This window comes from Kiloniella antarctica, assembly GCF_042682825.1.
GTDB classification, from domain to species: Bacteria; Pseudomonadota; Alphaproteobacteria; order Kiloniellales; family Kiloniellaceae; genus Kiloniella; species Kiloniella antarctica.
Genome location: NZ_JBHUII010000001.1, coordinates 1 through 57,671, shown reverse-complemented (window position 1 = coordinate 57,671; position 57,671 = coordinate 1). Strand labels below are relative to the sequence as shown.

The 57,671-nt window shown below is 45.4% G+C and carries 53 protein-coding genes and 1 tRNA gene (1 of these 54 running past the window's edge); 36 read left to right on the top strand and 18 right to left on the bottom strand.

The genetic code is table 11. The annotated features are described in order from the left end of the window. Positions 1-338: the 5' end (the start) of an adenosylcobinamide-phosphate synthase CbiB gene (gene cbiB, locus ACFSKO_RS00270; protein ID WP_380247160.1), read on the bottom strand. It extends 670 nt beyond the left edge of the window; the window shows 338 of its 1,008 coding nt (coding positions 1-338); its start codon is at positions 336-338; its stop codon lies beyond the left edge, outside the window. 123 nt (positions 339-461) lie between these two features. Between cbiB and ACFSKO_RS00265 the strand changes: the two genes are divergently transcribed. The 9 genes from ACFSKO_RS00265 to ACFSKO_RS00225 all read left to right on the top strand — a co-directional run bounded on the left by ACFSKO_RS00265 (position 462) and on the right by ACFSKO_RS00225 (position 9,921). Next, positions 462-1,523: a sirohydrochlorin chelatase gene (locus tag ACFSKO_RS00265; RefSeq protein ID WP_380247158.1), complete on the top strand. Its 1,062-nt coding sequence runs from the start codon at positions 462-464 to the stop codon at positions 1,521-1,523. Positions 1,524-1,545: 22 nt separating this feature from the next. Next, on the top strand, positions 1,546-2,181 hold the full coding sequence (locus ACFSKO_RS00260) for a precorrin-8X methylmutase (RefSeq protein ID WP_380247155.1): 636 nt from the start codon (positions 1,546-1,548) through the stop codon (positions 2,179-2,181). Then, the gene (gene cbiE / locus ACFSKO_RS00255; protein ID WP_380247153.1) at positions 2,178-3,419 is read left to right on the top strand and encodes a precorrin-6y C5,15-methyltransferase (decarboxylating) subunit CbiE; all 1,242 of its coding nucleotides are present in this window, start codon (positions 2,178-2,180) and stop codon (positions 3,417-3,419) included. The genes ACFSKO_RS00260 and cbiE overlap by 4 nt, the downstream gene beginning before the upstream one ends. Beyond that, positions 3,409-4,116, top strand: a complete 708-nt coding sequence (locus ACFSKO_RS00250; RefSeq protein WP_380247151.1) for a precorrin-2 C(20)-methyltransferase — start codon at positions 3,409-3,411, stop codon at positions 4,114-4,116. Before cbiE ends, ACFSKO_RS00250 begins: the two co-directional genes overlap by 11 nt. Continuing rightward, a complete protein-coding gene (cobJ, locus tag ACFSKO_RS00245) occupies positions 4,116-5,984 on the top strand; it encodes a precorrin-3B C(17)-methyltransferase (protein ID WP_380247149.1) in 1,869 nt (622 codons plus the stop codon). Before ACFSKO_RS00250 ends, cobJ begins: the two co-directional genes overlap by 1 nt. After that, positions 5,981-6,799, top strand: a complete 819-nt coding sequence (gene cobM / locus ACFSKO_RS00240) for a precorrin-4 C(11)-methyltransferase (protein WP_380247147.1) — start codon at positions 5,981-5,983, stop codon at positions 6,797-6,799. The genes cobJ and cobM overlap by 4 nt, the downstream gene beginning before the upstream one ends. Before the next feature lie 182 nt (positions 6,800-6,981). After that, on the top strand, positions 6,982-8,250 hold the full coding sequence (locus ACFSKO_RS00235) for a hypothetical protein (protein ID WP_380247145.1): 1,269 nt from the start codon (positions 6,982-6,984) through the stop codon (positions 8,248-8,250). Positions 8,251-8,465: 215 nt separating this feature from the next. Next, complete coding sequence (locus ACFSKO_RS00230; RefSeq protein WP_380247143.1) at positions 8,466-9,287, top strand: hypothetical protein; 822 nt, start codon at positions 8,466-8,468, stop codon at positions 9,285-9,287. Between the two features lie 175 nt (positions 9,288-9,462). After that, a complete protein-coding gene (locus ACFSKO_RS00225) occupies positions 9,463-9,921 on the top strand; it encodes a YHS domain-containing (seleno)protein (RefSeq protein ID WP_380247141.1) in 459 nt (152 codons plus the stop codon). A 71-nt stretch (positions 9,922-9,992) separates the two neighbouring features. Here the strand turns inward: ACFSKO_RS00225 and ACFSKO_RS00220 are convergent, their stop codons facing one another. Together ACFSKO_RS00220 and ACFSKO_RS00215 are read right to left on the bottom strand one after the other, a co-directional pair. After that, positions 9,993-10,586, bottom strand: coding sequence for a LysE family translocator (locus ACFSKO_RS00220; protein ID WP_380247139.1), 594 nt, complete (start codon positions 10,584-10,586; stop codon positions 9,993-9,995). 78 nt (positions 10,587-10,664) lie between these two features. Beyond that, positions 10,665-11,417, bottom strand: a complete 753-nt coding sequence (locus ACFSKO_RS00215) for a substrate-binding periplasmic protein (protein WP_380247137.1) — start codon at positions 11,415-11,417, stop codon at positions 10,665-10,667. Between the two features lie 297 nt (positions 11,418-11,714). On the opposite strand from ACFSKO_RS00215, the gene ACFSKO_RS00210 reads away from it, so the two are divergent. Next, positions 11,715-13,490 (top strand): sensor histidine kinase, encoded by a 1,776-nt coding sequence (locus ACFSKO_RS00210; protein WP_380247135.1) that lies wholly within the window; start codon positions 11,715-11,717, stop codon positions 13,488-13,490. Positions 13,491-13,509: 19 nt separating this feature from the next. On the opposite strand, the gene ACFSKO_RS00205 is transcribed toward ACFSKO_RS00210, so the two are convergent. Continuing rightward, positions 13,510-14,418 (bottom strand): LysR family transcriptional regulator, encoded by a 909-nt coding sequence (locus ACFSKO_RS00205; protein WP_380247132.1) that lies wholly within the window; start codon positions 14,416-14,418, stop codon positions 13,510-13,512. Positions 14,419-14,566: 148 nt separating this feature from the next. Here ACFSKO_RS00205 and ACFSKO_RS00200 point away from each other — a divergent pair, with 148 nt between their 5' ends. Next, on the top strand, positions 14,567-15,673 hold the full coding sequence (locus tag ACFSKO_RS00200) for an NADH:flavin oxidoreductase (protein ID WP_380247130.1): 1,107 nt from the start codon (positions 14,567-14,569) through the stop codon (positions 15,671-15,673). Positions 15,674-15,693: 20 nt separating this feature from the next. Here ACFSKO_RS00200 and ACFSKO_RS00195 read toward each other — a convergent pair whose 3' ends face one another. The 3 genes from ACFSKO_RS00195 to ACFSKO_RS00185 form a co-directional block, all read right to left on the bottom strand. Continuing rightward, on the bottom strand, positions 15,694-15,927 hold the full coding sequence (locus ACFSKO_RS00195) for a DUF2164 domain-containing protein (protein ID WP_380247128.1): 234 nt from the start codon (positions 15,925-15,927) through the stop codon (positions 15,694-15,696). Between the two features lie 304 nt (positions 15,928-16,231). Beyond that, complete coding sequence (locus ACFSKO_RS00190; protein WP_380247126.1) at positions 16,232-17,002, bottom strand: cobalt-precorrin-6A reductase; 771 nt, start codon at positions 17,000-17,002, stop codon at positions 16,232-16,234. Positions 17,003-17,013: 11 nt separating this feature from the next. Next, the gene (locus ACFSKO_RS00185; protein WP_380247123.1) at positions 17,014-18,105 is read right to left on the bottom strand and encodes a cobalt-precorrin-5B (C(1))-methyltransferase; all 1,092 of its coding nucleotides are present in this window, start codon (positions 18,103-18,105) and stop codon (positions 17,014-17,016) included. Between the two features lie 130 nt (positions 18,106-18,235). On the opposite strand from ACFSKO_RS00185, the gene cobA reads away from it, so the two are divergent. The 5 genes from cobA to ACFSKO_RS00160 all read left to right on the top strand — a co-directional run bounded on the left by cobA (position 18,236) and on the right by ACFSKO_RS00160 (position 24,653). Continuing rightward, the gene (gene cobA / locus ACFSKO_RS00180) at positions 18,236-19,084 is read left to right on the top strand and encodes a uroporphyrinogen-III C-methyltransferase (RefSeq protein ID WP_380247121.1); all 849 of its coding nucleotides are present in this window, start codon (positions 18,236-18,238) and stop codon (positions 19,082-19,084) included. Continuing rightward, positions 19,081-20,418 (top strand): cobyrinate a,c-diamide synthase, encoded by a 1,338-nt coding sequence (locus ACFSKO_RS00175; protein WP_380247119.1) that lies wholly within the window; start codon positions 19,081-19,083, stop codon positions 20,416-20,418. The genes cobA and ACFSKO_RS00175 overlap by 4 nt, the downstream gene beginning before the upstream one ends. Positions 20,419-20,533: 115 nt before the next feature. Next, complete coding sequence (locus ACFSKO_RS00170; RefSeq protein ID WP_380247117.1) at positions 20,534-21,922, top strand: alpha/beta hydrolase; 1,389 nt, start codon at positions 20,534-20,536, stop codon at positions 21,920-21,922. Positions 21,923-22,167: 245 nt separating this feature from the next. Beyond that, positions 22,168-23,352: a tRNA 2-thiouridine(34) synthase MnmA gene (mnmA, locus tag ACFSKO_RS00165; protein WP_380247115.1), complete on the top strand. Its 1,185-nt coding sequence runs from the start codon at positions 22,168-22,170 to the stop codon at positions 23,350-23,352. Between the two features lie 86 nt (positions 23,353-23,438). Further along, entirely contained in the window at positions 23,439-24,653 is a 1,215-nt protein-coding gene (locus ACFSKO_RS00160) for a winged helix-turn-helix domain-containing protein (RefSeq protein WP_380247113.1), read from the top strand. A gap of 57 nt (positions 24,654-24,710) precedes the next feature. Here ACFSKO_RS00160 and ACFSKO_RS00155 read toward each other — a convergent pair whose 3' ends face one another. Then, positions 24,711-25,196: a DUF6653 family protein gene (locus ACFSKO_RS00155; RefSeq protein ID WP_380247111.1), complete on the bottom strand. Its 486-nt coding sequence runs from the start codon at positions 25,194-25,196 to the stop codon at positions 24,711-24,713. 272 nt (positions 25,197-25,468) lie between these two features. Here ACFSKO_RS00155 and ACFSKO_RS00150 point away from each other — a divergent pair. The 5 genes from ACFSKO_RS00150 (at position 25,469) to ACFSKO_RS00130 (ending at position 30,335) form a co-directional block, all read left to right on the top strand. Next, positions 25,469-25,545: transfer RNA gene (locus ACFSKO_RS00150), tRNA-Met, on the top strand. 180 nt (positions 25,546-25,725) lie between these two features. Next, positions 25,726-26,691: a Gfo/Idh/MocA family protein gene (locus ACFSKO_RS00145; protein ID WP_380247109.1), complete on the top strand. Its 966-nt coding sequence runs from the start codon at positions 25,726-25,728 to the stop codon at positions 26,689-26,691. A 44-nt stretch (positions 26,692-26,735) separates the two neighbouring features. Beyond that, positions 26,736-27,104, top strand: coding sequence for a hypothetical protein (locus tag ACFSKO_RS00140; protein ID WP_380247107.1), 369 nt, complete (start codon positions 26,736-26,738; stop codon positions 27,102-27,104). A gap of 221 nt (positions 27,105-27,325) precedes the next feature. Beyond that, positions 27,326-28,117 (top strand): DUF3142 domain-containing protein, encoded by a 792-nt coding sequence (locus ACFSKO_RS00135; RefSeq protein ID WP_380247105.1) that lies wholly within the window; start codon positions 27,326-27,328, stop codon positions 28,115-28,117. After that, positions 28,047-30,335, top strand: a complete 2,289-nt coding sequence (locus ACFSKO_RS00130; protein WP_380247103.1) for a hypothetical protein — start codon at positions 28,047-28,049, stop codon at positions 30,333-30,335. Before ACFSKO_RS00135 ends, ACFSKO_RS00130 begins: the two co-directional genes overlap by 71 nt. Positions 30,336-30,378: 43 nt before the next feature. Here the strand turns inward: ACFSKO_RS00130 and ACFSKO_RS00125 are convergent, their stop codons facing one another. The 3 genes from ACFSKO_RS00125 to tmpA are packed head-to-tail and all read right to left on the bottom strand — an operon-like array spanning position 30,379 to position 33,001. Further along, a complete protein-coding gene (locus ACFSKO_RS00125; RefSeq protein ID WP_380247101.1) occupies positions 30,379-31,212 on the bottom strand; it encodes an alkaline phosphatase family protein in 834 nt (277 codons plus the stop codon). Positions 31,213-31,250: 38 nt separating this feature from the next. Then, positions 31,251-31,841 (bottom strand): (R)-1-hydroxy-2-trimethylaminoethylphosphonate oxygenase, encoded by a 591-nt coding sequence (gene tmpB, locus ACFSKO_RS00120; RefSeq protein WP_380247100.1) that lies wholly within the window; start codon positions 31,839-31,841, stop codon positions 31,251-31,253. After that, entirely contained in the window at positions 31,838-33,001 is a 1,164-nt protein-coding gene (gene tmpA, locus ACFSKO_RS00115) for a 2-trimethylaminoethylphosphonate dioxygenase (protein ID WP_380247098.1), read from the bottom strand. The genes tmpB and tmpA overlap by 4 nt, the downstream gene beginning before the upstream one ends. A 120-nt stretch (positions 33,002-33,121) precedes the next feature. Between tmpA and ACFSKO_RS00110 the strand changes: the two genes are divergently transcribed. Next, complete coding sequence (locus ACFSKO_RS00110; protein WP_380247096.1) at positions 33,122-33,994, top strand: LysR family transcriptional regulator; 873 nt, start codon at positions 33,122-33,124, stop codon at positions 33,992-33,994. 63 nt (positions 33,995-34,057) lie between these two features. On the opposite strand, the gene ACFSKO_RS00105 is transcribed toward ACFSKO_RS00110, so the two are convergent. Continuing rightward, the gene (locus tag ACFSKO_RS00105; RefSeq protein WP_380247093.1) at positions 34,058-35,443 is read right to left on the bottom strand and encodes a multicopper oxidase family protein; all 1,386 of its coding nucleotides are present in this window, start codon (positions 35,441-35,443) and stop codon (positions 34,058-34,060) included. Positions 35,444-35,769: 326 nt separating this feature from the next. Here ACFSKO_RS00105 and ACFSKO_RS00100 point away from each other — a divergent pair, with 326 nt between their 5' ends. Further along, on the top strand, positions 35,770-36,897 hold the full coding sequence (locus ACFSKO_RS00100; RefSeq protein WP_380247091.1) for a M24 family metallopeptidase: 1,128 nt from the start codon (positions 35,770-35,772) through the stop codon (positions 36,895-36,897). Between the two features lie 9 nt (positions 36,898-36,906). Continuing rightward, positions 36,907-37,650: a maleate cis-trans isomerase family protein gene (locus tag ACFSKO_RS00095; protein ID WP_380247089.1), complete on the top strand. Its 744-nt coding sequence runs from the start codon at positions 36,907-36,909 to the stop codon at positions 37,648-37,650. A 38-nt stretch (positions 37,651-37,688) separates the two neighbouring features. On the opposite strand, the gene dtd is transcribed toward ACFSKO_RS00095, so the two are convergent. The 3 genes from dtd to ACFSKO_RS00080 all read right to left on the bottom strand — a co-directional run bounded on the left by dtd (position 37,689) and on the right by ACFSKO_RS00080 (position 39,206). Then, positions 37,689-38,138, bottom strand: a complete 450-nt coding sequence (gene dtd, locus ACFSKO_RS00090; protein ID WP_380247087.1) for a D-aminoacyl-tRNA deacylase — start codon at positions 38,136-38,138, stop codon at positions 37,689-37,691. Between the two features lie 3 nt (positions 38,139-38,141). Further along, entirely contained in the window at positions 38,142-38,555 is a 414-nt protein-coding gene (locus ACFSKO_RS00085) for an OsmC family protein (RefSeq protein ID WP_380247085.1), read from the bottom strand. A 162-nt stretch (positions 38,556-38,717) separates the two neighbouring features. Next, positions 38,718-39,206, bottom strand: coding sequence for a PAS domain-containing protein (locus ACFSKO_RS00080; protein ID WP_380247083.1), 489 nt, complete (start codon positions 39,204-39,206; stop codon positions 38,718-38,720). A gap of 177 nt (positions 39,207-39,383) precedes the next feature. Between ACFSKO_RS00080 and ACFSKO_RS00075 the strand changes: the two genes are divergently transcribed. Continuing rightward, the gene (locus tag ACFSKO_RS00075; RefSeq protein WP_380247080.1) at positions 39,384-39,803 is read left to right on the top strand and encodes a secondary thiamine-phosphate synthase enzyme YjbQ; all 420 of its coding nucleotides are present in this window, start codon (positions 39,384-39,386) and stop codon (positions 39,801-39,803) included. 39 nt (positions 39,804-39,842) lie between these two features. Here the strand turns inward: ACFSKO_RS00075 and mog are convergent, their stop codons facing one another. Further along, positions 39,843-40,397: a molybdopterin adenylyltransferase gene (gene mog / locus ACFSKO_RS00070; RefSeq protein WP_380247078.1), complete on the bottom strand. Its 555-nt coding sequence runs from the start codon at positions 40,395-40,397 to the stop codon at positions 39,843-39,845. A 182-nt stretch (positions 40,398-40,579) separates the two neighbouring features. On the opposite strand from mog, the gene ubiT reads away from it, so the two are divergent. The 6 genes from ubiT to panB all read left to right on the top strand — a co-directional run bounded on the left by ubiT (position 40,580) and on the right by panB (position 46,166). Further along, on the top strand, positions 40,580-41,281 hold the full coding sequence (gene ubiT, locus ACFSKO_RS00065; RefSeq protein WP_380247076.1) for a ubiquinone anaerobic biosynthesis accessory factor UbiT: 702 nt from the start codon (positions 40,580-40,582) through the stop codon (positions 41,279-41,281). A gap of 3 nt (positions 41,282-41,284) precedes the next feature. Further along, positions 41,285-42,265, top strand: a complete 981-nt coding sequence (ubiU, locus tag ACFSKO_RS00060) for a ubiquinone anaerobic biosynthesis protein UbiU (protein ID WP_380247074.1) — start codon at positions 41,285-41,287, stop codon at positions 42,263-42,265. Between the two features lie 6 nt (positions 42,266-42,271). Continuing rightward, the gene (ubiV, locus tag ACFSKO_RS00055) at positions 42,272-43,171 is read left to right on the top strand and encodes a ubiquinone anaerobic biosynthesis protein UbiV (RefSeq protein ID WP_380247071.1); all 900 of its coding nucleotides are present in this window, start codon (positions 42,272-42,274) and stop codon (positions 43,169-43,171) included. Between the two features lie 208 nt (positions 43,172-43,379). Then, the gene (locus tag ACFSKO_RS00050; RefSeq protein WP_380247069.1) at positions 43,380-43,835 is read left to right on the top strand and encodes a PAS domain-containing protein; all 456 of its coding nucleotides are present in this window, start codon (positions 43,380-43,382) and stop codon (positions 43,833-43,835) included. Positions 43,836-43,902: 67 nt separating this feature from the next. After that, positions 43,903-45,225, top strand: coding sequence for an acetyl-CoA hydrolase/transferase family protein (locus ACFSKO_RS00045; protein WP_380247067.1), 1,323 nt, complete (start codon positions 43,903-43,905; stop codon positions 45,223-45,225). A gap of 170 nt (positions 45,226-45,395) precedes the next feature. Next, on the top strand, positions 45,396-46,166 hold the full coding sequence (gene panB / locus ACFSKO_RS00040; RefSeq protein ID WP_380249398.1) for a 3-methyl-2-oxobutanoate hydroxymethyltransferase: 771 nt from the start codon (positions 45,396-45,398) through the stop codon (positions 46,164-46,166). 47 nt (positions 46,167-46,213) lie between these two features. Here panB and ACFSKO_RS00035 read toward each other — a convergent pair whose 3' ends face one another. Next, a complete protein-coding gene (locus tag ACFSKO_RS00035; protein WP_380247065.1) occupies positions 46,214-46,642 on the bottom strand; it encodes a hypothetical protein in 429 nt (142 codons plus the stop codon). A gap of 233 nt (positions 46,643-46,875) precedes the next feature. Between ACFSKO_RS00035 and ACFSKO_RS00030 the strand changes: the two genes are divergently transcribed. The 3 genes from ACFSKO_RS00030 to ACFSKO_RS00020 all read left to right on the top strand — a co-directional run bounded on the left by ACFSKO_RS00030 (position 46,876) and on the right by ACFSKO_RS00020 (position 49,970). Further along, positions 46,876-47,097 carry a hypothetical protein gene (locus ACFSKO_RS00030; RefSeq protein ID WP_380247063.1) on the top strand — a complete coding sequence of 74 codons (222 nt, stop codon included), beginning with the start codon at positions 46,876-46,878 and terminating at the stop codon, positions 47,095-47,097. An 80-nt stretch (positions 47,098-47,177) separates the two neighbouring features. Beyond that, positions 47,178-47,537, top strand: a complete 360-nt coding sequence (locus ACFSKO_RS00025; RefSeq protein ID WP_380247060.1) for a hypothetical protein — start codon at positions 47,178-47,180, stop codon at positions 47,535-47,537. 108 nt (positions 47,538-47,645) lie between these two features. After that, positions 47,646-49,970 (top strand): molybdopterin guanine dinucleotide-containing S/N-oxide reductase, encoded by a 2,325-nt coding sequence (locus ACFSKO_RS00020; protein ID WP_380247059.1) that lies wholly within the window; start codon positions 47,646-47,648, stop codon positions 49,968-49,970. A 52-nt stretch (positions 49,971-50,022) separates the two neighbouring features. On the opposite strand, the gene ACFSKO_RS00015 is transcribed toward ACFSKO_RS00020, so the two are convergent. Then, positions 50,023-50,889, bottom strand: coding sequence for a trypsin-like serine peptidase (locus ACFSKO_RS00015; protein WP_380247058.1), 867 nt, complete (start codon positions 50,887-50,889; stop codon positions 50,023-50,025). 327 nt (positions 50,890-51,216) lie between these two features. Between ACFSKO_RS00015 and ACFSKO_RS00010 the strand changes: the two genes are divergently transcribed. Both ACFSKO_RS00010 and ACFSKO_RS00005 read left to right on the top strand, forming a co-directional pair. Beyond that, positions 51,217-52,140, top strand: coding sequence for an OmpA family protein (locus tag ACFSKO_RS00010; RefSeq protein WP_380247056.1), 924 nt, complete (start codon positions 51,217-51,219; stop codon positions 52,138-52,140). 405 nt (positions 52,141-52,545) lie between these two features. Continuing rightward, the coding region (locus tag ACFSKO_RS00005; protein ID WP_380247053.1) for a DUF5801 repeats-in-toxin domain-containing protein at positions 52,546-57,671 on the top strand (5,126 nt) is incomplete at its 3' end.

Sequence of the window (57,671 nt, the reverse complement as noted above, 5' to 3'; positions counted from 1 at the left end):
AATCCGCGATAGGCAATCAGGCTGGATGCAAGAATGGATTCGATGATCCAGCCATGAGAGACTTGCCCCAACGTACGCGAGAGTATAAGACCGAGAGCAGAGGTCAAAGAGATGATGCTAAGTGTTAAAACAGCGCCAAGAAAGATCTTCGTGATACGGATGTCTTTTGAGCGATTTAACCAGGTTTCACCAAGCTCTATGGCTTTGCCGATCACGACGACGGGGTGAGGGATATAGCGATATAACCAAGCCGGATCACCGATCACAATATCGATAAGAATTGCGGTGATCAGCGTTAGGATTGGTAAAAAAAGCGGTTCTTGGACCAAATACGACATCAACATGGCGCGAGAATGTTAGTACTCTTGTTACAGGTCAAGTACTCGTATGCGAGATTGTGTATAAAGACTATCATAGTAACGCCGCTCTGTTGCTAAAAATATATGGATGAGGTGAGTATAATGGCCGAGAATGGTCCTAAAATTGGTGTAATGGTTTGTGGACATGGCAGCCGTGATGAAGGCGCCGTTCATGAGTTTGCCTCTGTTGCTCGTGGTATTCGTGAGCGCTTGCCTCAATATGAAGTTGATAGCGGTTTTCTGGAGTTTGCGACCCCGATTATACGTACAGGGTTGGATAATCTCCGTGAATCAGGTCACGATTTGGTATTGGCGATTCCTGGGATGCTTTTCGCAGCAGGCCATGCCAAAAATGATATTCCTTCTGTTCTTCGCACCTATGAGGCCCAAAATCCAGGTATGAAGATTGAGTACGGTCGTGAGTTGGGTATTGATACGAAGCTTATCAAAGCGGCTGCTGCGCGCATTCAAGAAGCTGTTGATGTTGCCAATAAAACTATTGGAGAAATGCCACTTAGCGAAACCATGTTGATGGTGGTTGGTCGCGGTGCATCTGATCCGGATGCCAATTCCAACGTGAATAAAGTTATGCGCCTTCTTTGGGAAGGTTTCGGCTTTGGCTGGGGCGAAGTTTGTTATTCTGGGGTGACCTTCCCATTGGTTGAACCCGGTTTAGAACATGCATCCAAACTAGGATATAAGCGTATTATCGTTTTCCCATATTTCCTGTTCACAGGGATTTTGGTGAAACGAATTTATGATTACACCGATGTGGTTGCTGAACGTCACCCTGAAATTGATTTTGTAAAAGCACCCTATCTTTCTGATCACCCTCAGGTTCTTGATGCTTTTGCTGATAGGGTACAAGAAATTCTCGACGGCGAGAATGTTATGAACTGCAAACTCTGCAAATACAGGGAGCAGGTTCTTGGGTTTGAGGCTGAAATTGGCTTACCACAAGAAAGCCATCACCATCACGTTGAAGGTATCGGTACAGGTGATGCGAAAGCTCATGACCACAGCCATGATCACAGCCATGACCACAGCCATTCTCACGATCATGGTCATGGACATTCGCATGATGATCATCATCACCATCCTTATCCACACGCGGACCACCCGCTTGGTCCGGTAACGATGGCTAAGGACGAATCCAACTCTTAAAAGCAGTATGACGGGATGCTCCATGACGGTTGAATATGATTACATTCGAGATCCACAAGAGATCTACCGCCAATCTTTTGCACAGATAAAAGCTGCTGCTGATTTTGGGTCGATGCCTGCTGATATTGCTGATATTGCTGTGCGTGTTATTCATGCCTGCGGTATGCCTGAAGCCGTAGATGAATTGGCGTGGAGTAATGATGTTGCTATCAAAGGTCGCGAAGCTTTAAAGGCGGGAGCAAAGATTATTGTCGACTGTCGGATGGCACGCGATGGTATTATTCGCAACCGTTTGCCCGCCGATAATGAAATCCTCTGCCCACTGATTGATGCGCGTGTTCCCGAGATTGCAAAAGAAATTGGTAATACCCGATCTGCCGCCGCTGTAGAATTGTGGAAAGAGCATCTGGAAGGCGCTGTTGTTGTTATCGGTAACGCGCCCACGGCTTTGTTCAGGCTTCTTGAGGTTCTGCATGCCGGTGCACCGAAGCCCGCAGCGATACTCGGATTTCCGGTGGGGTTTGTCGGTGCTGCGGAATCAAAGGAAGCGTTGATTGAAGCGGACATTGGTGTGCCCTTTATGACTTTACGAGGACGCCGGGGTGGTTCCGCGATCGCGTCGGCGGCTTTAAATGCTGTGGCAAAGGATAACCAATGAGTGATACTGCCTGGCTGACAATACTTGGTATCGGAGAAGAAGGGCTAGATAGTCTGACGCCTGTTGCGCGGTCTCTTCTTGATCAAGCGACTGTGTTGGTAGGTGGTGAACGTCATCTCTCTATGTTTAGTTTTTCAAAAGATGATAAACGCGAACAGATCGTTTGGGGAACGCCTTTTTCTGCAATGGTGGACAAAATTTTAGCACGTCGCGGTGAAAAAATTTGTATTCTCGCCTCAGGTGATCCCATGTGCTTTGGCGTAGGGGCGACTTTTGCGAAGCGGCTGCCACCCGAAGAAATGTATGTGGTTCCGGGAATTTCATCTTATTCTTTGGCATGTGCTCGTCTTGGGTGGGCGATGATGGATGTGGATCTGTTCACGTTACATGGACGCCCTCTAAGTTTGATGCATAGTCACATTCAGCCGGACGCTCGATTGTTGATGCTCAGCGAGAATGCAAAAACCCCAAATGAGGTCGCCGATCTTTTAACTGACCGTGGTTTTGGTGATAGCAAGATTACAGTGCTTGAGCATATGGGCGGAACCAAAGAGCGTATCGTTGAAGGCGTTGCCTATTGCTGGAGTCATCCTGTTGGCGCTGATCTCAATACCATTGCGGTGGAATGTATCCCAACTCACAGAGCTGATGTTCTCCCCGTCACGCCAGGCTTGCCAGATGATGCCTTTGTGCATGACGGGCAATTGACCAAGAGGATTATCCGAAGTGCTACTTTGGCAGCGCTTGTGCCCTTGCCGGGGCAAATGCTTTGGGATCTTGGCGCTGGTTGCGGATCAGTCTCGATTGAATGGATGCGTTCTGCACGCGGGGCAAAAGCTATAGCAGTAGAGCGCCAACCAGATCGGGTGTCGATGATCGCGGCTAATGCGCAAGCACTCGGGACGCCGTATCTTTCCATCAAAGAGAAAACCATTCCCGAAGCTTTGGATGAATTCGCAAAAGAAGGCGATCGCCCTGATGCTATTTTTGTCGGTGGTGGCGCAACATCGGACGATTTGTTTGATCGGTGTTGGGCAGTTTTGAAACCGGGTGGTCGCTTTGTGGCAAATGTTGTAACGCTTGAAGGTGAGAGCAAACTTTCTGAATGGCATAAAAAAGTAGGTGGAGAGCTGAACCGGATTTCGGTAAGCCATGCTTCTCCTATTGGGCCTTATCATGGCTGGCGGCCAGCCATGCCTGTAACACAGTATGTAGTGACGAAAAGATATGACGGGTAAATTATACGGTGTCGGGATTGGTCCCGGTGATCCTGAACTTTTGACTTTAAAAGCTCTGCGTTTGATCCAAGGTGCTCCGGTCCTTGCCTACCCAGCACCTGATGTTGGCGATAGCTTGGCACGTTCCATTGTGGCCGAGCATCTTCCCGGCGGGCAGACTGAATATCCTATCCGTATTCCGATGGTGACCGAACGTTTCCCGGCACAGGATGTTTATGACAAAGCGGCCAAGGATATCGCCGAGTTTCTTGATGCGGGTCAGGACGTCGTTGTTCTTTGCGAGGGTGATCCCTTCTTCTATGGCTCTTTCATGTACTTGTTTGGGCGCATGATGGAAGGTTACGAAGTTGAAGTCGTTCCCGGCGTTTCTTCTCTTATGGCCTGTTCTGCTATGGTTGGTGCTCCTTTAGCGGCGCGTAATGATGTCATGACCATCATCCCCGGGCCCGTTGACGCCGATATTATGAAGCAACGCCTGCGCAACGTGCAGGCCGCAGCGATCATCAAGGTTGGTCGCCATTTTGAGAAAATCCGAAACATTCTCGAAGAACTGGATCTGGTTGACTGCGCCCGTTATGTGGAACGCGCGACCATGGAAAATCAGAAAGTTATGCCGCTAAGCGAAGTTGGCGATGCCAAAGCGCCTTATTTTTCAATGATATTGGTCCACAAACGTGGTGAGGCCTGGACACTGTAATGACCCAAAAATTTGATCACTCTCCCGCCTTTGTTGCTCTCACTGCAGAAGGCGCCAAACTTGCCACCAGACTTCGTGACGCCTTTGGTGCTGGTGAAGTTCATGGTCGCACTGGACGTGTTGAAGGCGTGGACGTCTCCTTTGATGAAACTATCACCCATCTCCAATCCTTGTTCCGAGAAGGTCGCGCGATCGTCGGTATCTGTGCTGCTGGTGTTTTGATCCGCGGCTTGTCACCTTTACTAGCTGATAAACGTGCCGAGCCTCCTGTTCTTGCTGTTGCTGAAAACGGCTCTGCCGTGGTGCCTCTTTTGGGTGGCCATCACGGGGCCAATGATTTGGCAAAGGTCTTGAGCGAAAAGCTTGAAGTATCAGCCTCGATCACAACGGCTTCCGATAATCGCTTTGGCATCGCGCTCGATAATCCTCCTGCGGGTTGGAAGCTTGGTAATCCTGGTGATTACAAAGATTTTATCGCGGCGGTATTGGCTGGAGCGTCAGTCAAACTGAACGGCGAAGCCGAATGGGTAAAAGCGGGTAATCTACCGATTTCTGATAATGGTGCGTTGACCCTTACGGTCACTGAAAAAGCCGTTGCAGGTTCCAAGACCGAACTTGTTCTCCACCCTGCGACCCTTTCTCTGGGCGTTGGTTGTGAACGCAATGCCGACGCACAAGAGCTATCAACACTGGTTCATGAAACATTGAAGATTGAAGGCCTGTCGCCTAAAGCTGTTGCGGGCGTTTTCTCCATTGATGTGAAGGCAGACGAAACCGCGGTTCAAGCGCTTGCGGCTGAACTGGATGTGCCCGCGCGTTTCTTTGCTGCGGCGGAACTTGAAGAACAAACACCGCGTTTAAAAACACCATCAGACATCGTCTTTGCAGAAGTCGGTTGTCATGGTGTGTCCGAAGGATCTGCGCTGACAGCAGTTGGTTCAGAGGGCAAGCTTCTCGTTGCCAAAAACAAATCCAAACGTGCGACCTGTGCGATTGGTCAATCGTCGAATGTCATTGAAACATCTACTTTGGGTCAAGCACGCGGAAAGCTCTTCGTTGTTGGTCTTGGCCCCGGTGATCAGTGTTGGCGTGCGCCGGAAGTTGATCGTGTTGTCCGCGGTGTGACTGATCTCGTTGGTTACCATCTCTATCTTGATTTGCTCGGCCCGCTGGCAGAAGGAAAAGACCGCCACGGGTATGAATTGGGCGAAGAAGAAATGCGTGTTCGTATCGCATTAAACCTTGCTGCCGAGGGTCGTTCCGTGGCGCTGGTTTGCTCCGGTGATCCCGGTATTTATGCCATGGCGGCGTTGACTTTTGAGCTTCTTGATCGGGGTGAACGCGCGGACTGGAACCGGGTGGATATCAAAGTCACGCCGGGAATTTCTGCCCTGCAAGGTGCATCTGCGCGTATTGGTGCACCCCTTGGCCATGATTTCTGTACCATCTCACTGTCTGATCTTCTGACCCCTTGGGAAGCGATTGAAAAGCGCCTTAACGCTGCCGCTCAAGGCGACTTCGTTATTGCGTTCTATAATCCAGTATCCCGTCGTCGGACCAAACAGTTGGCAACAGCCGTAGAAATTTTGCTCCAGCACCGCCCGGCGGATACGCCTGTTATGCTAGGTCGTAACTTGGGCCGTGAAGGCGAAAGCATGACGGTGTTGCGTCTTGATGAGTTGACGCCGGATCAGGTTGATATGTTGACCGTAGTTCTAGTGGGATCTTCGACGTCTCGTAAGATTGAAAAATCAGACGGCACCTGCTGGGTTTACACCCCGCGCGGCTATGAAAAAAAAGCGCACCTCTACGAGAATTTCGATGAGACCGGCGAAGTAAAACAAATTAACGAGGAAACCGCAGCATGACCGTTTATTTTATTGGTGCCGGACCTGGCGCGCCTGATCTCATCACCATCCGTGGCCGAGATCTGATCGCGAAAAGCCCTGTTTGTCTCTATGCCGGATCTTTGGTGCCCGAAGGTGTTATCGACTTTGCACCCGAAGGAGCATTGATCAAAGACACCGCGCCGATGAATCTGGACGAGATCATTGATGATATGATCGAAGCTCACAAGCAAGGCAAAGACGTTGCCCGTGTTCACTCTGGTGATCCGTGTCTCTATGGGTCGGTTGCCGAGCAAATGCGTCGCCTTGATCAGCACGGCATCGATTACGAAGTTGTGCCGGGTGTTTCTGCCTATGCTGCCGCATCAGCTGTAATCCAGAAAGAGCTGACCCTGCCAGAAGTCAGCCAGTCCATCATCCTGACCCGGACCTCTATGAAGTCCTCAGGTATGCCCAACAATGAAGACCTCGATACCTTCGGAAAATCTGGTGCAACGCTTGCGATCCATCTCTCCGTACGTAACCTGAAACACGTACAGGAAACTCTGATCCCGCATTACGGTGAAGATTGTCCTGTAGTTATAGCTTACCGCGTGACCTGGCCCGATGAGTTAATCATTCGCTGTACCTTGAAAGACGTCCGTGAAAAGGCACGCGAAGCCAAAATTACTCGTACGGCCTTGATTCTTGTTGGGCACGTACTGGCAGATGACAAAGACTTTATCGACAGTAAACTTTATGACCCTGATTTCGTTCACGTCCTACGTCTCGGCAAAAACAAGAAAAAAGCCGCCGAAGTAGAACGCGTTGCAAACATTCCCGGCGGCCTCGACTGACAATTATCAGGATTAAGTTTGGAACTGAGTATAAGAGAGGCCCTTGTGCCTCTCTTTTTTTTGTACAAAAATAAAGACTTAAGGTGAACATAAAAAATAATTGAACCTTGTGCTGTTGTGCCCCGGCTAATCCTTCAAGAGCAGCAATTTGCTGTAAGTAGATTTAACTTGAGGTGACAGTAATGAAGACGATTAAAAATCTTGTTCTGACAACAAGTGTTCTGGCAATTACAGCTGCGGCTTTGAACCCTGCGGCCTATGCAAACTCTCCTCGGAATAACTCCGATTACATTGAAGATGTGACCTTGTCGGTGGACGGGATCAATCTCAATATGATTGAGTTGAAAAACATGTCTTCTTCTAAGTTAGTGAATAAGGCCAATATTCAACCCGTAAACAGCGTTATGAATATTCCCCTGAAAGGTTTTGTCCAGTGCATCAAGGATAAGAAAATCGATTTTAGCAAAGCAACAATGTATTTCGGTTCAGCTCATCGGCAGGGGAACAAAATTGTTCCTGTTAACGCGATTTATGAAGATAACTATCATCCGACTTTCAAAGGCTGGACAGGGCTTCTTGGTGGCTGGATTGCCGAGGCTGGAAATTATCAACCTTTTGAGGTTCCGTTGGCGAACATAAAAAACGGTCATCCTACTGTGCGCGTTGACCCGGTTGAAGAATTCAACAAGAAGTTGGAAGACTATGTAAAGGGGGGAGGAACCGAGTTGGAGTTTCTCAGAGAAGACCAGTTATTCAGCGTGCCGCGGCTTGTAACCCTTGCTGGTTATTGCAGTAAAGGGGCTGTTCATAAGGGCGGATATGCAACGACAATGGTTCCGATCAGCATAAAATATAAGGGAGATCCTGATCTGGTGAAACCTTCCCCAGCTCAGGTTTCAAAAAATAATTTTGCCGCAAAGTTTGCACTAACTGAAACGAAGGTTTCACCGCACGTCAAAAATTATGTAGGGCAATGTCCTGTTGATCTTGGCTTTCGGTTAACTTTTAAGGCACAGGGCAAGGGTACAGTTAAGTACCGGATGGTTAATGAAGGGGGTGCAAAAGGTCCTATCAATACTGTGAGCTTTAATAACGATGGTCTAAAGACCATTGACTTTACAAGACACATCTCAGAGCCAAAGGGTGGAAAACTGGGTAAGTTGGCTATTGAAAATCCACAACAAGCTGGGAATTTAAATAATTTCGAAGTGGCGGCGAGCGACAAAAAGCATGGCTCTTGGAAAGTAGAAGTTGTTGAACCAGCTAATGGTAATTCCGATGAAAGTTTTTACAGCTGGAAATGTAAAGCAGAACCTAAATTCAAAGGAGTCGGAACTTTTACGCAACCGCCAGAAAAAGTGAAAATCAATAAGATAAAAGCCATGCCTGTAGATCCGAAACCTGAACCCAAACCGATTATGAAGCTACAAGGAACGTTACCAGCTAACTGACGTAAGTAAGCTGATCGTTATATCCAAAAGGAGAGACGTTGGATTTCGTCTCTCCTTTTTTATGGTCTTCGAGTTTTGCTTTCCAGTAACCATAATAATGTCATTTTTAATATGTACCTGATTAATTATGGAGAAATGTTTTATGATTTAATTAAAAGGCGGAATACAAAGTTTCTATTTGATGTCATAAACAAATTGGTGCCGACGAAAGAAATATGATTTTTCGATTTCTCCTGCACTCTTTTATTATTCTATTACTTACGGCGGTTACACAGATCGGCGGGGTGGCCTATATGGGGGCAATAGGTCTCACGCGGTTCATTCCAAGGATCGCAAAATGCAGTATCATTTATCGGGCAGTCCTTTTTCTCGGTCTTTATGCTGGCTTGTGGAGTGTGGCTTTATTTGTTGCACCACAATTTGGCCGGGTTGCTCTGCCTTGCCATAGTGTAGATACTTCACAGATTATGGTTCAGTCGCCGCTTTATTGTGCGATGAACAGGCAGTATGTCAGCCCGGAGCTGTTCGAGACCGGAAATGCGTTGGCCGCCTACATGAATACAGAATACCCAGACACGCAGACAATGGCGCTGGATGCCAATTTTCCGTTTTTTGATGGATTTCCTTTGTTGCCGCACTTATCACACGACGATGGGCGCAAGCTGGATATCGCTTTTTATTATCGAACGGAAAATGGTAAATACGCTTTAGGAAAAACCAAATCTCCTATTGGCTATTGGGCGTTCGAACAGCCGCGTGCGGGCTCTTTTCAACCTTGTGCAAGGCACAAAGATATCTTGAGTTTACGTTGGAGTATGGAGTGGTTTCAGCTTTTTCTCAAGGATTATAGACTTGATGAAACCCGAGCCTCAGCAGCTTTGAGCTGGCTGTCGACGCACGGGAAAAAGCATGGTGTGTCGAAGGTTCTTATTGAACCTCATCTTGTGCAACGTCTTGGATATTCAGGGAAGAACATTCGTTTTCAAGGTTGCCAGGCAGCTAGGCATGATGATCACATTCATCTGCAAATCAATTGACGCTTAGATTTGAGTAGATATTTATGACCTCTCTGTTTTGTGAAAGGAAGGGGTGATAATTTGTTTTTACTAAATCGATATATTCTTCAAAGTGGTGGGTGCATAAACTCAGGTTGGTTATGAGAAGAGTATAATTCATGTTTTCAGTAAATATTTTCAAAATGGAGTTTTGTTGATGCTTACTCGGAGGTTTTTTTTAGTTGTTGGTGCTTTATTTGGTTTAAGGGCAATTGTTCCTTTGAACGTCTTGGCATCAGAGCCTATGATTTATTCTAACTCGGCAACGGGGATTGCGATCAATGGGTTTGATCCTGTGGCTTACTTTACTGATGGTAAACCTGTAGAGGGGATGGCAGAGTTTTCGGCTCAATGGAAAGAAGCAACGTGGCATTTTTCATCTAAAGAAAACCGTGCAGTATTTTTAGCTACACCAGAAAAATATGCGCCGCAATATGGGGGGTATTGTGCTTTTGCCATGAGCTATGATGCCTTTGCTACAACCGTACCGGAAGCCTGGTCTATTGAAGATGGGAAGCTCTATCTTAATTTTTCAAAAGGTGTGCGAGGTGATTGGCTTAGAGATAAACAAGAACACATTATTAGCGCCAATGATAACTGGGCTGCAAAATTCTAAGAGTAGTTGATACCGATACCTATCTGATTGATAAACTTGAGCATGATTTTTCTCATGTGAAAATTTTGAGCTTAAATCACGGCAGCAGAAAACACTGATAAAATCAGAAGTATAGCAAATGAGATATTTATATTTCGGCTGATGCGTGGTCGCTTTAATAAGGGCGTTAGGGCTGCGCCGATAAAAAGCCAACTGATATTCACGGTACAGATAACGATTAACAACACACTCGATTTTAAAATGCTATCAAGTAAGAGATCGTCAGTGACAAGGACAAAACTAGAGAATAGAGCTGCAATTGCTGCGTATGCCTTGGGGTTAAGTAATGAGAGGATCGTTCCTTCAATCCATTCTGGTGCCTTTCCGGTATTTGAATCTTTGGTTAATGGAGGGGCTGTTGAAATTCTGTAAGCAAGATAGAAGAAATAAATTCCGGCTATAACTGTAATAATTGGTGAAGCACCGGGTATGGTTAAAAGTAGTCCAGATACGCCTGATCCCGTAATGATGATGACCAATACCATCCCAATGTTGAGCCCACCCATATAACGTAATCCGCGTTGTTTCCCAAAGGATGCACCTACAGCGGCAAGACTAAGCGTGTTCGGCCCAGGGCTTCCCGTGAGAGCAAAAGCTGCGAGGATAAAGCCGAGTATTGTCTCCAAGAACATCATTCTCTTTTCGGGAATATATAGTTTTAAGGAAAATGAGGTATTGAAAAATCTGGATGGTAAATGAATTGATTAGTTTATTAAACTATCAGACACGTTCGTTACGCCATAAGATGCTACAATTTCGTCATAACGTCCTGAGTTTTTTAATTCTTTCAGAGCAATGTTGAAACTGTCGCAAACATCTTGCCTCAAAAATACCGATTGAAACCGGCTGGGAGGAAATATTTCGTGATAGGTGACTTCTGGAGCTTTTTTGATTGTTTTCAGAACTTCGGGACTACGGTTAAACCATTGAAAGATAAATTGATCTGCGATCACGACTTCGACTCTTTTTGAGAAAAGTAGCTTGTTCTGACTACTCTGGTCACCGATTTCCTTATAAAGTTTATTGCCATGTGTCATCTGTCTATAGTCTTCGCCAAGATAGTTGCGGGCGTTTTGGAACGCCATAATAGTTCTACCCTTCAGATCTTTTATACTGTCGATCTGGATATTATTCGACGAGAGGGTGATGGCATAGTTCCAATAGGTGATATGAGTGTTTGTATAGCAACCAGGCAGGTCTGTTAAGCCAGTGGACATTATGCCATCGACCTGGCCGGATCGGAGTTCTGCAAGAGTACGGGCGAGAGGAACATATCTCGGGACCATTTCATGGCCTGCTAAAGCAAGAGTTTCCTTAAGAATATCGTATTCTATACCCCGAGCTTCGTCCCTTATAACATAAGGAGGAATCCAAAGACCAACGGCTATCTTTAGTTTGTCAGCAAAAACTTCTGAACTGAAAAATAACAATATGAGGCTAAGGAGGTATTTTTTCATTACTGGTACTACGATCTATAACTAAATTTATCTGACTGGTATTATAAGGGAGCAATTATATAAAATTCCTTAAATTGAGAATCGTCGATAGGTTAGCCCTTGGGGGGTATTCAGCTTATGGTTGATGTTAGAAGTTTTTATTCTTTAAAAATAGATCTCTTAATCTGAAGAAAAATCTGAATATGTCGACATCATTTTTTAATTGGTAAAGCCAGTTCTTGTCCTTCGCCGAAGAAGCAGATAAAACCTCAAGAAATGATGGTGTTTTAGTGTGGTAGCAAGGGCGCGAAACAAGTAATGCATTGGTGGAAAAATCCTCATTCGGTCCGCGGACCCCTTATTGTAACTGTTGGTTTGATCCTGATGGTGGGGTTTCTTATTACCAATATTTTGAGCTACCAAATCTCAAAAAATAGTCTTCGGAAAGCCCTCATTAACAATGAACTCCCCTTAACCAGTAATAATATTTATTCTGAGATTCAGCAGGATTTATTGCAGCCTGTTTTTGTGGCTTCGCTGATGGCCAATGATATATTTGTCAAAGACTGGTTGCTTGACGGTGAACGTGATGTTGAAAAAATCGCTCAATATCTTGATGAAATTCGTAATAAGTATGGGCTTTTTACCAGTTTTCTGGTTTCTGAAAAAACAAGAAATTATTATCATTTTAAAGGACTTACCCAATCTGTTTCCGAAACAGATGAAAATGATCAATGGTTCTTTCGCGTTAGAGAGAACAAGCTGCCTTATGAATTGAACGTGGATCATAATGAAGCTCAGGGGAATACGACGACCATTTTTATCAACCATAAAATATTTGGTTATGACGATCAATTCTTGGCTGCTATTGGCGTTGGTTTGAAACTGGACACTGTAGCCGGGATAGTTGAGCGGTATGAAAAAAGTTTTGGACGTAACGTATATTTCGTTGATGAAAATGGGAAAATACTTGTGCGCTCTCTTGGAGCTACGATAACCGAGGAAAGTATTGTCACAGCTGGTGGCATATCCAAAATTTCGGCTGACATCATGGCTGATAAACGTGGAGTTTATGAGTATAAGCGTGATGGGGAAGTAATGTTGCTTAATACGCGTTACATTCCAGAACTTGGATGGCGGGTTATTGTTGAGCAAGAAGAAGCTCAAGCATTGAGTGCTATCCGAAATGGCTTAATGACTAATACTATTATTGGTGTCGCAGTCATTCTAGTTACTCTTTTTGTTGTTTTTTATGCGCTGAAAGCCTTCCACTCACGTCTAGAGATGATGGTTTTGGAGGCTAAAATGTCTCAACGGCAGCAGGAAAAACAAGCATCAGAATTAGCTGAATTAGCCGAGCAGGGCGCTATCCTCAACAAACAACTCAAATACGAAGTTGGCGTGAAGAACCGATTTTTCTCGATTATTTCCCATGACTTGAAAAGTCCCTTCACTTCTTTACTTGGTATGACCCATCTGATGGCCCAGATGTCAGCGAATATGAACAAAGACAAATTGGTTGAGTATGCGCAAGATGTGAACAAGACCGGAAATAGAGTTTTTGACCTTCTCCAAAATTTGTTGGAGTGGTCACGATTGCAGATGATGGAAAATACCATGGAGAAAGAAATTGTCTCTTTGGAAAAAATTACACAAGAGAATCTAGATATCCTTGCGCCTATTGCTTTAGACAAGGGGGTCACATTAATAAATACGGTTGGTGACCTCGAAGTTTTTTGCGATAGGAACATGGTCTTAACAGTTTTGCGAAACCTGATAGCCAATGCACTAAAGTTTTCCCGCTCTGGTGGTTCGGTAGAAATCTTTGCTGTACCCAAGGGGAATATGATTGAGGTCATGGTGTCAGATACGGGGATTGGTATGAGCGCAGAAAGAATGGCTAAAATTTTTGCGTTGGATGAAAAAACATCAACTGATGGCACTGCAGGAGAGCAGGGAACAGGTTTAGGGCTTCCGCTTTGTTATGATTTGGTTGCGCGTAATGGCGGCGAAATTTGGGTTGAAAGTACTCTTGGAAAAGGCTCTGTATTTCATTTCCTTTTACCGGCCGAATACTTGGAAATGAGTGGTTAATTCGACGTAATTTGATAATTCAGGCAGAGATTAGTTTTTGCAAGGATGTGATTATAAACTCTGAAAACAACCGGGCACGAGTGGGTTGATAACGATCATCCGCACGCAGTAAATAAAGATTGAAAGCCTCAAATTCTGCATCTTGGATAAGAGGAACAAGTAGGCCTTCGCTCATCTCGTTACGAATGATAAAGTCTGGTAAGTAGCCAATACCTGAGCCAGATAGAAGGGCGTCCTTAATCAAGGGACTACTATTGACGGAAAGATGAATGTTCGGTCGGACCTTAATCTCTTCCTCGCCCTGTTTGAAATTCCATTGATCTGGTTCTGAAAACCAGCTGTAAACCAGACATTGATGTTTTGATAAGTCGTCCAGCTTATTCGGCGTTCCATGTTCTTTTAGATAAGTTGGAGAGGCGCAGAGAATACGTTGTATGGTTCCAAGGTTTCGAACGAGTATACGACTGTCTTTCAGATCCTTGGTGATGCGGAAGACAAAGTCAAAATCTTCACTTTGCAAGTCAACAAAACGATCATTTACGGCGACATCAAGTTTGATTTTTGGATAAAGTTTCCCAAACTCGGCCAAGATATGCCCCATGCCGTAGATCGCCAGAATTTGAGGAACAGCAATTTTGATTTTACCGTTTGGAATCTGGGTCTCGTCACTTAACCGTTCTTTTAACCCCTGAAGCTCTTCCATCACCCTTCCGGTTGAATCGTAACATATCTGACCCGCTTCAGTTAGCCTAAGATGTCTGGTTGATCGGATGAAAAGGGTTGATCCAAGTGAGGTCTCAAGCTTTTCAACGTTCTTGGCTGTCCACGCGACTGATATTCTAAGCTCCTTTGCTGCGCGAGTGAAGTTGCCGGTTTCAACCACCTTTTTAAAAATCCGCATGCATTCAACAATATTGATCCCGGTCATTTTTATTCCTAAATGAATTGCTGAATTAGTTTACATATTTTGCCATATATACATATGAATTGGAAATACTACATAACTTCCCTCAAGAGAAATTATTGTTTGATCTATACGGACAAGACTCTGAATTGAATTTACAAAGGAAGTTATGATGACACCGACAAAACTATTTGAACCCCAAAAATTGGGAAAAATTACTCTCTCTAACCGTTTGCTTGTGGCTCCCTTAACCCGGACCAGTGCTGAGGCAGATGGACGTGTTGGTCCTTTAATGACGAGCTATTACACAAATTTTGCCAAGGGGGGATTTGGGGCGGTTATTACGGAAGGCACCTATACCGATCAGGCCTATAGCCAGTGTTATGTTAATCAGCCAGGTATCACATCCGTTGCGCAACAGGAGAGCTGGCGACCCGTGGTGGAAGGGGTGAAGTCTCATGGATCTAAAATCATCATGCAACTGATGCATGGTGGTGCCTTGTCCCAGTGCAACATCTATAAAACGGAAACCTGCGGGCCTTCTGCGGTTTTACCCAAAGGCACCCAGATGACTGTCTATCGGGGGCTGGGCAAATATAAGTTGCCTAAAGAAATCACAAGGTTTGAAATTGAACAAGCTATCGAGGGTTTTGTATTGTCAGCACGACGGGCAAAGGAGGCCGGATTTGATGGCGTTGAGATCCACGGGGCCAATGGTTATCTACTGGATCAATTTTTGACCAACTACACCAACAACCGCACGGATAGCTATGGTGGCTCCGTTGCCGCAAGGGTGCGACTGGCCAAGGAGATCGCTGTGGCGGTTCGCGGGGAAGTTGGATCAGATTTTGTTGTGGGCTTGCGGATTTCTCAGGGCAAGGTCAATGACTTTGAACACAAATGGACTGGGGGTATTGATGATGCCAAGATTATTTTTGGCGCTTTGTCCGATATTGGTCTCGACTATATCCACACCACTGAATTTGAAGCGGACCAACCTGCTTTCGGAAAGGGAGAGACCCTGTCTGCCCTAGCCAAGAGATTTTCAGTATTGCCCGTTATCGCCAATGGATCGTTACACGAAGCTAACCGGGCTGCTGCTTTGCTGGAAAGTGGGGGCGCAGATTTTGTTTCCCTTGGTCGCGGGGCCATCGCAAACAGCAACTGGCCGAACCTAACCCGCGAGAACTTGTTGCCCAGAGATTTTGATCCTGAAATATTGACCCCGTTTGCCGATTTGAATAATGCACAAATGTTTGAAGAAAAAGTGCGGGCGTAATCCAATATTTCCAAGGGGGCCTAGTCATCGGGTTCGTGGAATTCGGTGTCCAGGTCTTCTATTTTTTCGGCCATATATTTTTGGGCGTCTGCGATACCTTGATTGTATTGTGAAGGTCCAATCTTCTTGAGCATGAAGTTCACAATTTCCTCAGCGCGGAACGCACTCATGTTTTCGTCAAACTCTGAATAGAAAAAATTAACGAGGTCTTGGGCGATTTCAGCTTTTCGTTCGTCATCAAGTTTTATGCGCATTGAGTTGGTCTCGACTAAAGGGGAGGGACAAGGTTTTATAAATTCTGTCAAGTCGTGATCTTTGAGAAACAGGCTTATTCTAAGCTTTCTTGCTTTCTGGCAATGAGACGTAATGCTCTGAAAATTATCCTTATATTCAGTTACAAAGTTTAATTTTCCCGCTTTTATATAGGAGCCCATTTGTTTGTACTAATTATCAGCGAAGCAATCTTCGGTGAGTGCCCAGTCAAAACGTGGAGAGACAGAAGGATAATATGAAAACAGGGGTGAGACGACATAATGTTATTTTCGTCGTTACTCCCAGTTACCTGTTTGGTTTTGTCATATTTAGAGAAGTGAGCCAATCATGAACTTTGCCAAGGCTCTGAACGATAGAGGATGGAGGCAGCGCTGGACGAGAAATCATAAGGACGGGAATATTGCAAATTCTCGCGGCTTTTAATTTTGCAGCAGTTGCTTCGCCTCCGGAATTTTTACTGACGATCATATTGATCGAATGATTACGAAGGAGTTTAATTTCATTTTTCAGAGAAAAGGGGCCGCGTTCAAATCGGATTTTCAGGTTGTCGGGGAGCGGGTTTATATCAGGGGTTTCAATCATCCGTGCCACATAATGATGTTGAGAGATAGCTGTGAAATTCTGGAGTTCTTTTTGCCCTGTGGTGAGAAAAATGTGGAGAGGTAGTTTTATGTTCCGAATATGATCCAGAGCGGTTTCTATGTTAGGTACTTTGATCCAGTTGTCTACTGGGGTTTCCAACCATTCGGACCGGTTCAGAATGATGTGGGGGAGATACAAGTCCTGACAGCCCTTAAAAGCGTGGGCGGTCATTGTTTCGGCAAAGGGATGAGTTGCATCAATAACAGCTGAAATTTGATTTTTTTTCAGATACTCTTTAAGTCCTTCAATACCTCCAAAGCCACCTATTCGCTCTTGTCCGAAAACCGGTTTACGCTTGGTGGTAACTCCTGCACGAGAAGTGATGATGTCAAAATGAGGATCTTTTGCTAGAAACTCGGCAAGGTTGTTTGCCTCTGTCGTGCCGCCCAGGATGAGAATAGTTTTTTTTGACAAAGAACGGCTCATTATTTTGCGATAGAACTGCGGGCGACAATATTACCGGGACGGTCAATGATTATGACATCAACCTGAGTCTTGCCGTTAAGGATTTTCAAGGCCTCATCTCTTGCAAGGTGAGCTATCTTCTCTGCTAGAGGAATGTTTTCCTCTAGGCAACGAACAAGAACTTGATTGGCCGTGTTTGCAGTTTTGGCTTCTTCAACAACATGTGTTGGAGCATTGAGTTCTTGTAACCGTTCTGCAAGCCAGAACATATCTACCTGACTTCGACCTGAATGCAAATCTCGGTGTCCCATGGCAAGTTTTGTTAGTTTTCCAAAACCTCCGCCAATAGTCAGTCGTGGAACGGGGTGTTCGCGCAGATATTTGAGCATACCACCAGCAAAATCACCCATGTCGAGCATGTCACTGTCTTCCAGTCCATAGAGATCCATGACTGCTTTTTCAGAAGTCGAACCTGTACAGCCAGATACGTGTGAGCGCCCTGTAGCGATGGCGACATCAATGCCCCGGTGGATGGAGTGAATCCAGGATGAGCAGGAAAAGGGTACAACAACACCTGTTGTACCGAGAATCGAAAGTCCACCGAGAATACCAAGGCGCGGATTCCAGGTCTTGGTTGCTAAGGCTTCTCCGTCGGGGATCGATATCTCTATAACGACATCTCCAGTTCCACTGTGTTCTTTAGCGACCTCTGCGATGACCTCTGCCATCATTCTACGAGGAACCGGATTGATTGCAGGTTCTCCTGCTGGAATAGGGAGACCTGGCTTGGTCACCATGCCGACACCTTCGCCAGCGTGAAAGACTATGCCGCTTCCAGGCAGGCCACGACTGACCCGTGAAATTATAGTAGCTCGATGAGTGACATCAGGATCGTCACCTGCATCCTTGACGATAGCGGCCATGGCTGTGGTATCGTTTATTTCTTCCCTGCAAAGAGGAAAAGCAGGTTGCTCTCCTTTTGGCAGAGTTATAGTAACAGGATCGGGAAAGTGGTTGGTTAAAAGAGCTGTATAGGCTGCCTTCGTTGCTGCAGTGGCACAAGCGCCAGTGGTCCAGCCTCTTTTTAATTTTCCTTCGGGTTTTCGAGCCATGATTGCTATATACTAAATTGTTATTTTAAAGTTCGTTTGGCTTAATCTTTAGGGGTTTTCAAATTAACCCCGTAACACAAGTTTTGTTATACCGTAAGAGCGAAGCTACACGAGAAGGACAGTGTGATAAATGGATAAACTGCCTCTAGATCTACCTGAGTTTCAAGCCGGTTGGGTTTGGCTTGTTGGTGGTGGGCCGGGAGACGCGGGTTTGTTGACCCTTTACGCCTTGCATGCTTTGAGATCAGCTGACGTGTTGATTTATGACGCCTTGGTTGGTGATGATGTCCTTAAGCTTGCGAGAGAGGGCTGTGTTCTCGAATATGCAGGTAAGCGCGGGGGTAAACCGTCATCGAAACAGGCGGATATTTCTCAACGTCTGATCCAACTCGCCCGAGAAGGTAAACGGGTCCTACGCTTAAAAGGTGGTGATCCTTTTGTTTTTGGCCGAGGGGGGGAGGAAGCGCTTGCTCTCGTAGCTGGAAATATTCCGTTCCGCGTTGTTCCAGGCATTTCCAGTGGTATTGGGGGACTTGCTTACGCAGGAATTCCCGTAACACACCGCGATTGTAACTCAGCAGTGACATTTCTTACGGGGCATAATGCCAGCGGTATTGTCCCAGATAACATTAACTGGGCCGGGCTTGCACAAGGTTCTCCCGTGATTGTTATTTATATGGCGATTAAGCATTTGGGTGATATTGCGCAAAAATTAATGATAAACGGTCGTTCCGCAGATGAGCCTGTTGGTATTGTCAGCCGGGCATCTACTCCAGCTCAACAAGTACTTGAAACGACGCTGGGAACCTGTGTTGAAGATGTCGCTCGAAGTGGAATTGAGCCGCCAGCTCTTGTTGTCGTAGGGGAAGTCGTTCGGTTGCGTTCAGGATTGGATTGGATGGGGGCCATTGACGGTCGGGTTTTAACATCAGATCCTCTTAATATTAAAGATCAATCGGATAAGGTGGTGAGCGCTTGAATATCGAAGACAGTGACGTGACACAAAATTCCCCTCGGGGTCTTATTATTGCGGCTCCATCGTCTGGAAGCGGCAAAACGACACTCACACTGGCTCTTCTTCGATATTTTAATAACAACAACATACGGGTCGCACCGGTTAAAATTGGACCGGATTATATCGATCCTGCTTATCATGCTGCCGCCGCGGACCGACCTTGTTATAATCTAGATCCCTGGGCGATGCGTAATGAAAGCTTGTCGTCTGTTATTACCCATGCAGGTCAAGGAGCGGACGCCATCCTGGCCGAAGGGGTTATGGGACTTTTTGATGGCGCTGCCGGAGGTGCAGGGTCAACAGCTGCACTTGCCAAAAAAACGGGCTGGCCCATTATTCTGGTCATTGACGTGAAAGGGATGTCAGCCTCTGCTGCAGCAATTTTGCACGGGTTTTCATCTTTTGACCCTGAAATCTCCATTGCTGGTGTGATCTTTAATCGCGTTGGTTCTCTGCGCCATGTTTCTCTTTTGAAAGAAGCGTGTGAACCCTTGGGCATACCAGTACTTGGTTATCTCAAAAGACAGGATGAAATGGTGTTGCCCAATCGGCATCTTGGTCTTGTCCAAGCCGTAGAGCATAAAGAAATTGATCTCTATCTCGACAATGCCGCAGAACAGGTTGGATGGGATGTTGATTGTGAAAAACTCTTGGCATTGGCGAAACCTACATCTCATCCGTCCACAGAACTCACTGCTTTTGTTCCTCCAATTGGACAACGAATTTCCGTAGCACTGGATGTTGCTTTTTCATTTATCTATCCGGCTCTGCTTGAGGGATGGCGCTCGGCAGGGGCTGAGCTTAACTTCTTCTCTCCGCTTGATAATGAAAAGCCAGACCCCAAATCCGATGCAATTTACCTTCCCGGAGGATACCCAGAATTACACGTGGGACAATTGGGCGCTAATTTACGATTCCTGGTGGGTTTACGGGCTGCGGCTAATAAAAACTCTACGATCTATGGTGAATGTGGTGGGTACATGGTCTTGGGAAAAGGGCTAATAGACGCGCAGGGAGATCATCACGAAATGGCCGGATTACTTCCGGTGGAGACGTCGTTTCTTGTTCGAAAAAGATCACTGGGGTATCGAAAAGTCAAAACACTCGTCGAAAGTCCGCTTGGCCCAAAAGGGCAGAGCTATCGCGCACACGAATTTCATTATTCTACGGTTGTGAACAGCGAGGGAAATCGACGCCTTTTTGATGTTACGGATGCCAGTGATGATGATATCGGGCAGGTTGGATGTCAAAACGGGTCTGTTATTGGTTCCTATATCCATTTGATTGATAAGGCATAAAAAGAAACTTGGTACTCCTCTCGAAGCTGTGTTGCCGTAAAATAGAGTAAATCTGCTATACTCTTGTAAAAGTAGTTAATTAGGCTGTCTTTTTATAGAGGTTTATAAAAACGACGTGAATAGAGAACGTTTCCACAGTTCAGCACAGTGTTTACCTTCTCCCCAATCTTTTCCTATGATTAGAGGGACGGTTGGTCGGTATCTTGCTCGCCCTTGGTTTGATGCTTTGGCTTTGCGTCTTGTTGTAAACTATCTCTTTCCCCTGAACAGAGCGCTTCAAACTTCGATTGTGTGTAAAGGAGATGCAGAGGGTTTTGAAAATGAATTGGAACTCAAACACGCCCTCCCAAAAAGTTGTGATGATGCTTTGACAGAAATATGTATCAGGCATTATGTGGCAAAATCGGCTTTTGAACGTTGGAAAGTCGTTATGTTTGGCGATGGTTTAAGCATTGCAGGGAGAATTTTTGCAGAACTTCGTCGGCAGGAAACATCGCAGCGGTTGTTGGAATCTGCCTTGATGTTTAAGGATGTACGTAAGCTTATTGAACCGATAAAATGGGACCTCCCCACACCAAAAGAATTTCATCAACATTACGATGGTCATTCAGATGATCCGGCAAAAATTTATTCTATGCCGAAAAAGATACCATTGTTTCATATGTCCCACTCGATCCACGGCGTCTATGGCCGAGAATATTGGCTTCGTTATCAATCGTTTTTCGGTGGAGAAAACTGGGTTCGTTGTTTTGAGCCTCTAAGAGGGCTTGAACCCTCGGCACCGACGTTGATATTTCTACAAGGTCTCGGTGTTGAGCAAGATTGTTTTCAAGATCGGGAAGATCCTGTATGTGCTTTGACGGAAGCAGGTTTTCGAGTATTACGTATTCAACAACCAGGGCACGGTTTTAGGAAAACGCCTGGCAGGTTTGCTGGGGAAGAAATATTTTCTCGGGGACCAATCGGCCTTGTCGATACTTTTCAACAATGGATCTCAGATATAGCGAGCCTTGTTCATTGGACACGTACGCAAAGGGGAGGTGCTGTCGTCCTGGGTGGGGTAAGTTTGGGAGCTTTGACCAGCCAACTCTATTCAAGCGTTTCCTGGGATTGGCCTGACAAGTTAAAGCCGGATGGTTTATTGCTAATAGGAACCAGTGGTAACGTCCTGGATGTCTTACGTAAAAGCTGTTTGACTGAGGGGGTCGGGTTACCAGAAAAATTAGATGAATTAGGCTGGCAGGAGGCAGATTTCCTCCGCTGTTCTCCTTTGGTTCAGCCGTCGGGGTATTCTGTTGTACCTCCAGATAAAATTATTTTCATGTTGGGGCAAGCCGATAACTTGATGCCGTATAAAGGGGGGCTGGAGCTTGCAGATCGTTGGCGCGTTCCTCCTGAAAACAGATTTTTAAGAAATGGAAAAGGGCATTTTTCTCTTTTGATTGATCTTATCCGGGATCCCATTGTCTTACGCCGGTTGGCAGAAATTACAAAGATCGACTAATTTTGAAGAGAACCATGCAGAGGACACAAGGGTGCCGTGTCTTGTCGGGCATTAACATTAATACGATTATCTGATATCGTATGTGAAAATTTTAACTGATTATAATCTGGATATAGCACAGTAAGTGATGCAGGGCTTGATTGTATCGGCTGATAGACTTACATAGGCCGTTATATCAAGACGAGATGATGCACGTTCCTTTGTAATTTTACCAAGGACGAAAATATATACGAGATAGCTGAACCATGAATTCTCTTGGCATAGATAAAGAGCCCAAAGATACACGTGTTGTTGTCGCCATGTCCGGTGGTGTCGATAGCTCTGTTGTTGCGTGTATGTTGAAAGAGGAAGGTTACGACGTTATTGGTGTAACTCTTCAGCTTTATGATCATGGGATTGCGCTTGAGAAAAAAGGTGCTTGTTGCGCCGGGCAAGATATTTACGACGCGCGTACTGTTGCAGATCGTTATGGTTTTCCACATTATATTCTTGATTACGAATCTCGGTTTAAACAGGACGTAATGGAAGACTTTGCTGATAGTTATATGCGTGGTGAAACTCCTATTCCCTGTGTTAAATGTAACCAAAAAGTAAAATTCAAGGACATGCTGGCCATGGCAAAAGATCTTGGCGCCGATGTTATGGCGACGGGACATTATGTTCAGCGTAAAGAAGGCCCCAATGGTCCTGAACTACACAAGGCCTTTGATGACACAAAAGATCAGACCTATTTTCTGTTTACGACGACAGAAGCGCAGCTAGATTTTCTTCGTTTTCCTTTGGGCGGACTGCCCAAAACTGAAACACGAAAAATAGCAGAACGCATGGGGCTTTCTGTTGCTGATAAGCCCGACAGTCAGGATATTTGTTTTGTTCCGGATGGATCTTATGCAAGGGTCGTAGAACGCTTGCGCCCAGGTGCTCTTGATAAAGGTGATATCGTCCATATGGATGGGACAGTTTTGGGGCAACACGATGGTATTATCAACTATACCGTTGGTCAGCGTCGAGGTATCGGTGTCGGAGGGACAGCCGATCCGATATATGTTATCCGCCTTGATGCAGTGAAAAAGCAGGTTATTGTCGGTCCAAAAGAAGCTCTTTCTCGCGATGTTGTCATGGTGAACGAACTAAATTGGCTGGCAGAACCAATGACTGATGGTGGTCGAGAAGTTACACTAAAGCTTCGTTCTGCCTCAAAGCCGACTAAAGCAACAGTTTATCCTGAAGGGCAGGGACTTGGAATGGGGGGCGCCCGTGTTGTCTTGCACGAACCGCTCTTTGGTATTTCTCCAGGTCAGGCTGCGGTCTTTTATGATGGAGAACGCGTTCTTGGGGGGGGGTGGATTGTTTCAACTGAAAAACAAGCCTCAGATATCCATTCAGAAAATGTCTCTGAAGATAATGTTAATGCTTTGGGTATCGCTTAAGATAAGATAAATCTTTCTGGATTTGAATAAGTGTTCCTGCTATGTTCTGAGCGATTTCCTGTCTTAATCATTCAGAAGCCTTTGCCATGCTCCCGCAGATTACAAACTCTCAAGCGCGCAAGCTGTTTATGCAACGACAGGGGCTCTGTGATAATCCAGCAGTAAAGCAAGATAAAACCGGTTTGCTCAATTTGATTGAGCGGATGGGGTTCGTTCAGGTTGATAGTATCAATACGGTGGAGCGAGCCCATCATATGATCCTTTTTTCCCGCAATCAGACCTATCAGAAAAATAATTTTTCAAGTTTATTGGAAACTGACCGAACACTGTTTGAAAATTGGACGCATGATGCATCAGTAATCCCAACCGCCTTCTACCCCTTCTGGCAACATCGCTTTATCCGTACAGAAGAACAGTTGCTTGCGCGTTGGCGTAAATGGCGGCGTGAAGGTTTCGAAGAAAGTTTTGAAGCTATTCTAGAGCATGTCAAAATAAACGGGCCAACAATGTCTCGGGATATGAAAGCCCCGGAAAAAAAATCTGCGGAGAAGAAAAAAAATCAAGGGTGGTGGGATTGGCATCCCTCTAAAACGGCTCTTGAATTCTTATGGCGTACGGGAGCCCTTAGTGTTGATCGCCGCGAAGGCTTTCAGAAGGTTTACGATGTTACCAATCGTGTAATACCGCAAATGTTTCAATCTGATGATATTGATGAAGACCAGTATCTCGATTGGTCTTGTCGCTCAGCTATGGATCGTCTTGGCTTTGCAACAGCGGGAGAACTTGCGGCTTTTTGGGATGGTATAAAACCTGCTGAATCAAAAAAGTGGTGTGAAAAGCATTTGGGTCAAGGGATTGTCGAAGTTGGAGTTCAATCTGCAGATGGCAGTAAACCACGAAGAGTTTACACATATGAGAATGTTTTGGATAAGCTTGATGATCTACCTTCTGTTCCGAAACGGGTTCGTGTTTTAAGCCCTTTTGACCCTTTAATTAGAGACAGAAAACGTACGGAAAGACTTTTTGATTTTTATTACCGGATTGAAGTGTTTGTTCCTGAGGTGAAACGGCAATATGGCTATTACGTTTTTCCGCTTTTAGAAGGTGAGAAGTTGATTGGACGTATCGATATGAAACGCCAAGGGCAATTACTTGTTGTGAAAGGACTTTGGCTTGAACCAAAGGTCAAGGCCTCTAGGGGGCGAATGAAAGCAATTGAAGCTGAATTAGAACGGGTTCGCCGCTTTGTAGGTGTCGAGTACGTACGTTATGAAAACGGATATCTTAAGGATGGCCTTTAGAGAGGATCAATATGATTTAGGCTATTAGTTCTTAATTACTTCATAAAAATACAAACTCTAGTGAATCCACTCTCCGAGTTCAGGGTGATATTCTATCGCATCATTAAACAGCCAGACCATTCGATCACAGAACCACATCTTGCCGATAACCATCGCAAAGCCAAAAAACATTGTTGGCCAAAACAAACCGAAGGAAGCTGTGATTAGTCCGCCGAAAAAACCTAACCCAGCCAGAATGCTGAGGACTTGAGTTTGTGTCCGGTGCATTTCCAATAGTTCTTCTAAACCCTCAAAAGAAACTTCTCTGAGCCAGATCCTCTCACCAAAAGTCACCTGAGAGGCCCAAGAGTCTGTATGCCGAGGTTTGGGGAAAATACGGGGATTAAGATACATCCAGAAAGCAAAGAGGACCACTAAGAAGCTAGCGACAGGCCATCCCCAAGCAGAATGGCTCCATACAGCAGGAAATATGAGCCATCCAGTTGCCATACGAGTCCATACGGAAAGGGGGTGAGAATGGTGTTCCCAAGTATTACGTTTCATGGAGAGCCTGAAGCCCATAGTATTTCTCAACCATTATTTATGTGTAAGGTGAGGGTAATTCTGTGTAAGGCTTTCTTCAAGCTAATGTTTCTTTGGCGTCTAGGATAATATTGAAGGCATAAGGTAGAGGAAATTTAAGAAAAAACCAAAGAGGGTGTCACTCGGCTATTGACAGTTTTGTGTCATGGCATTATCACCCGTCTCACGAAACAAAACCTGAGCGAATCAGGAAGCAGAGAATATCTTTGGCTTATTTTGTTTTTTAGCCTTATGGCGGAGTAGCTCAGCTGGTTAGAGCAGCGGAATCATAATCCGCGTGTCGGGGGTTCAAGTCCCTCCTCCGCTACCAATTCAAAAAAACCTCAGCTTTTTAGCTGGGGTTTTTTTATTTCTTATAAACTTGATACGATGTAGTGCTGAATAATGGGGATTTAAAACTGGTCAAACCAATTTTCTTGACGCATTATCTGCTCACTTATCGAATATTGAACATAAAAATTCTGCGATTGAATTAATTGAGGACATGTTGATGGCATTAGGTATCGGATTTATCGGTCTTGGAATTATGGGTAACAGAATGCTGACAAACATGTCTGCTCATGGTGGATTTGATCTTGTCTGTGGATGGGATCCAGATCAGGCGACTGGTGCTGCCGTAAAACAACAATACTCTTCACTTCAAATTGTCCAAAACGTTAATGAGTTGATTGCTCACTCCAACGTGGACGTGGTCTACATCGCAAGCCCGCCGGCATCCCATAAAGAATATGCCTTGGCGGCGGCGGCGGCGGGTAAGGCCGTCTTTTGTGAAAAGCCTTTAGGTATTGATATTGAGCAAAGTCGGGATCTTGTTAGCGCTTTTGATGATGTTGGACTGCTTAATGCAGTGAATTTTCCTCTCGCTAATTCGCCTGCCGCTGACATGATGAAGGCCGAGGTCGATGCTGGTAATCTCGGGACTGTTATATCTGTTGATATCCGGTTGCACTTTGCCCCTTGGCCGCGGGGATGGCAACACAGTGCCAGTTGGCTTTCTCAACGGACTGAAGGTGGTTTCGTGCGCGAGGTGGGGTCCCACTTTATCTATCTGACAGAACGTTTGTTTGGCTCTTCTGAACTCATTAATGCCTGCACTCTGTATCCCGATGACAATGTTTCTTGTGAGACCAACGTTCAAGCTCAACTTTCCTGTGGGAATGTGCCTGTGTCCTTCTCTGCGAGTGCTGGGGGTGTCGGCCCGGATATTGTTGAATTCACTGTTTGGGGAGATAAAAAATCCTATCGCCTAACGCTATGGGATCAGTTGTTTTCGACCACAGGTGAGAGCTGGCAACGAGAGTTGGTAGATATTGCAGACGCCCGCCAGGAAGGGTATATGCGTACGCTGGATAATATGCTGGCCTGGAAAGAGGGTAAGGATTGTTCCATGGCAAGTTTTGCGCATGCTTTATCTGTACAGGAAAGTGTTGAAGCAATTCTCTCCGGGGACATTTAACCGAACTTTTATCCGCCGTTCGCTCAGGAAAAGGATCAAAATAGATGTCTAAATATTCATTCTACATTGGGCACTTACGCTTTATTGCCAATCGAACAGAGCGAATCAATGATGATGTCGGGCTGATGATGGATATTCTCAATTCTATTGCCAGTCAAATTGAAACACAGGATAAGTTTACCCTTGAAGCCCACGAACTCAGAGCGGGCGGGCGGGCACTCGCAGGTTTGGCTGGTTTTCTTCAAAAACAAATCTTGCCAGAGGTCGTTGCTGCTCAAAACGAATCTGGTGAAAAAGAAGTTCGCTGGGTGATTGATACTTCGATGGCATTTACGTCAAAAGTTTTGATGCATGCTGAAATTAGTAAAGATCAAGAAGCGTTGACATTGGGGTTACCAGACAGCCCTCCTTAAATTTCGGGCCATAACCCAACTCTATATCAAAACTCTTCTTGTGAAAAACATACCGCAGTTTCTTAATAACTAATATCCACAGAAAACAGGGATGAACTGTGAGATATTTGTGTGAAATATCCTTCATAGGTGGCCTCAAAAAAGTCTAAAAGCTATCCTTTTATGGTAACGTTTTGATAGGGTGTTTTACGAGGCGTGCTAGACAGGGATATGGAAGTGGTGTGAAAGAAGAGATAAGGTTTTTATGTCGGTCAGCATTACTATGGGGGGTCATATTTTCCAGTGTCCCTGTCATTGGTAACCTACGCGCCCAAGAGGTTGATATTGATTATTGGGTTTGGGCTGGACAGTCTCATACGGATATTTCCAAGAGTGAACATCACGTGTTAACTCAATGTGAGCAACAAAAGTATCACTGTAGGATCAATAACCCGAGGGTTTTGGTTCGATCCTGGACAGGGGAAAAAGCAAGCTTATCAATAAAACACAATTCACCTCGCCAGTTCGACAAGAGCTCTCTTGTTATTCTTTCATATCGGTTGGAAAATCTGGTTGATGATAAAGAGGTTGGGGCAATTATCCAACGTGATATTAATATCTGGCGGCGTGCCGAAAGGCCCGTCGCCACGATCGAGATTGACTATGATAGTCCATCGGCTGGCCTCGAGGAATACAGACAATGGCTGGTAAAGTTGAAGAGCCGCTTAAGAGGCGGGATGCCTTTGAGTATTACGGGGCTGCCAACATGGTTTGAAGACAATCATAAACAGGCGATTAAGCTTGCTGGATCTGTGAATGAAGTGTCTTTGATGTTTTACCGCCAAGAACGAACACCGATAACGCAGCATTTATTATCGGCAATTCGTAGAGTAAATAACGTTAGATATGCTTTTCTCTGTGACGATAACAGGTGGGAAGCTCTTGTCAGGGAGAGAAAAAAGAATGAGACGTTTCGAATGGCAATTTTCCTTCTCTCTCGTTGTATTGGTGTTGGCGACCCTGATCTCTCATGAGACGAAAGCTGGAGGAGGGGAGCCTTGCCAGCAGCCAATTGTTTCGCGCTATTGTTCATCGACCGAGATTGATTTGCTGACCCCGCAAAAGGGTCGGGCAAAGGTTTTGCTCAAGCAAATTCTTAAAATTTATCGCCCGGAACTATCCCTTGGTTCTGAGATGTGGTCAGAAGACAATGACAACATTGATGAGGTTACTCGATTTTTTAACGCCTTCGATATTCCAGCACTTGCACGGACTGAACTCGGTTATTTGGAAGGGGAAAAACAGGATGAAAAATTCCTGAATGATGTGTTTTTCTCTCACCCCCAATGTTATGCGGGAGGGAGCTTCTCTAACCTTGCTCAATATTATCAGGGGATAGTTAGATCTGGATTAGACCGGGAAACCGTGCGCTATCTTGCCTTTCTAAGGTTATTGTTAGTTCAGGATTGCGTCTTGGATACGGATACTTATATCAGCAGCGAAAAAACTAAAAAACATCTTCAAATAATCAAGGCGGGAGAGGCTAAAGGTTGGTTCGATTATATTGAAGCGGCTGCTTTTTATCACGACGGTTTTTACCCTGAGGCGGCAGATCTCTTTGCAACGATTGCCAGAGAAGAAACAGAAGCAGAAAGAACATCGGGTTGGCTGGTGGAAACGACGCGATACATGGAAATCCTGGCACTCTTTCACAAAGGAAGAGAAGGGCAGGATGATGTTTTCTTGCCCACAGTCTTTAACAGTTTCACAGAAGCTTTTGTGAGCGATTTTCCCAACTCGACATATCGAAAACATGTTGAGGATATGTCGGTGGGAATATGGCTGCATTACGACGAAAGAGAACGTTATTTTAATGAACTGATTAAAATGCTGTCACGTCGGGATGTTTTAAATGACAGGGCTGCTGAACTGGATGACTTGGAAGAACTCTCTATCAATGCCTTATTGGCGAATATTACTGAAATTTCTGAATACCCGATAGAACATGGTAATGGTTTTACCTTGTTGCCCGCGATACTTTCCGGATCGAAAGAGATTTCTAGTCTTTGTGCACAGGTAAGGCACTTACCAAAAAAGACCCCGCAAGAGCTTATTAATTATATTGGAATGAGTTGTGCTTATTTACTCAAAGGGACGATGCCAAATACGTCCGTTTTTGCAGAAACTCCCTTGTACACACATGCCAAGGCATTTGAAGCACAAGCGCTTCTATTGGAAGGAAAGTTAGACGAAGAAACCAGTGTCTTTAAGGAAGTCGCAACGAAATCAGATTTACCTCTCAAGGACTTGCTGGGGCTGCGTAGCCGCCAGTTTGAAGCACGCTTAAAGCACAATGAACCCGCAGCATTCGTTCGTTCAAGTAAACTGGACGGAGCGAAAGTTCCTATGGAGTTGGTGATTATGGACGCTGTTCTTTACGAACAGCTTTCTCGTTATTTTCTGTCTGCGAAAGAACTCGAAGAAAGTCTTGAGATAGAAGCCAATGAACTGTTGAGGTTTTCGCTCATTCGCCCACACCTAGATGAGGCGATGGTTCAGGAAAACTGGAAAGCTGCTAAAGGCCTGTCGGCCTTAATTCAGTGGCAGGATCTCCTCGCAAATAAGACGTTAGAAGCTTCTGATAAATTAACCATCGAGATCCGCAATTATGCTGAGGTAATCGAAGATGTTTTAGCCTTGGCGCACGATAATGCCAACCCAAAGGCTTTGGCTGATGTTGCGTATTTTTTGTATAAAAACCATATCGTACCAAGCTGTGGGTATGAGCGAACAAGCTTGATCCAAGCGTATCTATCTACTTGCGATCCGGAATATTTTGTTCCATCCGATAAGGGGATTGTACGCGTTGGTTCTAAATCATTGAAAGATATCCGGGCTCCGGTTGAAATCTTTTCTGAGGCATTGGAAATTTATAAAAGGAAGACGGGGGGCAAGGCAGAGAAAGCACGATTATTGCGGGTGATGATTTTCTGTGCGAAAGGTGCGAAAAATGTTGCTTATTGTCTGCGGCGGAAAAAAATTCCAAAGGCACATTTCAAGGGTTGGTTTGAAGATCTCAATCTCCATTATCCCTCGAAAGAACGTATTGAATATTGGTTCTATGATTTGCCAGATTATTCAGTGTTCGGTGAAGGTGATGATACATCTGTTGAACAACAATATTGGTATGACGAAGATGCCTACCTTGGGTACCTCGATGGTGGTCCTTATAGTCCTGAATTTGTTGAATAGGTGGAGGGAGATCTTTCGATATCCCCCCTATCTTTAGCGAGTTCTATGTGAAAAGTGATGGAGCCTTCATGCTCTCAGGAATTTGCACGCCAATGCGATCGAGAATACTGGGGGCAATGGCGAGCTGGTCGAGGAGAGTTCCCTTCTCAGGCATTGAGGCATCCCCAAGGTAGTAGAAGGGAACGTGCCGCATGATTTCTTCTGTACCACCGTGGTGGCCGTCGGCATTCATGCCATGGTCGGCGGTGACAAAGATATCATATCCCGCATCCAGCCACAGAGGGATCGTTCGAGCCAAGGCATTATCGATGTGCCAGGTTTGAATGCGATACTGTGATGAGTCTGCAGTGTATTTGTGGCCGGTACTGTCGACAGAAGAGGTGTGAAGCAAAAGGTAATCGGGATCATTACGACGGATGAGGTGTGTCGCTTGCGCACAGAGATCAATTTCAGCGGGGGCACAGATATTTGCTCCTGAATAACCTTCCATCGAGTAGAAGCGAGCATATTGAATGGCCTTGGTTTCATCTTCTACTTCGACATGTTCAATGGGATCGTACGGACCATTGTAAAGGGAATGGAAATAAGAATGAGCCACGGCTGCGGTCTTATAATTTCCTTGATGAAGCTGGTCAAAGACGTTGGGTACGTTTGATCTGCGCAATGCCTCGTTGCCACTTACGCCGTGATCAAGGGGAGATAAACCACTATGGATGGTTTCGTACATTGCCGCGGATATTGTTGGCAACGCAGTACGCATTTTCCATCGTCGGGCACGGCCGAGTTCGACCATACCTTCCAAATAACCGCATTGAGAAAGTGCAGTGTCATAACCAACGCCATCCATGATGACGAGAATAACTTTATTTTTTACCATGGTGTTGTCCGCGATCAGAGCTTGAGAATAAAAAGAAGTTAATTTCCTGTATGAGCATCAACGACCCGCTGCAAGATCGGGGCGTAATACTCATAAGGCGGTGTTGTTACAGTAGGGTCTTTACCTTCATCATCCCAGTAACGGACTTGCACGATTTCTTTGAGATAAGGGTTTTTCTCAAGCTCTTTGATTTCGTCTTCGTTCATAGGACCACCCTGTAAATTCAAAGTGTGAACCGATGCATCTGAAAGACGCGCGAAATAGCTGTCGTCAGTGGCGCAGAGATATCTTTTGGCAGCGACGTGTTGTCTTACACACTCGGTGATGACAGCCGGGAAAAACTTCTCCAAAACGGCAGCACCAGCTTCGTCGTGGTGGTTATTGATGCCTTTGGCGAGCGCATCGTCGGGAAATTCATTGGTGTAGTGGCCAATGTCATGAAGCAGAGCTGCTGCGATGAGGATATCTCCTCCATTGGCCTGCTCGGCCAATTGAGCGCCCTGGAGCATGTGTTCTGACATGGTTACCTCTTCGCCAAGATAGGAGTCCGCGCCACGACGGTGGAAGATATCACCAATAAAATCGACAATATTATCTTTGTTTAGAGAATCAAAACGATCGGCACTCATTGGGCTGCCTCCTGAGATTTTTCGGCGCGAGAGCGAATAGAGGAAAGAGTAGATAACAGGCCGTCTTTGTCGGCGTAACAGCCTTGTAGCCAACGTGTGCCTGCCCCGGAAAATCCTTTGCGGGCGTGCATGACGCGGGTGTTGTCGACGATAAATAGATCCCCTGGCTGCATCATGAAACTAACCTTCATTTCCGGGCGCTCTATGATCTCTGCATATTTGCGATAGGCGCTATAGAAGCGATCCACGTCTGCAAAGGGAATATCGGTAAAGGGAGCAGATGAACGGTTGTTAAAGCGAATGGAAAGCATCTCGCCATCGGGACCAAGTTCAATGGTTGGGCGTTTTGAGCGCAATCTTACACCATCGGTTCCGGCATATTCAAAGCGCACGGGATAACCAGACAACAAGTCAAAACTCTCAGGGGATTCTTCGCGTAATATTTCAGCCGCCTTGAAACCATCAACAACGATTGAATCGCCGCCATCCGCAGAATTCTCGAGACAGGCCAGAAGCTGAAGCGTCGGAACTGGATCGCGGTAGGGATTATCCGTATGAGCCTGGAGGCCAAGGCCGGTGTAAGCCAAATTTACCGGATTGATTTCGGAGCGAACTTCAAAGAACTTGCCATAGTTGGTCTCACGGACATAGCCGAACAATTCTGCAACATCAATGAGAGTACCGCTTGTAACAGGAAGCCCTGTCATGACCGCAAAGCCATGGCTTTCAACTGCGCCAAGCCATGAGCCAAACTCGTGATTTTTTTTCTGAGCTTGAGCGTAACCGATCGTTGGAATCGAGTTGTTTAGAGCGTTATCCCAAGTCTTGATATGATCGCCAACCCACCCTTTGTTTTCATTGTGAGGGATGTCATAGTTGTGTTCTCTCAACCAGTTGCTGGGAAAGACGACTTCTTTGTTTTCCGGAAAGAAGGATAGCACGAGATCACCGATGCCGTTTACCGTGGCGGAGCTGAGGGTGGTTTCTGCCGGAATGTCGAGAATAGTGATGAGACGTTGAGCATTTCCCTCTGCACGGGTTTGGGGGTCCAGCGCGTTGTCTCGTAACCACATGGCATGAAAGCGGGCACTCTGGCCATTATTCCACCGCACGCTAAGTGATTTTCCGTTCTCCAGAATTTCTGCGGTTTCCAAAAACATTTCGTCTCTCCGTATGGACGTTTTTATAATTGACTAGATTAGTCCAGTAAAAAGGAATAAGAACAATCAATATAAATAACCCCTAAGACGTCATAATATTTATGGCTTGGAGTTAAGGTATTGGCAATATTACCACCTTTGGATTGGTTGAGAACGTTCGAAGCCTCCGCCCGTCATGAAAATTTCACCGAAGCTGCCCTGGAGCTTGGCTTAACACAGGCCGCTGTGAGCCAACAAATTCGAAAACTTGAGGCGCATCTCAGAGTGACTTTATTTCATCGTCTTGCGCGCGGGGTTGAGCTCACTGCAGAAGGCGATGCCTATGTTCCCTCTGTCCGATCTTCCCTGAACGCTTTGGCACGCAGTACCGAAGATCTTTTTGGCAAAAAGGGAAGCAATGTCATAACCATTGCCTGTCCGGCATCCATTGCTTCACTTTGGCTGGTGCCACGGTTGGCGTGGATCAGAGAGGCGCGACCCAATATCTCTCTTTCAATCTCGGCCATTCATCGCCCTGCAGATTACGATGCCATTAATGCAGATATAGAGATCCGCTTTGGTTCTGGGAGCTGGGAGGGAAAAATATCCACTCACCTTTTCTCGGAAGTTCTTTCTCCGGTTTGTTCGCCTGAATTGGCTGAAAAAATCGTTGAGGGAAAATGGCAAAAACTACCCTGCATCAGGCTGGCCGGACGCCGCAGCGGATGGTCAGAATGGGCCATAGAGGCACAAGTCTCTCCCCCTAGAAAAACGGCGGTACGGTTTGATAGTTTCATTACGGCACTGGATGCTGCCAAAGCTGGTGTCGGGGTTCTTCTGGCCTCACTCCCTCTGAGTAAAATAGCGTTGGCAAAAAAAGAAGTCGTGCGTCTCTCTCCCGTTGAGCTTGCCATGCCAAGCGGTAATTGGCTTGTGCGCAATCCCGAAGTGAAAATGCGGGCTGATATCGAAGAAGTTTGTCGTCTTATATCGCACTCGGTCGGTAATTTCTAAATTGCAGTATGCAAAGAATTTGGTGAGGTTGCTTTGTAAAAGTTTTCTAAGTCTCAATAGATCTTAAGTAATCCGAATAAAGCCGCTCATCCCGGTTTTTTGATGCTCGATGATGTGGCAATGCAAAAGCCAGTCGCCGGGGTTATCTGCGACGAAGGCAACATCCATTCGCTCGTCGGGCAAGACCAGTGCTGTGTCGGTGATAAAGGGATCTATCTTCCTTTTGTTTGAATTGAGCAGGGTGAACGACAGCCCATGAAGATGGATGGGGTGGGTGTGTGGTGTTCTGTTTCGAAAACTGAAAACATAGCTCTTGCCGAGTTTAAGTTCCGCAAGGGGCTCCATCGGGTCGGGAGAAACCCCAAGCCAGGATTTTCGGTTAATCGCCCAGAAGGAAAAACCGATGGTGCCGCAAAAGCCGTTCTTGGGGGCTGATTCTGCTGTGGCGGTGAATTCAAAGGGGATGTGTTCGGCGTTTTGCAAGTCGGGGACCGGAACCGGGTTCTTCGGGAGTGGCTTTAAATCTCTGATATCCCGTTTGAGAGAGAGGCCCTTGGTTTTGAGAGTCGCAACAGTCCATGCTTTTGAGGCAGAGGTGTTGATCAGCTCAACCGCGCTACCTTCTTCATCGGGCATGCGAATAGCGAGATCAATTCTCTGTCCTGGTCCCACAGCATGATGATCAAGCTCGAAGTGATTGGGGACAGGATAACCATCCAGTGCGATCACGGTGGCTTTGGCCCCTTTGGTCGTGAGCTTGAATATACGGGTAACGTCCGTAACAACGGCTCGGAGCCTTACGATGCCGCCACTTGGAACTTCATAGGTGGGGTTTTGTGACCAATTGGCGGTTTTGACGGTACCAAATGTTCCTGCGCGTGCGCTTTTTCGTGCCTTGTATAAGTCGATAAACTGGCCATCAGATCCCAAACGCCAATCCCGTAGGTTCAATGAAACATCATCGTCAAAATCAGGCGTATCCTTTTCGTCGACAATCAAAATTCCCGTCAGGCCGTAACTCATCTGCTCAAGTGTGTTGCAGTGTGGGTGATACCAGTAAGTTCCTGCATCCGGCGGTGTAAAGATGTAGTCGAATGTCTCATTTTCATAGACATAGGGTTGGGTTACAAAGGGCACCCCGTCCATGGCATTGGGCAGGCGCAAGCCGTGCCAATGTATGGTCGTGGCTTCTGGAAGTTTGTTTTCCAGTCGGGCGTGAAAGGGTTCCCCTTGTTTTGCCCGAAGTATTGGCGCTGGGCCTCCTGGGGTGTAGGAGAACATCTTTTGCGCGGGAAGATTTGATATAATGGGAAATTCGGTAATAGCGGGTTGGAGCACAACATTTGGCATGGCACGGGCTTGAGAGGCCAGAAGTCCAAGCGATCCTCCGCCAAGAATGGCTGAACCTGTAATTACGGAACTTTTGAGAAAATGTCGACGAGTTTGCATCACACCAAAACTAATTATTGAATAAGGTATTTTTGATTAAAGAGATGTATGTCTTGTTGAAGAATAATGAGAATTTAAAGGGTAAGTCAAAGTGTAAGAAGGTCGCACGCGTGGGATCAATGTTTGGGGGCAAAGATTATACAGCCATGTATAAATCTTTAAAATAAATAGACAAAAAGAACTTTGGATGATCTTGGGTAGGATCTTTTTCATAACAAAGTTTCAAAATTGATATTTATTTAGGATTTACGGTGAGGGAAGTAGAGCGCATTCGGATCTGTTTAGGTCCTAATGTATCATGCTGAGTAATCGTTTGGGGATGACGAATGGATGATTTTAATCAAGCGGAGTTTGAAGCTCGCCTTGAGCGTGCGCAGACTGCCATGCGTAAAGATAACATTGATGCGTTGTTTTTTAGTACGGAAGCAGAAGTACGATATTTTACGGGTTTTCGTACCCTTTTTTGGCAAAGCCCAACGCGCCCTTGGTATCTCATCTTACCGCAAAAAGGCGACCCCATAACCATTATTCCCGGCATTGGGGCTGAGCTTATGGGGAAAACCTGGGTTCAGGACATTCGCACATGGTCATCTCCTCATCCCAGCGATGATGGTGTTAGCTTATTGTGCCAAGCTTTAAAGAGTTACGCACGAGTTGGTATGCCTATGGGCGAAGAAGGATCTCTTCGAATGCCCTTACTGGACTTTGAAAAGGTACGTGCTTCTTGTGTCGTCGAATTTGTTGATTGTACACCAATCGTTAAATCACTACGGATGATAAAATCCAGTGCCGAAGTCGATATCATTCGGCAAATTTGTGAAATTGGAAGTATTGCTTTTTTGCGCGCCGATGATTTGTTCCATTGTGGCCAACCGCTCGACGAAGTTTTCCGTACTTTTAAAATAGCGTTGTTACAAGCGGGAGCTGAAGATGTGCCGTATCTCGTTGGAGCTGCAGGGAATGGTGGCTATGGAGATGTCATATCGCCACCGACAAACCAGCCACTTATGGATGGGGATGTTCTCATGCTGGACACGGGAGCAACATTGCAAGGGTATTTCTGTGATTTTGACCGTAACTTTGCCATCGGACAAGTTCAAGATGCGGCCAAATTTACTTACGAAAAACTTTGGCGGGCAACCGAGGTTGGTTTGAGCCATGCGCGAGCTGGTATGAGTTGTAGCGCCTTGTTTCAGGCAATGCATAATGCGCTTGGTGGAGGGAATTCTGATGTTGGTCGTTATGGTCACGGATTGGGGATGCAGCTAACAGAGTGGCCTTCAATTTGTACGCATGATGAGACGGTCCTTGAACCTGGAATGGTGATGACCCTTGAGCCGAGCATGGTAATATCCGAGGGAAAAATGATGGTGCATGAAGAAAATATCTTAATTACCGAAGATGCGCCTCTTTTGTTAACTAAGCGTGCGGCATCTGAATTACCAGTTCTCTGAGGATATATAATGAAATTTGATTTTGAATTGGACGAAGGTAATAAAGCGCGTGTTAATCTTGGTTTGATTGTTTTGCAAGTGGACGAAACTTTGGAAAATGAATTTCGTTTGGCGCTAACTAGTCAAAATATCTCCCTATATCATACCCGTATTCCAAGTCATCCCAAGGTGACAAAAAAAACTTTGGTACAAATGGCTCAGGATCTTCCCGCTGCAGCACGCTTGCTTCCCAAGAGTACATCTTTTGATGCTATTGGCTATGCGTGTACTTCGGGGGCGACAGTGATTGGACCACAGGTTGTCGCTGCAAAAGTTCATGAGCATCATCCTGGTGTTGCGGTTACTGATCCGATCTCTGCAGTGATCGCGGGATGTCAGGCTCTGGGGATAAACAAACTGGGGGTATTAACGCCTTATGTACCTGAAGTATCTAAAGCAATGAGAGAGTTGTTGGAAAATAATGATCTTGAGGTGATTGGGTTTGGTTCTTTTGAACAGGAAGAAGAAAGAGTTGTTTCACGGATTACAGAAAACTCAACACTGAAAGCGATTGTGAAAATTGGGCAAACGAATGACTGTGAAGCAGTCTTTGTTTCTTGTACTAATCTACGGACTTTTGGCGTTCTAGCTGAGGCGGAAAAAACTCTTCGTAAACCGGTTATTTCCAGCAATCAGGCTCTGCTATGGCATCTTATGCGGTTGGCGAGTTTAAAGGGGCGAGAGGCAGCGCCAGGGCAACTCTTTTATGTTTAGTTTCGGAAGCACGCGGTCTCTTTTTAGCAGGTGAACGACTAGGCGCTGTCTTTTGAGTCCATGATGATGGTGATGGGGCCATCGTTGAGAAGTCTCACATCCATATGAGCACCAAAGATTCCCTTTTCGACGGTAAGGCCTTCTTTTTCTAAAGATTGGCAAAGAAGTTCATAAAGCCTTTCTCCTTCTTGTGGTGACGCCGCCGCTGAAAATCCAGGTCGATTTCCTTTTTTCCAGTTTGCTGCAAGAGTAAACTGACTTACGACCAGAATTTTTCCACCAACTTCTTTTACTGAGAGATTGATTCTCCCGTTTTGGTCGGTGAAAATCCTCATCTTACTTATTTTTTGTGCAAAATATTTTGCTTCGACATCGGTATCGCCTTGTTCAGCACAAAACAGAATCAAAAGCCCCTGATTAATACGTCCGGTAACAGTATTGTCTACTGTAACAGAAGCTTCTCGAACTCTCTGTAAAACGGCTCTCATCGTTTATTCAATTAGCTCGTAACTATGGGTTATTTCAGCAGCTTTACCGAGCATGATTGATGCAGAACAATATTTATCTGCGGACAGATCTACGGCACGGCTGACTTTCTTGTCATTAAGGCCCGCGCCTTTGACACGGAAATGTAGATGTATTTTGGTAAAGACTTTTGGGTCAGTATCGGCGCGCTCGGCTTCAACATCGACATCTACGTCCTCGACGTTTTCTCTTCCTTTTTTGAGGATATGAACAACGTCATAAGCGGAACACCCGCCCAAACCCATGAGCAACATTTCCATTGGTCTCGGGCCAAGATTTCTTCCGCCACCTTCGACGGCACCATCCATGACGACGGCATGACCTGACCCGCTTTCGGCCATAAAAGCGACGTTCTCGATCCACTTAATACGTGTTTTCATTTGTCGGGTACTCCAAGAATTAGGTTGTTGGCATGCAAAATAACTTTCCATTACCGGTTTGGGCAAGAAAAGAGCGTCGTAAGATTCTGTATCTTTTACGATTAAGAAAATACTGCTGACTTAGAAACGACGGTTGGTTGGAGTTAAAGATGCAAACTGATGTTAGTGAAAATAAAGAGAGTTCAATATTTTTAACTGCACTTTTTCATGTTCAAAAGTGAAGGGAAGGAAAAGAACTGTATAGGATTGGTGCTGTTCTTCCGGACTTGCCTCTGTTTTCCAAGCCATCCGCTTGGTTACCAGGTGCGGTTTTTGCGTGTTTAAAACGTGCGAGAGACGGCTTTTGACATCGGCCAGTGCATTTGATGGAATGATATCTTCGAGATTTGAACGTTTAGACGGAATGCCTAATGTTTCACGGCAGTTTTCACCCGTAACAGAAACAAAAAATTCGCCTGTTTTCTGGACATCAAACAGCATAATGCCGGGAAGAGACTCTCGAATTGCACAGGGGTCGAAATCTTGCCATTTAGGAAGGTTGTTACTGCCCTTGAGTTCGAGCCAATAGCGATAGAGGTTGTTCTGAGCAACAGATTTTATGTTGAACTCAGAAACTTCTAAAACCTTAACTATATCGAATGTTTTCGCCATTGTTATTGTTCAGTTCGATCTACAGTTACGAGAGACATCGGCAGCACGGCCACCGTGTTTAACACGTTTCATTCGAACATGGGTTAATAGTGGGCAAAAATGTGGTAATTGTTTGAAAAGAGGTATTACCGAGCATTCTTATAGTCGTGTAATAGGCTTACATAGCCGGAGGTATGAATGAAACAGGTGCAAAACATATTTGAAATACACACACATGGGCAAGGGCTTTATGAATTTTCACCCGAAGTCAGTGATTGGGTCGGGTTGCAAGGTCTCACATGTGGGTTGCTAACCCTCTTTATTCGCCACACTTCTGCGTCTTTAACGATACAGGAAAATGCAGATCCAGATGTTCAATTTGATTTGAACAATTTTTTCTGTCGATTCGTAGAAGAAAATCCCAAGTTATATCGCCATACTTGTGAGGGACCTGATGACATGCCCGCACATATCAGATCAGCTCTGACAGATGTTCAATTGAGCATTCCTATCGTCCACGGCTCGATCTCACTTGGGACCTGGCAGGGAATATATCTATTTGAACATCGTAAGACCGCCCATAACAGACAGGTTGTCGCACACTTGATGGGTGATTGACTCGTCTAGATGATGATTCTGGCCTAGGTATATTCTTAGCTATTTGTTCTTGGGACGGAAAGCTTTGCAGATACTTTCATTTGTTTCCAAGTACGGCCCGTTGATAAGGTCAATGCAATAAGGAACAGCCGGAAAGACAGCTTCCAGACAATCTTTTATTGCAGATGGTTTACCTGGAAGATTGATAATTAAACTGCTCCCCCGAATACAGGCGGTTTGACGGGAGAGAATGGCTGTTGGGACATACTTTAAGCTGACCTGTCTCATCAATTCCCCAAAGCCTGGCATGAGCTTTTCACTCACCGCTTCTGTTGCTTCTGGGGTGACATCGCGAGGCGCAGGACCTGTGCCGCCAGTGGTGACAATCAAGCAACAGCCTTCTTCATCCGCGAGTTGTTTCAGTGTGCTTTCGATACGTGCTTGATCGTCAGAGATGACACGTGGAACCGCTTCCCAGGGAGATGTAAGTATTTCTGAGAGCTCTTTGTGTATTGCGGGACCTCCCAAATCCTCATATTCGCCGCGGCTAGCTCTATCTGAGATGGTGACAATGCCAATGCGGGCGCTCCTGCTATGAGGGGACTGGGTGGTCATAGTTTGCTCCTGAACGGGTAGGGTTATGAGTAAATACTGAGTGGTGGACAATTTAATACTCTAAAGATGTGTTGTACTTGATGAAGATCAATGTCCGGGGCTCAAGAGAAACGCAGTATCTCCCCTTTGAATTTCCGATTTGATATCGGTCTGATGCTTTAGAGGTGGGGTAAATAAACGTTATGAAAGATCAGGGTGCTCTATCTCATTCACCAATTTTTTCTCCAATGCTTTTTGCAGGCATGGCTCTGCGCCCTTTACCTGTTGCCGTTTTTAGGCCCTTGGTCCAGCACATCCTCAAACGAATAGAACAGCTTTACCCCGAAATATTTCAACGCCTGGCTCCACTTGTTTCTTGTCAGTTTCTCATTGTTCCAACCGACCTTTACATCTGTTTTTTACTCTCTTTGGAAGGGGGGCGTGTCTCGGTGGATGTGATTGAAAAAACAGATAACCTGCCGGATGCTGATACGATCATTTCTGGGGGCATGTTGTCTTTGATCCAGCTTTTAGAAGGTTCTGTTGATGGTGATGCCTTGTTTTTCTCCAGAGAAATCAATGTTCAAGGCGATACCGAGGCTCTCCTTACTTTGAGAAATGCTGTTGATAGCGCGGATATTTCTTTTGAGGAAATTTTGGTCGGTCGTGTGGCTTTTCTTAAGCCGTTATTGGATCGAGCTATTTCTAAGGCCGCAAGGTTGTATGGGGCAGTTCATAAAGATTTTCGGCAAGTTCATAAGTCTCTTATTGATCCGCTTATGCTTCGGATCTCTCAGATTGATGATGACCTGGACCGCCAAGAGGACCGAATGGTAAAGATTGAAAAAGAAATAAAAAAAATCAAAGTTTCCCGTCGAAATAAAATCAATACGGCAAGGACATAAAACATGGAACTTGTATGTCCTGCGGGAACGCCCTCTTCTTTGAAAGCTGCTCTCGAAGCTGGAGCTGATGTTGTCTACGTGGGGTTTCGAGATGAGACGAACGCACGGAATTTTCCCGGTTTGAACTTTAGCCCGGAAGAGCTTCAGGAAGCTGTTATCTTGGCTCATGGAATGGGGCGTCAAATATATGTCGCCATCAATACCTACCCGCAGGCAGGAAACTTGGCAGCTTGGCACAAAGCGGTGGATACAGCAGCAAGGATTGGAGTTGATGCAGTAATTCTGGCTGACATCGGTCTTTTGGACTATGCGCAGCAAAATCATCCAAACTTGCGCCGTCATTTGTCTGTGCAAGCTTCTGCCTCGAACCCCGAGGCCATACGATTTTACAAACAGGCCTTTGATGTCCAGCGGGTAGTTCTTCCCCGTGTGCTCACTGTGAGAGAAATTGCCGATCTTATAAATGAGATCAATGTGGAGACAGAGGTTTTTGCCTTTGGTGGCATGTGTGTGATGGCAGAGGGGCGCTGTTCCCTGTCCTCTTATGCAACAGGTAAATCCCCGAACATGAACGGCGTTTGCTCGCCCGCAAGTCATGTGGAATATGAACAACGTCGTGGAAAGTTGATATCCAAGTTAGGCGATTTCACGATTAATTCTTTCCCGGATGGAGAAGCTGCGGGCTATCCAACCCTTTGTAAGGGAAGATTTATTGGCCATACTGGCGATCCGTCTTACCTCTTCGAAGAGCCCACTTCTCTAAACGTCATGATGATGCTGCCTGAACTTATTCAATCTGGAGTGAAGGCACTTAAAATTGAAGGGCGTCAAAGAGGGAAAGCCTACGTCACTCAAGTGGTCTCTGGTTATCGCAAGGCTATTGATGCGGCGATGCAAGGAGAAACCATACCCTTTGTGGACATGGCAAATATAACTGAAGGAACCCGTTCTACCGCTGGTGCCTATCAGAAAAACTGGAGATAGCCTTACGTGTCTGAAAATCAAAAACTGACGATGGGGCCAGTTCTCTACAACTGGCCTGCCGAGAAAAAACGGGATTTTTACTTTCGCATTGCGGATGAAGCACCCGTTGACGTGGTTTATGTTGGCGAAGTCACTTGTTCCAAGAGAACACCCTTTTTTACGCCTTATATTCCTGATGTTTGTGAGCGGCTTGAAGCTGCAGGCAAAAAAGTGATTTTATCGTCGCTGGCGTTGGTGATGTCGGGGCGGGAAAGAAGCGAGTTAACGGATCTTGCTTCTGAATGCCCGTGGGAAATAGAGGCAAATGATTTGTCAGCGGTAAGCCTCCTATCTGGAAAACCGCATGTTGTTGGGCCGTTCGTTAATTTATACAACGAAGGAACTCTAAACTATTTTTATGAAAATGGGGCTACCCGTATCGTATTGCCCTGTGAGTTACCGGTAGATTCTATTGCCAAGCTCACCAATAGTGCAAAGGGGAGAGAGGTCGAAATTCAAGCTTTTGGACGTTTGCCATTGGCGCTATCGGCGCGGTGTTATCATGCGCGATCACATAATTTGTCCAAAGACGGTTGTCTTTATGTCTGTGAAAAAGATCCCGATGGCATGGATGTCTCTACACTTGATGGTAATCCGTTTCTTGCTGTGAACGGGACGCACACGATGTCTTACACCGTTAATAATTTATTGAGTGAGATTGCTGAATTATCGGAGCTGGGCGTTACACATTTCAGATTATGGCCTCATGACGAAGACATGGTGAAAATTGCAGAAGTATATCGCCGTACTCTTGATGGAGATGATGACCTCGAAAAGTCTAACAGTGAATTAGAAGCACTGGTGACATTTGCACCTTTTTCAAACGGGTTCTATCATGCGGTTGAGGGGGCAAGACTCGTTGAATAACATCTTTTCCCTATAAAATTAAAAAGGGTTTGCCGTTACACCGGGTAGGGGTGGTTATTTGCCGACAGTACTTATTAAAAATATGACTTCTGGAGGGTATTGTCCCAGAAGCCGATCATAACTATGTTGAGACCTCAGAAGTGTATAAAATTGGGCTTTATGCATTTGTTATAAATTTTTAACCGATAATTCGGTAGGTGGGGCGGACTTGAGTTTGTATTCGCAAGACGGGCTTAAGGAATGGGGTGAGAAGACGCGAGCGCTTTATGAGTATTGGTTGTCTATCCATCCGTCAGATACAAGCTTGCCTGGGCGACAACATCTGGATCCTGTTGATATTCCAAATCTTTTACCTAATGTATGGTTGGTCGATATTTTTCAGGATCCGATCCGGTTTAAGTTTCGACTTTTTGGGACTGCCCATGTTGAAGCGATGAAACATGATTATACCGGGAGGTGGATTGATGAGGTGTATCCCAATTTCTTAGCCTCTTCTACTTATCCTGACTATATGAATTTAGCTGAAAATGCACAACCAAGCTATCGCATAGGGCCAGCATCGTTTCACATTCCTGATTACAAATCCATCGAACGGGTAATGCTGCCTTTGGCTCACAATGGAAAAAGTGTGGATATGATTTTAGCTCTGACAGTTTATCTTTAAGAGTTGGCTATTTGCGGACGTAATATTCCAGAGTGTTCTGATCCATCCAGTAACAATAGAGCTACTAATGAAAACTCTTCGTGAACAGTATTATGAAAAAAAGGTTTCAGCTTCTCTAGCTGCAAAGATGATTCCTGATAAGAGCAATCTTATGATTTCTATGGGGGTATCTATGCCTCCAGCTTTATTAAAAGCGATTGCTGATCGAGCCGTTACCGGGGAATTAACAAGGTTGAATGCCTATTACATGCATTCCAGTGCCCATGCTTCAGAAAGCATCCTTACCCCAGAAGTCGTGAAAGTTATCAAGCCTCATTCATTTTTTATGAGTAGTTACGACAGAAGTATTGAAAAACAAGGCTCGGATCTTGGTCAGAGGTGGATGGAATATGTTCCAAGTACATTCCATCAGGTGGGGAGATTAATGACGGATACACTGGGTGCAGACGTATTTATTGCAACGGTCTCTCCTATGGATATTCACGGATATTTCAGTTTGGGGACGAACAGTGATTATGGAACAGAAGTTGCTCGTAAATGTGGCAAGTTAATACTCGAAGTTAATTCTTCAATGCCCAGAGTATTTGGTGAAGCTTTGATCCATATATCTGAAGTATTATGCCTGACAGAGAATAACTGTCCCCTGCTGGAAGTTCTGCCTGCATCACCTCAGTCTGTTGATGAGCTTATTGCCAAACAGATTGTCGAAATGATCCCTGATGGGGCAACAATCCAGATGGGTGTTGGTGGCGTGCCGAATGCAGTTTCGAAGTCTTTATATGACCATAATGATCTGGGGTTACATACTGAACTTTTGACCCCAGGCCTTATGCGGCTTATCAAAAATGGTGTAATTACAGGGCGTCAAAAAACACTCCATAGGTTAAAGCATCTTTTTACCTTAGCGCTTGGAAATAAAGAGCTCTATGAATTTATGGACGATAATCCTTCTCTGGCAGGTTATCCCGCTTCTTATATAAATAATCCGTCGGTAATTTCTCAAAACGACAACATGATTTCTGTAAACTCGGCTTTACAAGTAGATCTGACGGGACAGATTAATGCTGAGTATTTAAGGGGTAGAGAGTTTAGTGGTCCGGGAGGACAGTTGGATTTTGTCCGAGGAGCGTATGCATCTCGTGGAGGGAAATCATTTGTGGCTCTTCACTCTACAGCTAAAGGAAATAGCGTTTCCAGAATTGTTTCCCAACTTGATGGGCCCGCTACAGATCCGCGTATGGATACTCATTACGTTGTGACAGAATACGGAATAGTTAATTTGAAGGGACTGTCTTTGTCCGAACGTGCGAAAGCATTGATTGCATTGGCACACCCGGATTTCAGAGATCAGTTAGGCTATGCCGCAAAAGAACGTGCTCTTATAGACTAGTATTGAGGAAGGCTTATCTTGTGCCGATTTAAGAGCCATACTTTCTTGTGACATTACTTTATTGTCTGGGGACAATAAAGTAATGTGGAATGATGTTTCTTAGCCTTGTTGCGGCGCACAATAATTCGGTTTATAGTGTCGAAAAATCGTCACAGAGAGCTTTAGGTATCATGGCTAAACGAACGACTATCCCGCAGATAATGAGACTAAAAGGCCAACGGCCAATCGTTAGCCTGACAGCTTATACCGCACCATTGGCAAGCCTGCTCGATGAGCATGTCGACTTCCTCTTGGTCGGGGATAGCATGGGCATGGTTCTCTATGGTTTACCAAGCACGATTGGCGTCACTTTAGAAATGATGATCGCCCACGGTGCGGCAGTCGTTCGGGGAAGTAAAAAAGCCTGTGTGATCGTTGATATGCCTTTTGGGAGTTATCAAGCTTCACCCACCAAAGCTTTTGAAAACGCAGCACGTATCATGTCGGAGACAGGGTGTGCCGGGGTGAAATTGGAAGGTGGCCAAGAAATGGCTGAAACCATTAAATTCCTTGTAGAACGTGGGGTGCCTGTTTTGGCCCATGTTGGATTATTGCCACAGCATGCAAACCAGGTCGGCGGCTTCCTGACACAGCGGGATGAAGAGAAGATTTTAGCCGATGCACACGCTGTTGCCAATGCAGGGGCTTTTGCGACTGTGATCGAATGTACAGAGCCTGCCATTTCCAGACGTATTACAAATGAGATTGCAATTCCGACGATTGGTATCGGGGCTGGTGTGGATTGTGACGGTCAAATTCTTGTTACAGAAGACATGATAGGCCAGGGCACGGGTTATGTTCCTTCATTTGTTAAGCGATATGCCGAGGTGCATGAGGATATAACTAAGGCAGCGCATAACTATGCAGAAGACGTTCGTAATAAGCGGTTCCCCAAAGCATAATTGTTTGGAATCGAGTCTTCTCGCAGGCCGTTACCTCTTGATAAGGGCTAATTTTTTTTGAGACTTTCGGGATTGTTCAACAGACCTTGGGATAAGATCTCGTCTAATTTATGGGCGTGGTAATAACGTTCTTCGATGATTTTACCGTTCTTCCATTTTTGCCAATGGACACCATCTATTTGAATTAAATTATTTTGTTGATCTATGAAGCGCGACTTGTTGCGAAATATACAAATTTGCGCAGTATTTACTATCTTAAGATCCGTAATTTTGCCTAAAATCTCTTTGGCTGCATTTATATAAGGTTCCTGTTTGGATCGGCATTCTGCTCTATTTTTGCCAAAGAGATTGTCATTTTCATACATTTTGCCCTGTTCATTGAAATAAAGATCTAGGGCCTGGAGAATGTATCCTGCTTCCAGAAGCTCTACTTGATGTTTTACAGCTTGTTCAAACTCTTGAAGCGGGGCATTCATAAAAGTGTTGCCTATCAAATTTTCAAATAAATATTATCCCATCCTTTTAGAGTTTTGGCGTATAAATGAAAGTGGGAAATATTAATTAAGGTGAGACGTTATGTGCGATTGATTGTAGCTTTGGGGATTTTTCTTTTCTGATCTCCTAAGCTCTGACATAAGGTCGATTAAGAATAATGATTACTGGCTGTTTGCGAGTATTATCAATAACAGATTTACCGAAAGACTTGTTAATGAGTGAAAAAAACACTGAGACTGATGAACTTTTAGAGGGCCTTCGTGAAGAGCTCGTTGAATATGGCGCAGAAGACCTTATCGTCTTTGGTCTACGTTATACGGATGATGATGAAATAGATCTTTCAATTTGGGATTCACTTGGTGATCCTGATCTGGTTGCCGATCTTTTGGAAGATTATGTTAAAGCCTACCGTCTTGAGAGCAAGACGAAGAAATAAATTGTTTAAAAGGGGCGAGGGTTGGACTGGCACTGAGCAAAGAGAACTCTATCCCCCAATAACTCTGAAAAAGAATAGCTATGAGTGATATTGAAGTAAACGAAGATGAATTTTCTTGGGATGTGACTGTGACCCTGCAAGGTGTTGAGGTTTTAGTTTCGCTGAAGCAGTCAGTGATCCAACAAGAAATTGAAGACCAGATTTCAATAAAAGGATCTCACCGTAAGGCCATTTTACGCTCAACGATCAAAAAATTCTCAGCAGGCTTGAAAAAAGGCGTTGAGAAATTGAGCGGAGATGCTTTGAAGGAATTCCAATGGAATGCTTTTATTCTCCTGATTGATGATGTTATCGCCAATCAACATTTGGAAATGAGAAACGATCCAACATTGGTTGTGAAAGCTCTTGCTGATCCGCGGTTGGCTGCACCCAAAAAATAATATTTTAAGTGACCATTGATCATGTATGTTTTGATGATGGATGTCTCAGAAAACTTTAGTTGGTTTAAATTAAGATAATTTATCTCGCGATAACAAGAGTACGATGCGATGGAAAAGGCTCTAACGGCTTCACACTGGGGTACTTACTATCTTTCTATTGAAGATGGTCAAATCAAGTCAGTAGAACCCCATAGAGAGGACCCTGATCCCTCTCCTATTGGACAGTCATTCCTTGATGGTATCCAACATCCATGTCGCGTCAAAAAACCTGCCGTTCGAAAAAGTTACCTGGAGCAAGGCCCCGGGGTTGCTACACATAAACGTGGTGCGGAACCCTTTGTCGAGATTGAATGGGATCAGGCGTTTGAACTGGTTGGGAATGAATTAAATCGTGTCCGCCAGCAATATGGTAACCAGTCGATATTTGCTGGATCTTATGGCTGGGCAAGTGCTGGGCGTTTCCATCATGCACCGAGTCAGATCCATCGCTTTATGAACTGTATTGGTGGTTACACGAAATCCGTAAATACCTATAGTTACGCCGCCTCTGAAGTTATCTTGCCGCATGTTGTTGGCTCTATGAGCTGGCTTTTAAATCAACATACGTCTTGGCCAGTGCTAGAAAAGCACTGTGAGTTGATGGTGATGTTTGGTGGTGTCGCCCTTAAGAATGGACAAATAAATGCGGGGGGAGTGGGGCGTCATTCTGCCAAAGATGGCTTACTTGCCTGTAAGCGTGCGGGAACAAAATTTGTAAATTTCAGCCCTGTTCGAGATGATGTCGATCAAGGGCTGGAAGCCGTTCATTATGAACCTAAACCCAATACGGATGTTTCGATTATGTTGGCGCTGGCACATACGCTGTATGAGCAGGGGCTTCATGATAAAGCATTTCTCGAACAGTATTGTGTGGGCTTTGAAAAGTTTGAACCTTATTTGACGGGGAAAGTTGACGGGCAACCGAAAGATGCAAAATGGGCAGCAAATATATCGGGCGTTGATGCTACGGTTATTTCTTCTCTTGCGGTTGAGATGGCCCGAAAACGAACAATGGTTACGGCTAGTTGGTCACTACAACGGGCCGATCATGGAGAGCAAACGCACTGGATGCTGGTTGTTCTGGCTGCGATGTTGGGGCAGATTGGCTTGCCGGGAGGAGGGTTTGGTCTTGGTTATGCTGGTGTTAACGGTGTTGGTCATCAATTCAGAGATTTTACTTGGGCCTCGCTTGATCAAGGTGTGAATAAGGTTGCTGATTTTATCCCAGTCGCACGAATTAGCGATCTGCTTTTAAAGCCAGGTCAGTCTTTTCAGTATAATGGCCAATCTTATACCTATCCAGATACCAAGGTGGTTTATTGGGCCGGGGGGAACCCCTTCCATCATCATCAAGACTTAAATAGACTGCTCAAAGCCTGGCAACAGCCAGACAGCATTATTGTTCATGAGCAAACCTGGAATGCTCTTTCGCGTCATGCAGACATTGTGTTGCCTGCAACAATGACGGCTGAACGTAACGACATCGTCTGTGCCAAACGGGATGATTATGTCTATGCTCTGAAACAAGCCGTAGTTCCCGTTGGGGAAGCCAGAAATGATTATGATATTTTTGGTGGAATTGCTGACGTTATGGGAAAAAAAGATGAGTTCACAGAAGACAGAAACGAAAAAGAATGGTTACAATTTTTACATGCCCGTAATCGGCAACGTGCGGCGGCGCAAGGTATTGAGATTCCGGAATTTGATGTTTTCTGGGAACAGGGCGAATATTTGCTTCCAGAAGGGCCAGACTTAATATTACTGGAAGCTTTTCGTCGGTCTCCCGAAGCGAGTCCTTTACGGACTATGTCAGGGAAGCTCGAAATTTTTTCAGAACGTGTTGCTTCTTTTGAACTTGCAAGTTGTCCGGGGCACCCGACGTGGTTAGAGCCTAAGGAGTGGCTGGGCGCTGAACTTGTTCAAAAATTTCCATTGCATTTGATATCCAATCAACCTGCGACAAGGCTTCACAGTCAGTTTGACCACGGTCAAACAAGTCAAAGAGCCAAGGTTTCAGGCCGAGAGGCGCTGACAATAAGCCCTCAGGATGCGCATGACCGAGCGTTGTCAGTGGGCGATGTTGTAAAAGTCTATAATGATCGAGGCGCAACGCTTGCTGGTTTGATCATTAGTGACAAAGTACAGCCTGGTGTCGTGCAATTGCCAACAGGTGCTTGGTACGATCCTGTAGAACCGGGGATTATCGGAAGTCTTGATAAAGCCGGGAATCCGAATGTGTTAACCAGAGATGTTGGGTCTTCCGAATTGGGGCAGGGACCTGTTGCGCATTCTACATTGGTAGAAATTGAAAAATATACGTCAGAAATCCCAGAGGTAACGATCTACACGCCCCCAGAAATTATCAGGGGACCCGAAACCATCAAGGCACCATAAGTCATCAAGGAAAACGAAGTTATTTAAAATCCGTCTCGCTTGTTGTTATGACTTATGGACGGTGACTATTTCCCCATGTTGTTCTTGCATTTTTGAGACTGGCGAAGACCCAGCTGTCGCTACGTTTTGGGCTATCATTGCGACTGAAAACGGCTGAGGATACCAGCTGATAAGACCCGTTTTGATAATAAAATGTTGGTAAAGATCGTTGATGTACCTTCTGTCCACGGCAGGGAATGGTTCCAACACCGGGAATTTTTTGTCTGGAAATGTTATTTGAGCAGCCATTTGATATACGTACCGCGTGCTCCCAACCATTATGATAACCTGCATTGAACATCTTAGCCGCGCCAGACTTTATGGTTTGTCTCATTCCTTTATTAAGTCCTTTGATTCCAAGCCAACCTGTTTTCTGTCCCAGGGGATCGGTTAACGTAATCAAAGCCCAATTGCCGGCAATTGAGGCGAGGCTATCGGGGCTTTCTGGATTGAAGCTATCGGATATTTCAACACGAGAGATGTTTGATGAAGCGATATGTTCATCGTGTTGGTATCCTGCCCTAAAATGTAGCTCATCATTGTTCCACCAACGATTTTCGGCTTTGTTGTATAGACAGTTGGCTTCTGTATAGACGTGGTTTGTGCCAATCATCACGGCGGTGCAATAAGCCTTTCCACCAATGTTTAATCGACCAATTGTGCTCCAGGGGTAGGTGCTCGCGTTAACTGTTCCTTTTGGCGATGATACCGTATTCTTGCCGTTCTTTCCAAGATGAGAGCTTTTTGTTTTGTAAAGAGAGGATGCTTGCACTGTTGCTGTCGATGCCAAAAAGATAAGGCAGGATACTACGAGAGCAGTTTTTGTTAAGGCATGAGCGGTAATATTTTTGCATTGAACGAGTTGCGAGTGCTGGGCCATATTTTCTATACTTCTGTACTATAATTTTCCGAAGCCAGAATGTAACAGCGAGATTACTTTATTGGGTGTGACCTTTTTGGGTTCGTTATTTTAACGGATTCTTAAGACTTCTAGAACCTAAAGATATAGTCTTCATTAAGTGTTTATCCTTATGTGCTTACCCTTAAAAGCTGTTGCAAAATTTGAATTTTTCACTATTCTTGTGATAATCTAATGATGTGGACCTATAAATCGTATTCAATGACTTGCTCTTAATGGTTTGAATCGTTATAGGTATCTCTGAATTTATTTCTGCTGTGGGTTGCAGCACTCATTAAGGGGTGGACAATGAAAACCAAAAGTTTTCTGTTCGGGGCTGTTGCGGCTGTGATCGCAGTTGCACCGGCAAATGCTGGACCGCTGGATGCTATATTCGGTGGTTTGTTTGATACTGACTCTGCACAGGGTCTTGAGGTTGAGGGCGTTCAGTTCAGTAATGCACTTTATGACGGATATCTTGCGCTTTCAGAAGAGCGTGATGATAACTGGGATCTTGTGGACGCTGAGCACTTTAATCACAAAGCGCGTACTGCTGCACGTCGGTCAAGTGTTCTTCCTGACGAGCCTGATGATCGTTGGTTGCGTGATGAGCAGAAGCCACAATTTGCTGATGCGCTAATGCGCATGCGCAAAACTTTTGATCGTGGTGGTCGTGTTGTAGCGCCTCAATTGGCTGCTAAAGCGCAAGTAAACTACGATTGCTGGATTGAAGCGACTGAAGCCGGACGTTCTGTTCAGTATCAACCATCTACGCGTGGTCTAGAGTGTAAAGAAGCTTTCGAGTCTGCTATTAATGGTCTTGATGCCTTGGCAACTTTCAAGCTTACAGATTTTCAGCCTTATCTAGCTCCAGTTCCGGCTGCTGCTGAAGCGCCACAAGCAAGTTCTTTCCTTGTGTATTTCAATTTCGATAGCACTGTTGCTACAGATGTTGGACGTTTGTCACTTGAAGAAGCTCTTACTGCTGCTCAAGAAAATGACGGCACAACAGTTCGTCTTGTGGCTCACGCTGACCGTTCTGGTTCTGTTGATTATAATCAGGCGCTTTCACAGCGTCGTCTGTCTGTTGTCATGGAGGCGATGGGTCGTTCTGGTGTTGATGTTGGACGGATCGTTCCTGATGCTGTCGGTGAAACACAGTCTCTTATTCCAACTGAAGATGGGATTCGCGAGCCTGGTAACCGCGTTGTGGAAATTGATTTGGTTCTGTAATCGATCGTACTTTCTTCATTTGGCAGTAATGCCTTTTAAAAGCCCTGCCAATTTGGCGGGGCTTTTTTTTATGCCTAAATTTCAAATGTTTAACTTTGTAACGGAATGGGAAGGGCTTTTTTAGTCTTTTATTAGGAGCTTTGTTCTAACATTAGGTAAGCAAGTAAGGGTATCTACTTATTGAGCGTTGGTTGCAACCGATAGTATAGATACTGATATGAAATAATTTTACAAAGACTCATACATAACGGTATCGCTTTTTAGTTTAAGATACTTGAATTGTGCTGGCGGCTGTTTAGTATGTATCCAAAGTTTTGTGCGTGATTTGCGCTGTTAAATAAATGTGCCGAATAAAAGTATGCTTACTGCGGCATGATAAATTGGAACCTTAAGGGGGATTCTAATATGACTGATGACCAAAACCGTAACGATAATGAAATTCTTACTGAAGCTATTGATGTTAGTGGTGAGACTGGACGTGAAACGCTAGTTGGGCAGGCTGCAGAGGCAATTACAGTCTCAGCGCCAAGTGCTGGTGATGTTGTCAATATCTCACTTGTTAAAGGGCAGACGGCTACTTTAGATTTTGATGCTACAGCCGCGACTCCAGTGGTCGAGGGCAACGACTTTATTCTGACATTTGACACAAACGGCGACGGATCAGCTGATAGTCGAATTGTTTTTCAAAACTTAGTTGAAGAATCTCAAGGCGCGGATGCGCCTGTTCTTGTTATTGGCGGAGTGGAACTTTCAGCTGGTCTGTTGATCGGTCAGGCGCAAGCTCTTGTCGAAGGCGATACGCTTGAAACGGCAGCAGGTGCAGGTGCAGGGCCAACTGGCGGCGGCGGAAGCACTTATAGTGATGATCTCGGTAATGCGATTGATCTCCTGAATGCTCAAGGCGTTATTGATCCTACCGAGTTGCAATTTGGTCTGCTTAGCAGTCTTGACGAGATCACGGATCCTGCTCAGGGAACTCTTCTTATAAGCTTTCTAACGACCGTTACTGAAATTGAAGAAGGCCCTGATGGTGGTATTTCAGGTTCATTTGGCGGTGGTTTTGAAGATTGGCTGCCTAACCACCATTTGAATGGTGGTGATGCGGGTGAAAATAGCGATCCTTTCTTAAATAATGGTGATCTTGAAGAATACGCTGCTCCGATGCGTATGGTGCTTACTTTTGTGCCTTCTGATAATGAGACCTTGGATACGGTCGTTCTTAATGAATTGCCAGAAGGCGTGCGTCTGTTCATTGGTGGAAGCGACGAATCTGACGAATATACTGGTGGTTTCCCGGTAACGATATCTCCATCCGATTTTGCTGATATTTATATTTTGCCTCCACAGCATTCTGATGCAGATATCGCGATTACGGGTACAGCTACTATTTCTGATCCGGATTCCGGCGAAAGTGCTACGCTGGGCTATTCTACGGTTGCTATTGTTGATGCAGTTGCTGACATGCCGGAAGGTTTGCAGATAGGTCAAGATCAAGATCTTTCAGGTAATTTTAATACAACTGATTCTCAAAGTTCGACGTCTTCTCCTGGTCCGGTTGTGAACTCTGGAAATGAAGAAGAAACGGTTACGATTCCGGTTACTGTTGAATTTGCTGATTTTGCAGATGATTCTGAAGCTCATGAGCTTGTGATTGACGGTGTGCCCGTCGGGTGGGAAATTCGCCCTATTCCTGGTGCACAAATTTGGCAAATGGACGGGGATAGTGTTTATAAAGTAACTTTTGATGGTGCAGGAAACCCCGTTCTTACATTGGTTACGGATACTTCGGATCTACCCGCATCTTTACAGCATCAAATTGCTTTGGCAGCTGGTGTGGTCGCTGATCCTGATGCGTTACATACTCTTGAGGAAACTATTGGTAATGAAGTTGCCGGGGACGGTTATGTTCGTTATTTCGTCGATGTTTCCGAAAATGTGGATGCAGCAAATAATGGTAACACACTAGATACATCTGATGATGGTACCGGGAGTTTAACGACAAATATTTCGTTTGATCCTAATGATTGGACCAACAGCCGCTTACCCGATGGTACGCCTCGTGATGGAGGCGAAGGTGGTGAAAGTGATGATCAGGGACCTGCAAGGATTACGGTACATGCTGTTGCAACTGAAACTGTTCCTGAAGGATCCGGTTCAGAACTAGCGGATGCTGATGGAACGCCTGTTGATGAAAATAATCAGGCCGTAACTGACCCAGTATCCGTTGTGATATCTATTGACGAAGATATCCCAGAATTCACTTCACCCATTACGTTGATCCACGATGAGACTGCTCGTACTCTAACTGGCGATACTGTTACTGGAGTTGATGAGAATTCAAATGATATTCCTGCCGTTCCTTCGGATGTGCAATCGGTACTCGACGAAAGATATAAAGTTTTACAAGAGGACGATAACGCGACCCTTGGAGATGCTGTTGGTCAGGCCCAAAATACTTTTACCTACGATTTGAAGTCAGACGGCTCTAATGACGAAGTGCCAGATGGTTCTGATGGCCCAACGGATACAGACACAGGTGCAAGTAATGCCTTTGATGATCTTGAGGCGATTGAGTTTGATCTGTCTGGAAATGTTAATAGTCTTTTAACGTCAGGCGGCTCTGCAATTACGTTGCATCAGGACCCTGGAAATTCTCAGGTCGTGTGGGGCTTGGATGCTTCTGGTAACGTTGTTTTTGCTGTTCATATTGATGGAACATTAACTAACGATGGCAACACAGGAAATCTAACCTTCGTTCAATATGGCCCTATTGATCATGATCAAGCTGGTGATGGCGGAGAAGGTTCACATGATGAAAATGCTTCGTTCAACCTCACCATCAAACTGACTGATGATGAAGGCGACAGCGTTACTGCTACAGCAACAATCAACATTGAAGATGATGGTCCTGTTGTAGATGTGTCTGTTAAAGACGTTAGTGGTAATGATGTAACGCTTTCTCTTAATAACCTTGATGAGTCCACGGGCGCTGATATTGGTGATACGAACGCTGATAGCGATGATGTTGCTGGTAATACAGTTTCTGATCCTACAGGAACTAACCCGATTGGTCGTATTGGTACTGCGAGCGATAGTGGTGCTCTTTCCGATCTGTTCGATATTGATAAAGATGCCGGTACTGACGGTGAGCAATCAGTTGTTAATACGTTCAGCTTAACGCTTTCTGGTGACGCTGTTGCAACAACACTTTCTGTCACACAACCTTCTTCTGGACCTGCTTATGCAGACCCTTCTATTGAGCTTGTTCTTGAAGGCGGTGAGATAATTGGCCGCTTCCTAATTTCAGCAGAAGGTACTGATGGTTCCGGGAATACGATCCCTGCTGTTTATGGTACAGCTCTGCGTATTTCTCTTGATGATATAAATAGTCTAGATGATGCAGATCTAACGGTTGAACAGTATGTTGCGATTGATCATGGTGATGATAGTAATGATCATGACAGTGTCGCTAATCTCCTGACGACAGGTGATGGTGTTGTTGGTCTTACACTGACAACCACAGTGACCGATGGTGACGGTGATACAGCAACAGACAGCGCGACAGTTGTACTTGCTGATGCCAACAACGGTTCGATCGTTATTGAAGACGATGGTCCTGCAAATAATACTGCTTCTGTTTCTAATACAGTTGAAGAAGACAATCTGGTTGATGGTAATGATGAAGACGCTTCAGGTAGTACTGTTGCGACAGGTTCTGTTGCAAGCCTTGTGGATTTTGGTTCTGATGGTGCCGCAATCGGCGGTGGGTTCAGCCTGGGATCAGACCTGAGTAATCTTCCTGCTCTGACATCAAATGGACTGCCAGTTACCTATGCCGTTGTTGGCGATACGTTGACAGCTTCAACGACAGCGGGTGCTGTCTTTACATTAAAAATTGATGCGAACGGGGATTATACCTTTACGCTTTTGGATCAGCTGGATCACCATCCTGTTGTTTCTGCTGATGATATTGAAGACTTCCTAGATCTCGACCTTTCCTCCGTTCTTGTAGCTACCGATGGCGACGGTGACAGTGTTACTATTGACGATGGCTTTACCATTCGGGTTCAAGACGATGTGCCTGTTGCGCTGGATGATGCTCTAAATGTAACGGATGAGTCCGCAGGCAACGTTGTTACGGGTAACCTGCTTCAAGCTGGCGAAAGCGCGGGTGCTGATCAACCTGGCACAATCCGCGAAATCACCCATGATGGTGTGAAGTATGAACTTGCTGCTGATGGTCAGTCCGTTAGTGGTGGTGGCAGCTTTGATCCTGCGACAGGTATCCTGACGATAACAACCGAAGCCGGTGCCACACTGACCGTGGACATGGCGGGTGATAATCTTGGTGATTACAGCTATGAAGGCCCTGCGACCCATCCGGGCGAAGATTTCGCTCTGGGTGGCGGCAGTTTTGATGGCGCGAGCTACACACAGACTAACCCTGCAACTGGCGTAACTGTTACGGTTACTGGTGCAGGAACACAGGGTGGAAATCCTGTTGATGTATTGGTTGCACCGGCTGCTGATGGGTTGGGTGTTAGTAATATTCCACAAGGAACGACTGATACTCCTTATACAGACAATGGTACTGTTCAAGAAAGCCTAACTTTCAGCTTCTCTGATGCTGGTGGTGCTGTTGCAACGGATCATCTATCATTCGAGTTTGATGGGAGTTCCGGTACTGCTGTTAACTGGAGTGCTGTGACGGCTGATGGTGTTGTTGCAGGAACGTCTGCTCCGGGTGAAAACAGTTTCACGATTACTGGTAATGGCATTACTTCTGTTACCTTGACGGCTGTAAGTTCTAGTCAAGGTTTTGCTGTGACCCAGGTTTCTACAGCGCCTGATACGCTGGACGAGACATTTGATTATGTGTTGGAAGATGCAGATGGTGATCAGGATGGGGCAACGCTGACTGTAACGGTTGCTGATGATAATCCAGTTGCGAACATCGAATTCAATGAAGGGGCCGAGATCCGCCTTGATGAAACCGATAACGACAGCGATGACGGAGATGTTGGCGGTCTGCTTGCTGATGTAACTGTTCTTGGTTCTGTACTGTTCAGTAACAGTTCTGTGTTTGGTGCAGATGGCCCTGCTGCGGCAGGAGCGACTGAATTCAACTTGAGCCTGGGTGGCGTGCAGCCGGTAAATTCTGGTTTGGTTGATGCGCAGACGGATGAAGCGATTATCCTGACCCAAGAACCTGGTGGCGACATCGTTGGTTCTTCTTCAACTGGTGGTGAGGTCTTCCGTGTTTCGACTGACCCAGCAACGGGCGATGTGACAGTTACCCAGACCCGTGCTGTTGAACACAACGACAGCAATGATCATGATGAAAATTTAAGCCCTGCGATCATGAATTCTGGCGTCTTGCAGCTGATTGCGACAGTTACAGATGCAGACGGCGATCAGTCAGATGATAGCCTGGATCTAGGATCTGTTGTTAAGTTTGAAGATGATGGTCCAAGTATTTCGGCAAATGCGACTACAGAGCCAGTTCTAACTGTTGATGAGACAGTTCTTGG

Excerpts from the sequence above, each read along its gene's own strand:
- ACFSKO_RS00265 (WP_380247158.1), top strand. The coding sequence starts at position 462 with ATGGCCGAGAATGGTCCTAAAATTGGTGTAATGGTTTGTGGACATGGC.
- ACFSKO_RS00260 (WP_380247155.1), top strand. The coding sequence starts at position 1,546 with ATGACGGTTGAATATGATTACATTCGAGATCCACAAGAGATCTACCGC.
- cbiE (WP_380247153.1), top strand. The coding sequence starts at position 2,178 with ATGAGTGATACTGCCTGGCTGACAATACTTGGTATCGGAGAAGAAGGG.
- ACFSKO_RS00250 (WP_380247151.1), top strand. The coding sequence starts at position 3,409 with ATGACGGGTAAATTATACGGTGTCGGGATTGGTCCCGGTGATCCTGAA.
- cobJ (WP_380247149.1), top strand. The coding sequence starts at position 4,116 with ATGACCCAAAAATTTGATCACTCTCCCGCCTTTGTTGCTCTCACTGCA.
- cobM (WP_380247147.1), top strand. The coding sequence starts at position 5,981 with ATGACCGTTTATTTTATTGGTGCCGGACCTGGCGCGCCTGATCTCATC.
- ACFSKO_RS00235 (WP_380247145.1), top strand. The coding sequence starts at position 6,982 with ATGAAGACGATTAAAAATCTTGTTCTGACAACAAGTGTTCTGGCAATT.
- ACFSKO_RS00230 (WP_380247143.1), top strand. The coding sequence starts at position 8,466 with ATGATTTTTCGATTTCTCCTGCACTCTTTTATTATTCTATTACTTACG.
- ACFSKO_RS00225 (WP_380247141.1), top strand. The coding sequence starts at position 9,463 with ATGCTTACTCGGAGGTTTTTTTTAGTTGTTGGTGCTTTATTTGGTTTA.
- ACFSKO_RS00215 (WP_380247137.1), bottom strand. The coding sequence starts at position 11,417 with ATGAAAAAATACCTCCTTAGCCTCATATTGTTATTTTTCAGTTCAGAA.
- ACFSKO_RS00210 (WP_380247135.1), top strand. The coding sequence starts at position 11,715 with ATGCATTGGTGGAAAAATCCTCATTCGGTCCGCGGACCCCTTATTGTA.
- ACFSKO_RS00205 (WP_380247132.1), bottom strand. The coding sequence starts at position 14,418 with ATGACCGGGATCAATATTGTTGAATGCATGCGGATTTTTAAAAAGGTG.
- ACFSKO_RS00200 (WP_380247130.1), top strand. The coding sequence starts at position 14,567 with ATGACACCGACAAAACTATTTGAACCCCAAAAATTGGGAAAAATTACT.
- ACFSKO_RS00195 (WP_380247128.1), bottom strand. The coding sequence starts at position 15,927 with ATGCGCATAAAACTTGATGACGAACGAAAAGCTGAAATCGCCCAAGAC.
- ACFSKO_RS00185 (WP_380247123.1), bottom strand. The coding sequence starts at position 18,105 with ATGGCTCGAAAACCCGAAGGAAAATTAAAAAGAGGCTGGACCACTGGC.
- cobA (WP_380247121.1), top strand. The coding sequence starts at position 18,236 with ATGGATAAACTGCCTCTAGATCTACCTGAGTTTCAAGCCGGTTGGGTT.
- mnmA (WP_380247115.1), top strand. The coding sequence starts at position 22,168 with ATGAATTCTCTTGGCATAGATAAAGAGCCCAAAGATACACGTGTTGTT.
- ACFSKO_RS00160 (WP_380247113.1), top strand. The coding sequence starts at position 23,439 with ATGCTCCCGCAGATTACAAACTCTCAAGCGCGCAAGCTGTTTATGCAA.
- ACFSKO_RS00155 (WP_380247111.1), bottom strand. The coding sequence starts at position 25,196 with ATGAAACGTAATACTTGGGAACACCATTCTCACCCCCTTTCCGTATGG.
- ACFSKO_RS00145 (WP_380247109.1), top strand. The coding sequence starts at position 25,726 with ATGGCATTAGGTATCGGATTTATCGGTCTTGGAATTATGGGTAACAGA.
- ACFSKO_RS00140 (WP_380247107.1), top strand. The coding sequence starts at position 26,736 with ATGTCTAAATATTCATTCTACATTGGGCACTTACGCTTTATTGCCAAT.
- ACFSKO_RS00130 (WP_380247103.1), top strand. The coding sequence starts at position 28,047 with ATGAGACGTTTCGAATGGCAATTTTCCTTCTCTCTCGTTGTATTGGTG.
- ACFSKO_RS00125 (WP_380247101.1), bottom strand. The coding sequence starts at position 31,212 with ATGGTAAAAAATAAAGTTATTCTCGTCATCATGGATGGCGTTGGTTAT.
- tmpB (WP_380247100.1), bottom strand. The coding sequence starts at position 31,841 with ATGAGTGCCGATCGTTTTGATTCTCTAAACAAAGATAATATTGTCGAT.
- tmpA (WP_380247098.1), bottom strand. The coding sequence starts at position 33,001 with ATGTTTTTGGAAACCGCAGAAATTCTGGAGAACGGAAAATCACTTAGC.
- ACFSKO_RS00105 (WP_380247093.1), bottom strand. The coding sequence starts at position 35,443 with ATGCAAACTCGTCGACATTTTCTCAAAAGTTCCGTAATTACAGGTTCA.
- ACFSKO_RS00100 (WP_380247091.1), top strand. The coding sequence starts at position 35,770 with ATGGATGATTTTAATCAAGCGGAGTTTGAAGCTCGCCTTGAGCGTGCG.
- ACFSKO_RS00095 (WP_380247089.1), top strand. The coding sequence starts at position 36,907 with ATGAAATTTGATTTTGAATTGGACGAAGGTAATAAAGCGCGTGTTAAT.
- dtd (WP_380247087.1), bottom strand. The coding sequence starts at position 38,138 with ATGAGAGCCGTTTTACAGAGAGTTCGAGAAGCTTCTGTTACAGTAGAC.
- ACFSKO_RS00085 (WP_380247085.1), bottom strand. The coding sequence starts at position 38,555 with ATGAAAACACGTATTAAGTGGATCGAGAACGTCGCTTTTATGGCCGAA.
- ACFSKO_RS00080 (WP_380247083.1), bottom strand. The coding sequence starts at position 39,206 with ATGGCGAAAACATTCGATATAGTTAAGGTTTTAGAAGTTTCTGAGTTC.
- ACFSKO_RS00075 (WP_380247080.1), top strand. The coding sequence starts at position 39,384 with ATGAAACAGGTGCAAAACATATTTGAAATACACACACATGGGCAAGGG.
- mog (WP_380247078.1), bottom strand. The coding sequence starts at position 40,397 with ATGACCACCCAGTCCCCTCATAGCAGGAGCGCCCGCATTGGCATTGTC.
- ubiT (WP_380247076.1), top strand. The coding sequence starts at position 40,580 with ATGAAAGATCAGGGTGCTCTATCTCATTCACCAATTTTTTCTCCAATG.
- ubiU (WP_380247074.1), top strand. The coding sequence starts at position 41,285 with ATGGAACTTGTATGTCCTGCGGGAACGCCCTCTTCTTTGAAAGCTGCT.
- ACFSKO_RS00045 (WP_380247067.1), top strand. The coding sequence starts at position 43,903 with ATGAAAACTCTTCGTGAACAGTATTATGAAAAAAAGGTTTCAGCTTCT.
- panB (WP_380249398.1), top strand. The coding sequence starts at position 45,396 with ATGGCTAAACGAACGACTATCCCGCAGATAATGAGACTAAAAGGCCAA.
- ACFSKO_RS00035 (WP_380247065.1), bottom strand. The coding sequence starts at position 46,642 with ATGAATGCCCCGCTTCAAGAGTTTGAACAAGCTGTAAAACATCAAGTA.
- ACFSKO_RS00030 (WP_380247063.1), top strand. The coding sequence starts at position 46,876 with ATGAGTGAAAAAAACACTGAGACTGATGAACTTTTAGAGGGCCTTCGT.
- ACFSKO_RS00025 (WP_380247060.1), top strand. The coding sequence starts at position 47,178 with ATGAGTGATATTGAAGTAAACGAAGATGAATTTTCTTGGGATGTGACT.
- ACFSKO_RS00020 (WP_380247059.1), top strand. The coding sequence starts at position 47,646 with ATGGAAAAGGCTCTAACGGCTTCACACTGGGGTACTTACTATCTTTCT.
- ACFSKO_RS00015 (WP_380247058.1), bottom strand. The coding sequence starts at position 50,889 with ATGGCCCAGCACTCGCAACTCGTTCAATGCAAAAATATTACCGCTCAT.
- ACFSKO_RS00010 (WP_380247056.1), top strand. The coding sequence starts at position 51,217 with ATGAAAACCAAAAGTTTTCTGTTCGGGGCTGTTGCGGCTGTGATCGCA.